Genomic DNA, 57,671 nt, shown 5'->3' on the forward strand with positions numbered 1-57,671 from the left:
ACATTCAGACAAATGTCCGCTTGTGTACCTCGGTACTTGTTGTTTCGCAGGTGCGGCCAATGACTGTTTGCGGCCCTCAGTCTCCGACCAAGACGCCATACTTTTCGGCGGCTTCACTTAAGCGAGTGCCTAAGTCCCGTCTATGTTGCTCCAGAAAGAACTCAACGCGGCCTGGCATGTTCTCTAGGAACTCCGGCACATCGGCTTCTGTGACGCCTTCTAAGTAAGCCAGCGTCACGCTGTGTGCGGCGACCAAATTGAGGAACTCGAGCTGCTTTTGTTTGAGATCCGCGTCGTGAACGAACTCCGGCGCCACTCTCACCTCATGGGCGAACAGACCCTGCTTGGTTGCGCCCGCCACCGTTGTCCAAAGCGGATGCCAGGGCCAGCGGGCGCGGTTTGTGTCGGCGGTTGGGACGTGTAGCGACACATCTTCCGCCAGTTTGATCATCTCTGCTTCTAGCTCTTCATAGAAGGATACCCAGCCTCGTATGGAGGTCCTGTTGCGTAGGGCGGTCTTTCCCAGGCGCAGTTCTACCCGCCAGACCTGGCTGTTTTCGCGTTGTGTCGTGTCGAGTGGGGCAAGGCCGAGGCGCTTTGCGGCCTCATTCCAGATCAGTGGCCATTCGTGTTTGTGCTTCTGCAAAACCTCTTCGCGCTTGTCGTAGACGATCACCTGGCGACCGGGCATCTTACCAAGGGTCACAGAGGTCACGCGCCCAGAGTGGGAATGGATGCTGACTTCTGCCAAATCCGCGTGGGTTTTCAGCTTCATCCGAGAGTGGACGACGAAGGAATTGGGGTCGAGCGTAAAGTCTGGGTCGAGAATGTCGATGGCATAGTCAACCCGGCTAACGCTGATGCCATCGGGTGTAATGCGGAAGCCTAGCTTGTCGCATGTGGCCTCAAGATCCTGACGCACTTTTTCGAGGCCGTGCAACGCAAGGGCGCGAGATCTGATGGACACATGAATGCCCCAAGGGTCGGAGGCTTTAGGTTTCTTCACCGCCCAGATCGCGCCTTCCGGGCCAGTGTGGAACGTGTAGGCATAGCCGCCCCTGCGCCCCGATCCGCCAATGTAGAGTTTGACGCCGTTGAATACGGTACGGGCGTCACATTGGTACTCAGACGCGAAGGCTTTTCCCGCTTCCAATTCTTCAACCAGCCTGGGCGGGGCGTGTGTCTTGATGGCGAGGTCGAGCCCGTCAAAGCCGGAGTAGAGAACGTGCATCTTTTTTGCTCCATGTATTTCTAGAGGGGGGTGCTACAAAGACCCCCTTTTCAAACCGTCCGACCAAGGCCGTAGCGCACACCCGCACCTGCCGCCTGACGGCGGCTGTGCACGGATGCGCGCGACGGCTTGGGCGAGGCATTAGTTAACGAGAGGTGCGGGAGACCCTTTGCCGTGCCACCCAAACGTTCACATCGTCGAGGCTGTAGCGCACTGACTGGCCGAATTTGTGAAAGCACGGCCCACAGCCCGTGAGCCGCCATTTCTGAATTGTGCGGGGCGATTGGCAGATCATGTCCGCCACTTGCAGTTCAGTCAGGAAAACTGAGTTTGAACGGGCACTGCTATGGTCTGCCATATCGTCCTCTTGGTTGCGTCCAGTGAGGATTGCGTACGACAGCTTATTGATAACGACCTAGCGAGAACGCTCGGAATAATGCCTGATGAAATCTGGTAATTCTTCCAAGCTGCTGACTTTATATGATTTTCTTCGCGTTTCGGCAGAGCTGGAGACTATCCTGCTTGGGACCGTGCCCGTGTCGAACACCTCAACGACATCTACGCAAAAGCGCGCGGCCTCTGAGAGGGGTTCGTTCTTTTCGGTCCAAAGCAGTGAGCAGCGTTTCCCAGTGAAGTTCTCGTAGACCTGGAGGGCAATGGTCAGCAGGGGATCGAGGGTTGCGTTCTCGCGCCTGCCTTTCTTGCCTTTTCCTGCAACCCGCAGTGATACCTCCATCGCTTGGTCTAAGGCGTCGAGCGATGCCAACACATCGTCGAGGTCCAAAGGATCTGTATTTGGGCGCTCAAGAACTGCTTTCTGCCCGTTCCACGCAATCGTCGACGAAGGTTCCAGAGCCGTTTCGCCAATCATCTCCAGAAGCGAGGCGTTCGTCGCATGAGTCATTGCGATTGAAGCTTGGTTTGCGGCGTAGAGGTCTTCCTCGTCGAGGTCTCGCAGTGCTTTTTGTAGAGCGCGACCGTGTTTTTGAACGGTGGAGAGTTTCTGCCTCACCTTTGGAAGATCGGTGGCGGCCCATTTTGCTTCGGACTTTGATAAATGTGCCGCGACGTTAAGGAGCAATCGCGCCATGGCAAATGACTCTGGAATGAAGCCGTAGGTTTCTGCGATGGGCGCGAACACCTCGTCGGAGAATGGCTTGTGGTGGTCGAGACCGTTGGTGATCAATTGGCGTAGATCAATCCCGCTAGCCGCTAGGGCCTGCGTGGCATCAGCCAAGAACTGCTCTTCATCCATATGCTCGATCTCACTTAATCACGCGCAAGTGGCCTTGGCGCTCTTGTTTGGCGGTCTCAAGGCTATCAAATATTGCGGCGCTATTTTGCTCCGCAGCTGCCCGAATGGGATCATCTGCAAGATGGGCGTAGCGTAGGGTCGTTTGCAACTGAGTATGGCCCAACAATTGCCCGACCATCTGGATTGGCATGCCGCCCGAGACGGCGACCGAGGCATATGTGTGGCGCAAGTCGTGGATGCGAACATCGTGAAGGCCCGCCAGATTGCGAATGCGCCGCCAGGGGTGCTGCAAGTCGGTAATGTGCGCGTTGGCGAACTTGCCTTCAATGATGAACGGATGGCCACTGGTGCGGGGCAAGGAGGCCAAAACCTCGCGGGCCGCATGGGGGAGGGGGACACAACGCTTGCCCACCTTGCTATCGGGCAACTCTAGGCCCCGGTCGGTGACATGCTCCCAACGCGCAGTCTGTATCTCGGACAGGCGGCATCCCGTCAGGAGGAGGAGGCGGAAGGCGGCCACGACATGGGGCGTCTCAATCCGCTCTTCTTCGCATGTGGTCAGCACATCCCCGAGGGTTCTAAGCTCTTGCTGTGTCAGGAACCTCTCGCGGCGGTTCTCTTTGTACTTCGGCACATGTCGGCAAGGGTTCGTGCCGTCCGGGCGCAAGCCCCACATCTCGGCCATGTTGAACATCTTGGAAAGGACCGAGAGCATCCGGTTCGCCTGGATCGGTGTGGCCCGGTGGCGGTAATGCAGGTCGGCAATGTCTTTGCGCATGACCTCTGACACTTTGAACGTGCCAATCGCGGGGCGGATCATTCGCCGAATGGTGGAACGGTAATCGCGCGCGGTGGACGACTTCACATGGACTGCGACGTGCACCTGCAAGAACCGGTCGCAGAGGTCTGCGACAGTGGGGGCAATGCGGGCCAGGGCGATCTCTTCGACGGGATCATAGCCGCCCGCGACTTGACCCAGCATTTCACGGGCATGGTCTCGAGCCTGGTCCAAAGCTACGACACCCACCCGTCCCAATGACGACCGCCGGGTGCGCCGTCCCTTTCTGTATTGCACCTGAAACGTCTTGGTTCCGGACGGCATGACGCGAACACCAAATCCGACGACAACCGAGTCCCAGACGAAGTAGGACGACGCATCGGGTTTGAGAGCATCAATGGTGCGTTTCGTCAGTTTTGGCATGCTCCAGACCTCGCCGAGTGCGCTTGTGTGTGGAAGCATAGTGGTCACAAGCGGTAGGAAATCGTGGAGTAAGGGGTAGGACTGTGGCGTTGCGCGCGTCAATATTAACGCAGCAAATACAGTAATTTAGCGTAGAGTAGGGTAGGGTGGCGTAACGGGTTGGGGTCGGTTTGTAATCAGTAGGTCCGCGGTTCGAGTCCGTGTGGGGGCACCATTTCTTCCCAAAATATCAGGTATGTGCCGCACGAAATCCTTCGGACAGGTTTCTTTGCGTGATGACGACTCCAAAGCAGCCGCGTCGGGGGGGGCGCTTCGTGACTTGTCTGCAGGCGAGTCTAAACGCGAGGACTTTGCCGCAACCGGTGATTTGGGTATTGCTCCTTCGATCCAACCGCCGCTGAGCAAACTGCACGCACCCGCCACCCAAGCCAAACTCCCCGCCCACGAGATAATCTGAGATGAGCAAGAATACACTTCTCGACACCCTATTGAACACTCAGCCCGACGCGGACGTGTTCCTTGTAACGCCGGAGGGAGAGACACTCACTTACGGCGTTCTGCGATCCCGGGTGGCCCAAACAGCAGGTCATCTGATCGCCGCCGGTGTCACACCGGGCGATCGTGTCTTGTGCCAGATTGAGAAGTCGCCGCAGGGCCTTATCCTTTATCTGGCAACGGTAGCTGCGGGCGGCGTGTTCGTGCCATTAAACACCGGCTATATCGGGGCGGAGATTGATTACTTCCTCGAAGATGCGGAACCGGCTTTGCTGATCCTAGATGCTTCGACAGAGGGTGCGCGCGATGTGGCCAAAGCCCGTGGTGTGCGTGTCGCCACGCCAAAAGACCTGACAGCAGATGGACCGGAGGCCGCACCTGTACCGCGCGGACCGGATGATCTTGCCGGAATCCTTTACACGTCTGGCACCACCGGGCGGTCCAAAGGCGCGATGCTGACCCATGACAACCTGATCTCCAACGCAAAGGTCCTGACCGATCTTTGGCGCTTTACGCGGGACGATACACTCCTCCACGCGCTGCCGATCTTTCATACGCATGGGCTGTTTGTGGCCACCAACGTCATCTTATGCGCCGGTGCGCGCATGGTGTTTCTGCCGGCTTTCAATGTTGATGCCTTGGCCCACCAACTTCCCCGCTGCACGGCGATAATGGGCGTGCCAACCTTCTATACCCGTATGTTGGACGATCCCCGTTTCACACGCGACACGCTGGCCCATATGCGCCTGATCATTTCAGGTTCTGCCCCACTTCTGGCCGAAAGCCATAAAGCGTTTGAGGAGCAGACTGGCCACGCCATCCTTGAACGCTACGGCATGACCGAGACCAATATGATCACCTCCAACCCCTACGACGGCGCGCGGCGTGCGGGCACCGTTGGTATGCCCTCGCCGGGCGTGTCCTTGCGGATTGCGCAGCCCGACGAAAAGGGCATCGGCGGGATCGAAGTGCGCGGACCCAACGTGACAAAGGGCTATTGGCGCAACCCGGAAAAGACGGATGAAAGCTTCACCAAAGACGGCTGGTTCATCACCGGGGATCTCGGCCAGATGGACGAAGACGGCTATCTGTCCATCGTCGGCCGGCAAAAGGATCTGGTGATTTCAGGCGGATTCAACGTCTACCCTAAAGAGGTCGAGGTTCAGATCGACGACCTGCCGGGCGTTCTTGAAAGCGCTGTGTATGGTGTCCCGCACCCTGATCTGGGCGAGGCCGTGGCCGCTGCGGTCGTGCTGAACGATGCCGCTGAGACCGACGCCGATACCATCATTGCCGCGCTCGCGGACCGGCTTGCGCGTTACAAGATCCCGCGCACTGTCCGCATCCTGCCCGAGTTGCCACGCAACACGATGGGTAAGGTGCAAAAGAACATTCTGCGCGACGAGGCGGCGCACAACGCCTGAACCGAAAACACTGTCGTGAACCATTTCCGCGCTGTCTTTAGGCAAAGGCGGCCAATGGCGCTGTAATGACCAAGGCCGCGCCCACCCATGAGGTCCGAAAAATCGCTTGTGGCAAATCCATCGGGCTGAAACGGTGATGGCCAGTGCCACGTTACAAAGAGACGCTCCTATGACTGATCGCCCCAATGTTCTGTGGATCATGGCAGATCAGTTGCGGTTCGACTATCTCAGTTGCTACGGCCATCCGCATCTGCACACGCCCCACATTGATGCGCTGGCGGCGCGGGGCGTGCGGTTCTCAAACGCCTATGTGCAGTCGCCCGTCTGTGGGCCATCGCGGATGTCAGCCTATACCGGGCGCTACATGCGCAGCCATGGCTCTACCTGGAACGGCATGCCCCTGCGCGTGGGGGAGCCAACGCTGGGCGATCATTTGCGTGAAGCCGGGGCCCGCGCGGTTCTGGTCGGCAAAACCCATATGCGGGCGGATCTAGAAGGCATGGCCTGGCTTGGGATCGACCCCGATAGCGAGATCGGCGTGCGACGTGCGGAATGCGGATTTGAACCGTTTGAGCGGGATGACGGCCTGCACCCCGACAGCGCGCGGCAGGGCTGGTCCGCCTATGACGATTACCTCGTCTCTCATGGGTTTGAGAGTGACAATCCGTGGGAGGATTTCGCCAATTCCGGTCTCGACGCCGACGGGGAATTGATGTCGGCCTGGCTACTCAAGAACTCCCGCCTTGCCGCAAATGTGCCCGAAGAGCATTCTGAGACGGCCTACATGACCAACCGTGCCATGGATTTCATGGAAAGCGCGGCGGAGGACGGGCGGCCCTGGCTGTGCCATCTAAGCTATATCAAGCCCCACTGGCCCTACATCGTGCCCGCGCCCTACCATGACATGTATGATGAACGGCACATCGTCGATCCGGTCCGTTCAGTCGCTGAGCGGGGAGATGAACATCCCCTCTTGGGCGCCTACCGCAATGGCCGTGTGTGCCAGACCTTCGCCCGCGATGAGGTGCGCAAACATGTGATCCCGGCCTATATGGGCCTGATCAAACAGCTTGATGACAATCTCGGGCGGTTGTTCGCTTGGATGGACGAGAAGGGGCTCAGCGAGAACACGATCATCGCCTTCGCGTCTGACCATGGCGATTACATGGGCGATCACTGGATGGGTGAGAAGGACTTTTACCATGAAATGGCGGTGAAAGTGCCCATGATCCTTGCCGATCCGCGGCCAGAGGCTGATCCATCCCGCGGCAGTACCTGCGATGCTTTGGTCGAGATGATAGACCTTGCCCCGACCTTCATGACTGCGCTGGGGGCGGAGGCGAAGCCGCACGTGATCGAGGGCAGGGATCTGACGCCGATCTTGCACGGGGCAGGCAACATCAACCGACGCTACGCGATCAGCGAATATGATTACCACTGGTCCGAGATGGCCGAAGCTCTTGGCGTTGCGCAGGAAGACGCGCGCACGACCATGATCTTCGATGGCCGGTGGAAATACGTGCGCTGTGAAGGGTTCGATCCCATCCTGTTCGATCTGGAAAGTGATCCGCAGGAATTGGTTGATCTGGGCCGATCAGACGCGCGCGATCATGTTGCCGTGCGCGCCCGCATGGACGCCGCCTTGCTCAAATGGGCGACACAGCACCACACGCGGATCACGGCCACGCCGGACGTCCTGGCAGGCCAGAAGCTTGCGGCAGAGGAGGGGATTTTGATCGGGTTCTGGGATGAGGCGGAGTTTGAGGCGCATACGGGCTTCGCGTTCTCGGACCTGACACCGAAAGGGCGGCCATAGGGGCGTCAGCCCTTCAGTCGCGCGCGTACAGGTCTTCGTAGCGCACGATGTCATCTTCGCCCAGATAGCCGCCGGTCTGCACCTCAACCAACCGCATGGGCAGTTTGCCGGGATTTTCCAGACGGTGTGCAGCACCCAGCGGCACGTAGACGGATTGGTTCTCCGACACCAAATGCACCTCATCATTTATGGTGACCTTCGCGGTCCCCTCAACGACGATCCAGTGTTCCGCCCTATGATGGTGGCTTTGCAGCGACAGCGCGGCCCCCGGCTTCACCACGATCTGTTTGACCTGAAAGCGCTGGCCCATTGTCAGGCTTTCGAACCAGCCCCACGGGCGATAATCGACAGGCAGTTGCGTGGCCTGATCCGCACCTTTCGCCGCCAATCGCGCCACGGCCTCTTTCGCCTCCTGCGCGCGGTCACGATGCGCCACCAGCACCGCATCCTTCATTGCCACGACGACAAGGTCCTCCAACCCGATGCCGACAACCTCCTGCCGGTCGGAGGCACCAAACAGAAGCGTGTCTTTGCAATCGACAGCAGTGACATGCCCGCTCTCGGACAGGCCGCTGGCATCTTTGTCCGCCTCGCGCCAGACGGCGTGCCAATCGCCCATATCGCTCCACGCGCCCTCGAACGGAACGACGACCAAGCCCTCGGCCTTTTGCATCACCGCATGATCGATGGAGATATCGGGCAGGTTTTCCCACGGGGCGGGCGCAAGGCGGCGAAAGGCCAGATCGAGCTCTGAGGCGTCCATCGCCGCGCGGGTATGTTCCAACGTGTCCGGGGCGTGGCGGGCCAGTTCCGCAAGGATCGTTTGGGTGGAGAAGAAGAAGATCCCCGCATTCCAAAGGTGTTTGCCACTGGCGAGCATCGTGGCGGCGGTCTGGGCATCGGGCTTTTCGACGAAGGAAAGAAGCGGCTGTGCTACGGGGCCTAGGCCGTCCGCGTCGGCCTCAGACAATTCCAGCCAGCCATACCCTGTCTCCGCACGGTCAGGCCGAATGCCGAACGTCACGATATGACCCGCCTCCGCCGAAGGGCGCGCCGCTTCGATGGCCGCGTGGAAAAGATCGACGTCGGGGATCAGATGATCACTCGGCGCGACCAGCATCAGCGACGGGCCATGCCGCGCCTCAATCGACAAGGCGGCGGCGCAGATCGCAGCGGCGGTGTTTTTGGCTGACGGCTCCAGCAGGATGTCGGATGGCGCAATCTCGATCGCAGCAAGCTGTTCCAGTGCTATGAACCGAAAGTCCGAGGCTGTGACAATGACTGGCGCGGCAAAGCCCGGCCGGTTCAGGCGCGCCGCTGATGTCTGGAACAAGGATTGCTCACCCGTCAGCTTGGTAAACTGCTTTGGAAAAGACTGCCGTGACACCGGCCAAAGCCGCGTGCCTGAACCGCCGCACAGGATGACCGGATGCACGTCCTTCGCCATATTGCGCCTTCCGCCTTTGCCCTGAGATCGGACGTCACGTCCCCCGGAGGAGGGATGCAATCAGCTTATCTGCCATAACCCGCTTTGTCGTCACGGATTTTTCCAAACACGAACAACGTGGCATGGCCCGTCGCACGCTTGTGGAAAACCGTCCACAGGGTCAAGAAATGCATACCTATGCAAAAATGCTTTGAGGAACGCGAAACTCCGCTTAAGGTTGTGACTATCGGACTGAGAATCGCCAATCTGGGAGGTATAGCGATGCAAAGACGGACATTCCTTACAACGGTATCGGCCATGGCAATGGCTGCGGGGCTTCCAAGGCTCGCCCATGCGCAAGACCTGCCATATGGCCTGCTTCCGGATCGCCCGTACGAAGGCACGACCATCAACGTGCTTTCCGTTGTGACGCCGCAATTCGACGGCCTGCGCCTGCGCGACAGCGAATTTACTGAGCTGACCGGCATCAACGTGGAATGGACGTTCATCCCGTTCGGCTCCCTGCAGGAGCGTGTGAACGCCGAAGGCATCGCCGCCAACGGCGCCTTCGACGTGGTCAACTACCTCGACAGCTGGGGCCCGCCCAACGCGCATTGGCTGACGCGGATCGACGAATTGATGGCCCGTGATGGCATCTCGATGGATCGCTATCCGCCCGCCTTCGCCCGCTCCGCCCAGTTCGAGGGCGAGACGCTCGGCTTCCCGCTCCGCGCCCATGCGCAGCTGATGTTCTACCGCAAGGACCTGATCGAAACGCCGCCCGCCACGTGGGATGACGTGATCCGCATCGGACAGGAACTGGGGGAGAGCAACCCCGACATCGCGCCGCTCGCGCTCTACTACAACAACGACGGCAACCGTCAGAACCTGTTCATCTGGATCAACTTCCTCTGGGCCGCTGGCGGACAGATCTTCAACGACGACTTCACCGCAGGCTGGACCACGGAAGAAGCGCTGGCCGCGACCGAGGCTTATATCGCGCTGCACACCGAGCATGGCGTGACGAACCCGAACAGCCTCGCCTTTGTCGAACAGGATGCCCGGCAATCGTTCATGCAGGGCAATTCGGCCATGATCCCTGTCTGGTGGTGGGCCTATTCCGGCTTCATCAACCCCGACAGCTCCACGCTCAACGCCGATCAGGTGGGCTTCGTTGGCATGCCGTCCTACCAGGGCACCACGGCGACCTACGCAATCTCCATGCCGTTCTCGATCTCCAGCTATTCGCAGAACCAGGAAGCGGCATGGGAATTCCTCAAGTGGCTGTCGAACCCCGATATGGATCGCGCGAATGCAATCGAGCGGGAAGTGGGTGGCGAGACGATCATCAACAACGTGGTGACCCATGTGACCTCGCTGACCGACCCGGATGTGAACGCGGCCAACGCCGACATTCAATCCGCGGCATACGACAGCCTGCAGAACTCCGACATCATGCCGCAAATCCCGGAATGGCCGGAAGTGGGCGACATCCTTTCGGCCGCCATTGCCGAAGCGGCGGCAGGCGGGAACGTGCGCGAGCTGATGCTGGCGGCCGCCGAACAATCGGACCGTGTGCTGCGGCGCGCGGGACGCATCCAGTAACCTCCCTGGAGGGGTGGGGGCGTTCGCGTCCCCGCCCGCTTTTCGATGCGTGATCAAACCCTGAAATACCTGCTGGTCGTGCCAGCGGTGCTGGTGGTCTTTGCCACCGCCGTCTGGCCCCTGATCGAGTCCCTGCGGTTTTCCTTCTATCAAGGCCGCACCGACCGGGGCGATTTCCCCCAGAATTGGCTGGGGTTTGAGAACTATACCTGGGCTTTCCTCTATGAGCCCGCTTTCTGGAATTCCGTCTGGGTCACGGGCCTTTACACAGTGATCACCGTAGCGCTCACGACGCTGTTTGCGCTCGGCCTCGCTATGCTGCTGGCCCCCGGCGGCAAGCTGCGCTCCGGCGTGCAGACCCTCCTGATCCTGCCGTTCGCCATGAGCCCCGCGCTCATCGGCGTCTCCTTTCGCTTTATGTTCAACCCGGAATTCGGCCTCTTCGATGCGTTCTTCGGCGTGGTCTTCCCGCCCTTGGCCGATGTCAGCTGGCTCGCCGACCCGGACCTCGCCTTTGCCGTGATCGTCATGGCCGATGTCTGGGGTTGGATCCCGTTTCTGACGCTGGTTTTGATCGGCGGGCTGGCCTCCGTGCCGCAAGATACGATTGAGGCAGCACAGGTCGATGGCGCCTCGGGCTGGCGAGTTTTCAAGGATGTGACCCTGCCGCAGCTGATGCCGGTTCTGGCCGTGGTGATCATTCTCAAGGCAATTTTCAGCCTCAAGACCTTCGATCAGGTCTTCATGCTCACCAATGGCGGGCCGGGCACTGCGACCCAGACGCTTAGCCATTACATCTACATCACCTCCACCCGCTACGGGCAGGTCGGCTACGCCGCCTCGGTCGCCTGGCTGATGGTGATCCCGATGATGGTGCTGACGTATTTCTACGCCAAATTCGTGTTCAAGAAGGATTGAGGGCGATGAGTGAGCAATCCGTAGTCCCGACGACCGGCGCCAATTCCGAATTCTGGACCGGCAAGCGCAAGCAACGCCTCTGGCGTGGCGTGCAGACCATCCTGATCTTGATCGCGGCCTTCATCATGCTGATCCCGATCATCTGGATCTTCCTCGCGGCGTTCAAAAGCCACGTCGAAGTCTACCAGCTGCGCCTGTTCTTCACGCCGACGCTGGAGAATTTCGGCACGGTCTTTGAGGAGCCCTACGACCTCGGCGCGAAGCTCTTCAATTCCACCATCGTGGCCTTCGTGACCGTGATCTTCGCGATCCCCATTGCCACCATGGCCGCTTACAGCTTCAGCCGCTTCCGCCTGAAGTTTGAGACCACGATCCTCGTCGTCATCCTCGCCACGCAATTCGTGCCGGCGGTGGTCATCATCCTGCCGTTCTTCATCATGTTCCGCGATCTGGGGCTTTTGGATACACGCATTGGCCTGATCCTCGTGAACCTCGCCATCGTCATGCCGTTTGCGATCTGGATGATCAAAGGCTTCATCGACGGCATCCCGATGGACACCGAAGAGGCCGCGATGGTCGACGGCTCCTCGCGTATTCAGGTGATTAAGAACATCGTGCTGCCGATGGCCGCACCGGGTTTGGTCACCGCTTCGATCTTCTGCTTCATCCTCGCCTGGAACGAGTTTCTCTTCGCACTGTTCCTCACGAACCGCGAGGCCACGACGCTGCCCATCGGCCTGGCGCTCTTCCGGGGGGAAGAGGGCGATCTGTGGAATCTGCTCTCTGCGGCCGGGATCATCATCATGCTGCCGATGTTCGTCCTCGCCCTCGCGATCCGGAAGTATTTCGTTCAGGGCATGACGATGGGGGCGGTGAGATGAGTGTAGTTACAGAAAAACTACCGAAACACTACAGCTTCACTACAGCACAAAAGGGCCTGATCCATGGCTGAAATCCGGCTCAACAACCTCACCAAACGCTGGGGCGATTTCGTGGGTGTCGACGACCAGTCGTTGCACATCCATGACGAGGAATTCCTTGTCCTGCTCGGCCCCTCAGGCTGCGGGAAAACCACGACGATGCGCATGATTGCGGGGCTGGAGGATCCAACAGCCGGAGAGATCTGGATTGGCGACCGCATGGTCAACGATGACCTGCCCAAAGACCGCGACGTGGCCATGGTCTTCCAGAACTACGGCCTTTATCCGCACATGACGATCTTCGACAATATCGCCTACCCGTTGAAGGTGCGTGGCACGCCCAAAGCCGATATCGAGCCGCGCGTGAAGAAAGCCGCAGAACAGGTTGAACTGACTGAGTTTTTGCACCGTAAGCCCAAAGCGCTTTCGGGCGGCCAGCGGCAGCGTGTGGCACTCGCCCGCGCCATTGTCCGCACGCCCAAAGTATTTCTGATGGACGAGCCTTTGTCCAACCTCGACGCCAAGCTGCGTGTCACCATGCGGGCTGAACTCAAGCACCTTTCCCGCGAATTGCAGATCACCACCGTCTACGTCACCCACGACCAGATCGAAGCCATGACGCTCGCAGACCGCGTGGCCGTCATGCGCCACGGCATCATCCAGCAGCTCGGAACGCCTGATGACATCTACAACGACCCCGCCAACATGTTCGTTGCAGGCTTCATCGGCTCGCCTGCCATGAACCTCATCAACGGATCGGTCCAATCCGGTATGTTCGTCACCACCGGCGGCACCAAGCTCGTCGGCATCGGCGGCCCCGACCGCGCGAGTGCTATTCTGGGCGTGCGCGCGGACGATATGAGCGTGCACGACGCGGGGCAGGGTGACATTGATGTCAGCATCTATGCCTTTGAGAGTACTGGTGAAAGCACGCTTCTGACTGTGCAATGGGGCAAGCAGCGCGTGATCGCGCGCGGCGACCGCCACCTGCGCAAGGAACAGGGGGAAACGGTGGGCATCAAGCTCGATCCCGACCACCTTTACCTCTTCGATCCCGAAAGCGGCGACCGTATCCGGCTTGGGGGCAACTGATGGCCAAGGTCCCGGCAGTGGCAAAAGCGACGAACAGTCTTTTGGCTGTTCCGGCTGAGCTTATGCCGACGGACTTGAGCGTCTCGCTCCAGGATTACACGCGCGGCGGGACGGACCGGTTTCTTGCCGAAGGGCAGGGCGTCCAACAGGACATGACGGGGTTCGAGGACCAATACGTCAACATCATCGACTACATCGTCCGCATCACGCACCGCATCTGGGAAGAGAAGGACATCGGCTACATTTACGACACCTATGCCCACAATTGCCGGGTGTGGGATGACGTGGGCCTGCAATACGGGCGCGACAAGATCGTGGCCGACACGACCCACACGATCAACGCCTTCCCGGATGTGAAGCTTTACGCGGATGAGATCATCTGGGCCGGCGATGCAGAACACGGCTTCCACACCTCGCACCGCACCGTCATCAAGGGCACGAACACCGGTTTCAGCCGCTGGGGGCCGCCAACGATGCGGCCCGTGAATGTCTGGTGCATCGCCAATTGCGTGGCCCGCGAGAACGAGATTTTCGAGGAGCATGTCCAGTATAATCTGGGCGCGACCCTGCAACAGCTCGGCTACGACCTGAAGGCGCTGGCCGCCGCCGCGCGGGCGGCAGGCGTGGAGACCGACCCACTTTTCGCCGCCTCCGGCCGCACCTGCGTCCCGGGCCAAGGCAAGCCGCCCCATGGCGCGCCGCGCGGGGATGGGCCGTTCGATGTGGCCGATTTCCTGTGTTCCATGACGCAGGATGTCTGGAACCGCCGGATGCTGTCGCGCCTGACCCGCGCCTATGCGCCCGCACTCAACTACCAAGGCCCCACCAACCGCAGCTACCGCAGCCTCGCGCAATATCAATCCGCGCTCCTGTCGCTGCTCGCCACGTTCCCCGACCTCAGCTTCGAGCCTGAGGCGCTTTACTACATGCAGGACGGGCAGGGCACGACATGGTCGTCGCTGCGCTGGTCTGCCACTGGCACCCATGGCGGCTTTGGGCCATACGGCACCCCGACCGGACGCGAAGTGCGTCTGTGGGGCATTACCCAACACAAGATCGAAGGTGAAACGATCACCGAAGAATGGATGCAGTTCAACGAATTCGACCTGCTCCGCCAGCTGGCACCGGACCCTGTGGTCTAGGCACCCATCAGACCGACCGAGAGGACGACATGAAAGACATGGATATGACCGATATGGCGCGCAACATCGTCCGCTATGGCGAGCTCAAGCCCTGCAAGACCGCCTTCATCGACGCCCATACCCCGGGCAGCGACCAGAAGGAAAACTTCACGATCATCGGCGGCGGCGTCTCAGAGTCCGCCGATCAGCACGTCCACATCACCGACAAGATCGGCTTCAACATCGGCGCGGCAGGGCAGCCGCCCAAGTGCCGAAACTCGCTGCACTCGCACCGCACGGCAGAGGTGTTCTTCGTGCTGAAAGGCCGCTGGCGGTTTTTCTGGGGGCGCTGGGGCGATGCCGGAGAGGTAACGCTGGAGGAAGGCGATATCTTCAACATTCCCACGGGAATCTTCCGTGGCTTCGAGAACATCGGCGACGATTACGGGATGATCATGGCGATCCTGGGCGGGGATGATGCGGGCGGTGGCGTGATCTGGGCGCCGCAGGTGATCGAAGATGCCGCTGATCACGGTCTGGTCCTGTCCGAGCAGGGCAAGCTTTACGACAGCAAGAAGGGGGAGGCGCTGCCAGATGGTGTTAGGCCGATGCCCTTGCTCACGGAAGACGAACTCAAGGCCTTCCCGGAACCGACGACGTCCGATGTCGTGCCGAATTACGTGGCGCGCTACTGGGATATGGTGGCCCTGTCCGACCGCGCACCGGCCAAGGTGATTGGCGAAAACGGCATGTTGCGGGACAAGCCGGGGTTTGAGGTGGATTTCATCACGCGCGGATCGGCGTCCGAGGCGATGCACAGCCACGACCATGCCTCGGTGCTGATGCCCGTCAAAGGCCATTGGCGCGTGACCTGGGAGGGCGGGGAGACGACGCTTGCCCCAGGCGACACGATGAAAGTGCCAGCAAACCTGCCCCATGCCGCCGTGCCTTCCATGACGGGGGAGGCGGGGATGTATCATGTCGTTGCCACCGACGATCCGGCAGGGGCGACTTGGAATGGCTGATATCCCCGTAGATTTGCTGGCCCTTCTGCGCCAGGTCGACACGCCCACCGTCTGCAACGCCATCGAAGTCGCGCAAGGCGGGCGCGGCTTCAACCGCTTCACACGCGGCACGATGCAGCATTCCAAACCCGGTGATCCACCCATCGTGGGCCGGGCCCGGACCGCCAAGATCGCGGGCCTTGCCCCGCCGCAAGAAGCGCCGGACGTCATCAAGGCGCGGCGGATGGAGTATTTCCGCTCGATGGCCGACGGCGATGGCCCGACCTGCGCGGTTGTCGAAGATCTCGACTACCCGAATTGCATCGCCGGTTGGTGGGGCGAGGTGCATGTCGCCGTCCATAAGGGTCTGGGATTGGCTGGGGCCGTGACCAATGGCGTGATGCGGGATCTCGACGTGATTGATGATGGGTTCCCAGTGCTGGCAGGCTCTGTCGGGGTGAGCCACGGTTTTGTCCATGTGCGAGAGATCGGCACGCCCGTCTCGATCATGGGCTTACAAGTCGCGCAGGGCGAATTGGTCCATGCTGACCGCCATGGCGCATTGGTCGTGCCGGAGGATGTGATCCCCAAACTGAAGGCCGCGATTGAAACAGTCGTCGCCTCTGAGGCCATCGTGCTTGGACCAGCCCGTGAGGACGGCTTCGATATCGAAAAATTGGCCGAAGCTTGGGCCAAGTTCGAGGCTGCGCGCACATAGCTAATCCAACCCCGTGGGGAACCCGCCTGGCTTTCGCATGGCCTGCGTGAGCGGCAGGTCGCGGTCGCTTTGACGCGGCGCTATGCGTTGCCAACTTGCCGTTGCGTTAACTGAACACCTGTACACAGCTTCGGTAGATTGACGCTCTGGTGCAGCTAGCTTGCGCCTTTCCGCGAAGCGCGGTCTGAAATTTACTCACGGAAAAATAGGTAAATTACTGCAAAACATAGATAAAAACCGTATCTGAAAAGAAATTTGCAACTCACCTCCTGGTTGCATGGAAAGATTTACCAAATAAAAACTATTTGATCTGCCACAACATGCTGGCTGCTGAACCTTGTGTAGCTTCTGTCGCAAGGGACGCTTTGGGGAAAAGTGTCCACCGGTCCGAATGCGCAGGAGGAAGCATCATGAAGGACGCCGTCCAGAAAGGCTCGACCAAACCGACACCGCATGTGGATGCAGCAGGCTATGCCAGCATGTACGCAGAGTCGGTTGAAAACCCGGATGCGTTCTGGGAAGAGCAGGGCAAGCGGATCGACTGGATCAAGCCTTACACGAAGGTCAAGAACACCAGCTTCGCGCCCGGCAATATCGACATCCGTTGGTATGAGGATGGCACGCTGAACGTCAGTGCCAATTGCATCGACCGCCACCTCGAGGCGCGCGGTGATCAGACCGCCATCATCTGGGAGCCTGACAGCCCCGAGGATGAGGCGCTGCATATCACCTACCGTCAGTTGCATGCCGAAGTAAGCAAGATGGCGAATGTTCTGAAAGAACTCGGCGTGACGAAGGGCGACCGTGTCGTCCTCTACCTGCCGATGATCCCGGAAGCCGCCTATGCGATGCTGGCCTGCGCACGGATCGGGGCCATTCATTCCATCGTTTTCGCGGGCTTCTCCGCCGATGCGCTTGGTGCACGGATCAACGCCTGTGACGCAAAGGTGGTCATCACCGCCGATGGCGCACCGCGTGGTGGACGGGTCACGAAGCTGAAGGACAACGTTAATCAGGCACTGCTGCACGATATGGACGCTGTGAAGTGTCTTGTTGTGAAGCGGACCGGCGAACAGGTCGCGTGGCGCGATGGTCTCGATTTCTGGCTGCACGAGATGGCGGAAAAGGTCAGCGCCGATTGCACGCCGGAGGAGATGGCCGCGGAAGACCCGCTGTTCATTCTCTATACCTCCGGTTCGACCGGCCAGCCCAAGGGCGTGGTGCACACGACCGGCGGCTACATCGTCTACGCCGCGATGACCCACGAATATACGTTTGACTACCATGACGGCGACATCTTCTGGTGTACCGCTGACGTCGGCTGGGTCACAGGACACAGCTATATCGTCTACGGCCCGCTGGCCAACGGTGGCACAACGATCATGTTCGAAGGCGTGCCGACTTACCCCGATGCCGGCCGGTTCTGGGCCGTTTGCGAGAAGCACAAGGTCAACCAATTCTACACGGCCCCCACCGCGATCCGTGCCCTGATGGGCAAGGGGAATGAGTGGGTCGAGAAGTATGACCTGAGCGATCTGCGGGTTCTGGGATCGGTGGGTGAGCCGATCAACCCGGAGGCGTGGAACTGGTACAATGACGTTGTGGGTAAGGGGAATTGCCCCATCGTCGACACCTTCTGGCAGACCGAAACCGGCGGTCACATGATGACACCGCTGCCTTTTGCCACCAAGCTCAAGCCCGGCGCGGCGCAGCAGCCGTTCTTCGGCGTGCAGCCCGTGGTGCTGGAGCCGACCTCCGGCGAAGTGGTTGAAGGCAATGGCGTCGAAGGCGTGCTTTGCATGGCCGATAGCTGGCCGGGTCAGATGCGGACCGTATGGGGCGACCATGAACGGTTCGAGAAGACCTATTTCAGCGACTACAAAGGCTACTATTTCTCAGGCGATGGCTGCCGCCGCGATGAGGATGGAGACTACTGGATCACGGGTCGTGTGGACGATGTGATCAACGTCTCCGGCCACCGGATGGGCACCGCGGAAGTCGAAAGCGCGCTGGTGGCCCATGCCAAGGTCGCCGAGTCCGCCGTGGTCGGCTACCCCCATGACGTCAAAGGGCAGGGCATCTACGCCTATGTCACGCTCATGCAGGGCGAAGAGCCCTCCGATGAGCTGCGCAAGGAGCTTGAGACTTGGGTCCGCTCCGAGATTGGCCCGATTGCCAAGCCCGACCTGATCCAATGGGCGCCGGGCCTGCCCAAGACCCGTTCCGGCAAGATCATGCGCCGCATCCTGCGCAAGATTGCCGAGGATGATTTCGGCGCGCTTGGCGACACGTCCACGCTGGCCGAACCGGAAGTGGTTGACGATCTGATCGCCAACCGCATGAACCGGAGGGATTGAGCGATGGATGGAGCAACAACAGCCGCCACCACGCCGATCCTGATCCTGCTGGGGCCACCGGGCGCGGGCAAGGGCACGCAAGCGCGCAAGCTGGAGGAAGGCTTCGGCCTGATCCAGCTGTCCACCGGTGATCTTCTGCGCGCCGCCGTGGCGGCCGGGACCGAAGCCGGGAAATCCGCCGAAGCTGTGATGAAGGCCGGTGGTCTTGTGAGCGACGAGATCGTGCTTGCCATTCTCACCGACCGTCTGGCGCAGGACGATTGCGCCAAGGGCGTGGTGCTCGACGGCTTCCCCCGCACCACTGCTCAGGCTGAGGCGCTGGACGCCATGCTGGCCGAGCGGGGGCAGGGCATCAGTGCCGTCATCTCGCTGGAGGTGGATGATGAGGCGATGGTGCGCCGCGTCGCAGGCCGCTTCACCTGCGGCAATTGCGGCGAGGGGTTCCATGAGGATTTCAAGCCCACGGCCATCGACGGCGTCTGCGATGCCTGCGGGTCGCGCAACATGACCCGCCGGGCGGACGACAACGCGGACACCGCGCGGTCTCGCCTGCAGGCATACCACGAACAGACTGCCCCGCTCGTCGCTTACTACGACGCGCGCGGCACGCTCGCCCGGGTCGATGCGATGGGCGACATCGAAGACATCAGCACACAGATCAGCCGGATCGTCGCATCCGCCTGACCGCTTTGCGGCGCCCGGTTGGGCGGCACCAAGACCCATTCAGAAACGACCTCAGACACACAAAGAGGAGGACAGTCATGGTCGACAATCCAAACGAGGCTCCAGCCGCGACCGGGGAGGACACGGTCTACTGGAAAACCAACATCCGCATCATCATGGCCTGCCTTGCCATCTGGGCGCTCGTATCCTTCGGCTTCGGCATCGTGCTGCGCCCCATGCTCTCGGGCATCGGCGTCGGCGGCACCGATCTGGGCTTCTGGTTCGCGCAGCAAGGCTCGATCCTGTGCTTCCTGGCACTGATCTTCTTCTACGCCTGGCGGATGAACAAACTCGACAAGCAATACGGCGTGGATGAGGAGTAATCAGCCATGGACCAGTTTACCCTTAACTTGCTGTTTGTAGGCGCATCTTTCGCGCTCTACATCGGCATTGCTGTGTGGGCCCGTGCGGGTTCGACCAGCGAATTTTACGCCGCCGGTCGCGGCGTTCACCCGGTCACCAACGGTATGGCCACCGCGGCAGACTGGATGTCTGCGGCCTCGTTCATCTCGATGGCGGGCCTCATTGCCTTCACCGGCTACGACAACTCGTCCTTCCTGATGGGTTGGACGGGCGGCTACGTGCTTCTGGCCCTGCTTCTGGCGCCTTACCTGCGCAAGTTCGGCAAGTTCACCGTGTCCGAGTTCATCGGTGATCGCTTCTACTCCAAGACCGCGCGCCTTGTGGCCGTGATCTGCCTGTTGGTGGCCTCCATCACTTACGTGATCGGCCAGATGCAGGGCGTCGGCATTGCCTTCGGACGCTTCCTTGAAATCGACGCCTTCTGGGGCCTGCTCATCGGCGCCTGTGTGGTCTTCGCCTATGCCGTGTTCGGCGGCATGAAGGGTGTGACCTACACTCAAGTCGCGCAGTACTGCGTTCTGATCACCGCCTACACGATCCCGGCTGTGTTCATCTCGCTGCAATTGACGGGCAATCCGATCCCGGCTTTGGGCCTCTTTGGCTCGACCGAGAGTGGTGAGCCGCTTCTGGCGACGCTGAACCAGATCGTCACCGATCTTGGCTTCAACGAATACACCGCCGCCCATGGCTCGACCATCAACATGGTGCTCTTCACCTTGTCGCTGATGATCGGTACCGCGGGTCTGCCCCACGTCATCATGCGCTTCTTCACGGTGCCCAAGGTGTCTGACGCCCGCTGGTCGGCCGGTTGGACGCTGGTGTTCATTGCGCTGCTGTACCTGACGGCTCCGGCTGTGGGGGCCATGGCACGCCTGAACATCTCCGAGATGATGTGGCCCAACGGCACGGGCGGCGATGCTGTCAGTGTTGAGACCATCGAAAACGATCCCGACTATGCCTGGATGGGTACCTGGGCGGCCACTGGCCTTCTGGGTTGGGAGGATCGCAACGGCGACGGCATGATCCAGTACTACAACGACGCGAACCCTGATCTTCAGGAACGCGCCGCAGCGGCTGGCTGGGAAGGCAATGAGCTGACCAACTTCAACCGCGACATCCTGGTGCTGGCCAACCCCGAGATTGCCAACCTTCCGGGCTGGGTGATCGGCCTTGTGGCAGCAGGCGGCCTTGCGGCGGCTCTGTCCACGGCAGCGGGTCTTCTGCTGGCGATCTCTTCGGCGGTCTCGCATGACCTACTGAAAGGTCAGCTGACGCCGAACATGTCTGAGAAGTCCGAGCTCTTGGCAGCGCGGATCTCGATGGCAGCGGCAATTGTGGTGGCGGTTCTTCTGGGCCTCAACCCACCAGGATTTGCGGCGCAAACCGTGGCCTTGGCCTTCGGCTTGGCGGCAGCCTCGATCTTCCCCGCACTGATGATGGGCATCTTCTCTAAGCGCATCAACAACACCGGGGCCGTGGCAGGTATGCTGGCCGGTCTGGTCGTCACTTTGGTCTACATCTTCCTGCACAAGGGCTGGCTGTTCATCCCGGACACCAACTCCTTCACGGATGCAGACCCGCTGCTTGGGCCGATCAAGTCGACCTCGTTCGGCGCCATCGGTGCAGCGATCAACTTCGCGGTGGCGTATATCGTCTCCGGTATGACGAAGGAGACGCCGCAGCACATCAAGGACCTGGTGGAAAGCGTCCGCATCCCGCGTGGTGCCGGTGCGGCAAGCGACCACTAAGGCCCCTTGGCATCGCCGCGACCTCTCCCATGCGGCGATGCCCCATTAACGACCCGAGCCTGTCCGCCTTTCACGGCGAGCAGGAACGCCATTTCCAGGAAAAGCGACATGTCCCTTTCGGTTGAACTGATCCGCTTTCTTGCGTCCGTCCATCCCTACGACACGCTGACTGAAGCCGAATTGGGCGCTCTGGCCGAGCATTGCAGCCTGGCTGAAATGTCCGCAGGCCAGCAGGTTTTCGGCGTGGGGGATGTAGTCGAATACCTCTATCTGCTCGTCGCCGGTGAGGTTGAGGTGTTTGATGAGGTCGGCGCCCCGTTATCCTTCCTTGGACCGCGAAACTCGTTCGGTGAACGCGCAATTCTGCGGGGAACGCACGCCAGCCGTACGGCGATTGTCTTCGCCGATGCCGCGATGATCCGCATTCCCGCCGCGACGCTGAACGCTTTGATCGCGCAACATCCCGCGGTCGCACGGTTCTTTGACCGAACGGGACGCGCACAACCCGCCAAGCGCGACCTCGCCACCATGGCGGTTGAGGGGTTGATGACCCGCGATCCGGTCGTTTGCCCGCCCGATTCCACGATCCGAGAGGCCGCGTCGAAGATGTATGCGCAGCGCATTTCCTCCATCTGCATTGCCCAAGACGGTGCATTTCAAGGCATCGTCACCCTGCGCGACATGAACGGGAAGGTCGTTGTCGAAGGCGCGGACCCGACGGCTGATGTGGCCACGATCATGACCCGCGCGCCCCTGACCCTTGGCCCAAAGGCCCTTGTGACTGATGTGCTGCATCTGATGGTCGAACGCGGCATTGGGCACGTTCCCATTGCCGAAGGTGAGACCCTTGTCGGCATCGTTACGCAAACTGACCTGACCCGCGCGCAGGCCATGACCTCCGCCGATCTGGTGGGCCGTGTTTCCAAGGCGCAGGACGCGGCACAGATGGCGCGTGCGACAGCCGAAATCCCGCAGCTTCTGGTCCAACTTATCTCCAGCGGCTCACGGCATGAGGTCGTCACGCGCCTGATCACCGACATCGCCGATACCGCAACGCGCCGCCTTCTGGCGCTGGCTGAAGCAGAACTTGGCGCGCCACCGGTGCCCTACCTTTGGCTCGCCTGCGGCAGCCAGGGACGGCAGGAACAAACCGGCGTCTCCGACCAAGACAATTGCCTGATCCTGTCAGACGATGTGACCGAGGCCGACATGCCCTATTTCGAAGCGCTCGCGCGTTTCGTCTGCGACGGCCTCAACACCATCGGCTATGTCTATTGCCCGGGCGACATGATGGCCACCAATCCACGGTGGCGGCAGCCGCTGTCTGTCTGGCGCAGCTATTTCGACGGCTGGATCGCCAAGCCCAACCCCGAGGCGCAGATGCTCGCCTCCGTCATGTTTGACCTGCGCCCCATCGGCGGCGATACCAGCCTGTTTGACGGGCTCCAGGCCGAAACACTCAGGAAAGCCTCCGCCAATTCCATCTTCGTGGCCCACATGGTGGCAAATTCGCTCAAGCATTACCCACCGCTCGGGCTGCTGCGCGGGCTGGCGACGATCCGCGCGGGCGAACATCGCAACCAGCTCGACATGAAACACAACGGGGTGGTGCCTATTACCGATCTGGGCCGCATCTACGCGCTGCAAGGACAATTGGCCCCGGTGAACACCCGCGCCCGGCTGGAAGCGGCGATGGAGGCAGGCGTTTTGTCCGTGACGGGAGGGGCCGACCTTTTGGATGCCTATGATCTGATCGCCACCATGCGACTGGAGGATCAAGTGAGCCAGATCAAAGCGGGCGATGCACCTGACAATTACCTTGATCCCGCGACGCTGTCGGATTTCGAACGCAGCCATCTGCGCGACGCGTTTGTTGTGGTAAAAACCATGCAATCGGCCGCCGGGTCAGGGAAGGGAGCTTTGTCCTGATGTTCATCGAATTGATTGCCACAGCCTTTGCGGGCATCGCCTGCGCCGGGATCGCCATGCTGCTCAACCGCATTACAGGGCGTCGCCTGCCGCGTTGGTTGACGCCGGTTGCGGCGGGTTTGGGGATGTTGGCGATGACAATCTCCAACGAATACACATGGTTCGACCGCACGGCCGAGGAGCTGCCGGAAGGCATCGAGATCGCCATGACGGTTGAAAACCAAAGCTGGTTCCGCCCGTGGACCCGCGCCTATCCTTACGTCGAACGCTTCGTGGCCGTCGATACCGGCACCGCGCGCACGAATGAGGCTTTGCCAGATCAGCGCTTGGCCGACCTCTATTTCTTTGGCCGCTGGTCGCCCGTGAACCAAGCGCCGATGCTGTTTGATTGCGCCGAGGCGCGCTCAGCCCTGCTGATCGATGGCGCGGACTTCGCGGCAGACGGCACCGTGACCGACGCTGCGTGGGAGCAGATGCCCGAAGACGATCCGATCCTCACCCTCGTGTGCGAGACCTGACATGCTGACGCTTCTGTCCCTGCGGCTGCGCATCTTCCTGTTCTTTTGCCTGCTGGCATTGGGCGGGGCGGCGGTGGCGGTAGGGGCAATCTGGTTTGGTGTGTCGCGGGGCGATCCGTTCCTGACCAGCATTCTGATATTCATCTTCCTTAACACCGGCCTGATCCTTGGCATCTGGCTTCTGTTCGATGAAAACGTCGCCAAGCCAATCCTGAACATGTCCGCGCAACTGCGCCTCCACGCCCATGCGCTGGCAGGTGCGGGTGTTGATATGGAAGAGGGACGATACCTCGGCGATCTGGCCCCCGCCGCCGACGCGCTTTCGGCCCGCGCCCTTGAAGCACAGCATGAGGCCGATGAACGGGTTGCGGCGGAAACCGAACGACTAGCCGCCGAGCGCGCACGCCTGACGGCGATCCTCAGCGACATTCCAATGGCGGTGATCCTGCTAAATGACGCGGAAGAAATCGTCCTTTACGACAGCCAGGCGGCGCAGGCCCTGTCCCGTATCGCACCGCCGCGCTTAAAGGCACGCCTCACGGATTATTTCGACCCTGCGCCCATCGCCGCGGCGATGCAGGCGTTGCAGGGCGAGGCCTATGATGTCGCCTTGCGCCTGTCGGATGCGGCGCAGACCCATGTCTTCCACGCGCGTCTGAAGGCGCAGACAGATGGCGGGTATATGGTTGTGATGGATTTGCCCGAAGACGGGGAAAACGCAATCTCCGCCCGCCCGCTGGTCTACGATTTCGATCTGCTGATCGCGGAGACATCAAATGAGCTGGCCGATACCCCGCTAGACGCGCTGTGTTATGTGGCGTTCGACACCGAAACGACCGGCCTCTCGGTTGAAGCAGATGACATCATCCAAATCGGCGCGGTTCGCGTTTTACGGGGGCGAATGGTGGAGGGCGAAACTGTCGATACCTATGTCGGCCCAGATCGCCCTATCCCGCCTGCCTCCACCAAGATCCACAAGATCACCGACGCGGACGTCACGGGCGCGCCCGACATTGCATCTGCAGGTCGGATGCTGTCCCACTTCGCGCATGACGCTGTGCTCGTCGCCCACAATGCGCCCTTTGACATCGGCCTGTTGCGCAAGAGCGCTACCAAGATGGGCGTCGAATGGACCCATCCCGTTTTGGATACGGTGCTTTTGTCGGCGGTAGTCTTTGGCACCAACGCAGAACACTCCCTTGATGCGCTGTGCGATCGGCTTGGCGTTGAGATTGCCGAAGACCGGCGGCACACCGCGTTGGGTGATGCGGAGGCCACGGCCAAAGCACTCGTCTGTCTTTTGCCGCTTTTGAAAGCACGCGGGGTCGAGACCTTCGGCCAACTGATCGAGCAAACGCGCAAGCATGGGCGGCTCTTGCAGGACCTGAATGGTTAAGAAATTGCGGCGATTGTAATTTATTAACGCGGCTTTGATGGCGCATTGGCGGTCCGATAACGCATCCATGGAATAGTGGACGTGTCGCCGGACCCCTTTTCTTGCCCGGTGTCGACTGCCTTTGAGACCCTCTTGTTCACCCGCTCACCAAACCCTCCGTCAGGGGTGCGGTCGGGTGGGGGACGACAAGTATCTTATTTGAGAACCAAAACCTTTCAGACCGGCGACTCGTCACGAGGTCGCCGGTCTCTTTTTGCGTGTTGGTCTGATGTGGAAGGGGTCGAAATAGCGGGTGCCCCGGTGGGGCGGGAGAGGGGGACAACCGGGGCACCGCGCGCTTGTGTCAGGGCTAGCCCGTCACAAGATCTGAAGCATGGGCGACATGGGTGCGGTTCTGTTCCACGAACCGCAGCATGTGACCCATGGAATAACTGCCATCGGCTTCGGCCCCGAGTTGCGGGCAGGGCACGAAATCAGGTGCGGAACAGGGCAGGCTGTCAGGGCTAAGGTGCAGCAGACGCATCAGCACAGTCGCAACCAACGTGCCGCCCACGGGGCCAAGCTTGCCGCCATGACCATTGCCTTCCTGTAGGCAGTAGAACCAGAGCGGCGTCTTGGTGATCCCGTGATCCTTCAGGGTGTCAGGCGCGGCAAGCTCAGCCACATGCATCCGGCGCGCGATCTGCTGGCCCGAGGCCATTTGCAACGTGAACCGGTCGCGGATCATGTTGCGCAGGGGCAGTTTGCGCGCTTGGGTCGTGTCGACATCAAAGGTGCCGCCCATCTTGTCGATCACAGTGAAGCCGCTGCCAACGAATGGCAGAATATAGATTGCATCGGCCAGGTTCGTACCGACCGGTCGCGCCTTCTGCGCTTGCGCCGATCCCGGAACGTCGAAGAACTGATCGAACTCGATATTGCGATCCGCAGGCCGGTGCGTGAATTCAGCTCGCCCCAGTTGGAACAGGTCGAACAGTGGCCCACCGTCTGCCAGCCGGTACTGGCTTTGCACGGTGGCATGGCCAAAGCGGTATGCCGCGCCCGAGAACTCCATCGGCATGACCGGGCTGTCATCTTTGAACGGGTGCGGAAGCGATCCGTGATCGAACTTGGCCTTCACGCTATTCAGCACGTCCGCATCGACAAAGGCCGGTAGCAACCCGTTCAGGATGATCCATTGGTAGTGCAGGCGGCAGGCGCGACGCGCGGTCTGGAAGGCCACCTGTTCGGCGGACATGGCGGCCAACTCGCTGGCAGGAACATGGGCCAGCATCTTGCCGACAAGCTCCGTATCGCCGTCCAGAACCTTGGTCATGACGATGTTGTGCAGGCAGACGAACGCACCTTGCAGCTGCGAAATCACCTGGTTCTCATCATTGCGCGGATCACCGATCAACGCGGTACCATGCTGATTGCGCGCCAGGTCAAGCGGGTTTGCTGCGTTGCCGAACAGCAGGAAGCCACCATGATCTGGGTGATAAAGGTGCGGCGAGGCTTCCGGCCCCGCGCCATAGACGCAATCAAGATCCAGCGATGGCGTGCGCACATTGCGGATCGAGCCGATGGAAACCAGCCGCCCGATCTCGGACGTGGCATCAAAGGTGACGTCATGGTCCACGAATTGGCCAAAGAACGTCATCCCGGCCTCTGCCGGGCCTTCGGGCTCGGCACCTGAGGTCTGGCGCATCTCGTCGGTCAGCGCGATCAGCGCGCGCGTCACACTCTCGGCGTTGAAGGCATTGCCATCAGGATCATTGCCGCTGACCGGGTTTTCCGGTCCGATCCGCCCGAATGTCGGCGCCAACGGGGGCAAGGGCGCGTCTGCGCAATGTTTGGAGAGGGTTTCAAAACGGCTCATGCCATGGTGTTGGGTGGTCATATGTGCCTCCACATGTGAAAGAAATTGGCAGTGAAAAGGGTCTTGTCTTCCAATGGCTCCAGCCTGCGCCAAGGCCGTCACGGCACCGCAAATCCTGCGCAATCGTTGCGCAAGAAAACGCGGCTAGCGTGAAAACTGTCAGAAATGCGTGAAAATCCGTCTCGCTGCGCGGTGGTTGTTGGACGCAGGCGCGCGCCCTACGCAAAGTAAGGGCGTGGACCGATGGGGGATGTCATGGGCGAAACACGCGGATGGAATGGGTACGGGGACTGGACCCTGGAACTCGCTGGCCTGAACGAAAAGGCGTGCAAGGATCTCAACAGCTATTGGGAGCCGATCTTCCTGCGTGTGCTCACACATAAGGGCGAGCCTGCCTTTCATGAGCAAAGCGATGAGTTCTTCAAGTATGCCGAAGCGATTGGCCGTGAAGGGGGTTTCTGGGTCCCTCCAATGGAGAAGCAGTTCCATGACGCCATCAAATCCCCGCGCGCGACGGTCGAGCTGATCGCCTATCGCCGCCTTGATCTGCGCGAAAAGCTGAACGGCAAGGAAAAGGGCCTCCTCTTCGAAACGCTCGCCGTCGGCACATGCCTGCACGACGATACACTGCCCACCTTGAATCGCGTTGAGCCGCGCGACCCGTTCCTCCCTCCGAAACTCGTCTTCGGTATCATCGACGACGGGATCGGGGTCTTGCACGGACGCAGCCGCCGTTACCCAACTGCCAGCCGGATTGAGAAGGTGCTCTGGCTGTCAGGATCAATGGGCGCTGCGTCCGTGCAAACCATCTCGCAGATTGATGCGGAGCTTTCGCGCCCCATCCAACGCGCGGAACAGGATGCGTATCATGAATATGCGCAAGCCGCCTACGCGCCGCTGACCCGCCATTCCCTTGGCCGCGCACAAACCCATGGCGCGCATATGCTGGACCTCGCCGTGGGCGCCAATGCGGGCGATCCGCTGACCAAGGTGCCGATCCTCGCAGTGCAGGTTGCGCCGGAGAGTTTTGACGACACGTCCGGCACGCGCCTGAACTTCGATATCCTTATCGGGCTACGCTGGTTGATCCTTGAAACGGCGCTTCTTGCCGGGCTTGGCACACCGGTTGATCTGGTCGTGAACATGAGCCTTGGCTATGTCGCGGGCCCCAAGAACGGGCGATCGTTCATCGAACAGGCCATCGCGCGCCTGATGGAGGTGGCCGAGCACGCGCTGCACATGAACGTCCACCTCGTCGTGCCGTTCGGGAATGCCTATTCGGATAACGTTGTGGCACGCAGCAAGATCGAGGCCGGCGGCGCGCAAGACTTCAACCTGCGCGTGCAGCCCGACGACCGCACACCATCCTTCCTTGAAATGCGGCTGACGGATCAAAGCCCTGCACAGGACCCCGGCCAGATCGAAGTGACCGTCACCGCTCCGCGCGGCGGGCTTCAGGCGAACGTGTTTACGCTGAACGCAGGCCAGTTCGCCGATTTGAATGATGATGCCGGACGCTTGGTTGGGCGGCTTTACCATATTCCCGCCCGCTTGCTGTTCGCCGGGCAGGTTGAACCTGCCTATCTTCTGTTCGCCCTCGCGCCCACGGTGCGCTCCCGCTCGGATGCGGAGCTGACATGCCCCAGCGGCCAATGGCGGCTTTCGCTACGCAATCTCGGCAAGCAGGCAATGGATTTGACCGCGCAGGTGCAACGCGACGACGATCCGTCAGATCGCAACACCGGCGCGCGTCAGGCCCGACTTGAAGGCGAGGAAACGCGGACTTGGGACCTTGTGGGACGTGATTTTGAGGGCGTCGATGAAACCGCCGGCCGGGTGACACGCAAAGGCACGAACTCCGCCCTTTCCACAATCCAGCACAGCAGGCGCTTGTCGGTGGGTGGCGCGCTCGTGCGTCGTGATCCGGCGGTTCCGGCCCATCTGCTGGTAGAACCGGCGGAGTATTATGGCGCGGAAGGGGCGGATTGGTCCGGCCTTGCCCCCGACCTCAGCGCAATCAGTGAGGTTGAGCGAAACGCGCCGGGCGTCACAGCGGCCGGATTGACCACCGCCGGAAATGCGCGCTTGTCAGGCAGCAGCACGGCCTGCGCCACGGCCTCGCGCGATCTGGTCAATCAGTTGTTGGGTGTGGCGCATCTGCCGGACGTCCCGCATCCTGTCTCTGATCCCCGACTGGGGCAGCGGACCTTGCTGGATACACCTGCAATTCGGCGGCGCCCCTGAAAAACAGGGACGCCGCAAGCCGTGATTTAGGAAAGTTCCGGCATTTGGCCCATGGCCTTCTGCCAAAGATAGGCGCTGACGTCATCCACCGGCGCAGTCAGCGGAACAGCGTTGGGCGGCGGCGGCGGATTGGGCGCCGCATCCCCCAGCAACAGCCGCACACTGTCTTCGGTCAGATCGTGGACCGGGTTTGCGGGCCCGGGCAGATCGAGCGTGCGAACCGCCGTTTCTCCCGCGCCTGAGAGCCAGTTGACCAAAGCCTCCCCCAGCGTGACGCCAAGGATAAGACCACATAGGCTGTCATGGGGATAATGAACGCCCGCAACAGTGCGGTTGTCCGAAATCCGCATGGCGGTACGCATCAGCATCCGGGCCGAGCCATTCACATCGCGCGTGGCGTCGTTCATGTCGAACCGGCCAGCCCCGCCTGCCTTGCGGTCAACAAGGCCCGCCAAAACCGTCGCTAGCGCAAACGCTTCCGTCGCATGGCCAGAGGGCCAGGCCCCGTGGGTCGGCGTGTCGATCACTGGCATGACCTTCGATGACAGAAGGGACGGGCGTGGCACATCGAAGACGAATTTGAACGGAAACTCGATATAGCCACACAGGCGGACAACCGCCTCGGTCAGCTCAAAGATCCAATCACTGCGCGACCAATCCAGCAGCAGGACAGCGCCAAAAAACGACGTGATGTCCTCGGTCTGCATCAGGATTTCATCAATCCGGTCCGCCCGCAGATCCGCGGCGTCCCGCACCATGGGAAGCTGCGTGTTGGCGAAATACGCATTGTCCGGGCGGTTGAGCGTAACCAGCGGGTTGGCCGGGTCAATCAGGGTGCTGTGAAGCTCGCTTCCCGAAACCGCAAAGCGCGCGAACAGCTGATCGTCGATGACCACCTCGCGGGGAATGTCCGAAAGGGCCTCCAGCTTTTCCCCGGCAGTGCGGTTGTCGAGGACGTTGTCTGGCACGGTCCCGGGGTCAATATCGCCGGTCCAATAGGGGGCGACGCCTTCGCGGTGGCTCATCAAGGCCGAGGACAGCAGGCCATCGACATCCCCCGAATCCTCACGCCCCGCCCGTCCTGCGCGACCAGCCCGCCCTGCGCGGCCAGCCCGTCCTGCGCGCCCGGCACGTCCCGCCCGTCCGGCGCGACCCGCGCGCCCTGCATAGGTAGCCATCTTATCCCCCAATTCTGTTTCGTTGAAACGTGTTAACCTTCGGCAGGGAAGATGCTTGCCGTTGCGTCAAGGCGTCAACGCTGGCAGAAAGGTGCAGGCTTTTTTCACGAAAAATTTGCGATTTTTTCTGGTTTCGTGCTCCATAGGCGCGAGTAAAGGGGCTACTCCGGGAAAGCTGTTGAAAAACCGTGTGAAAATTCGGTTCTTTGGGACGTTTGCTGTCATCGACAGCAGCGGCAATGACGTCACGCCCAAAGGCAAGAAAGCGCGCGGCATCGTGGCTTTGCTGGCAGAGACCGCAACCATGCGCCGCGGACGGCGCTGGTTGGAGGCCATGCTGTGGAGCGACCGCGCCCCAAGTCAGGCCAGCGGCTCGCTCCGCCAAAGCCTCAGCGAATTGCGATCTGCGTTTGGCGATAACGTCGATATCCTCAGCTCTGATCGCGGCGATGTCTGGCTGGATGTCGATGCGGTGGATACGGACATCGATCCGGGCAGTCCGTTGCGCGAACCGGGGCGGTCCTTCCTTGAAGGGTTCGACATTCGCGATGAGGCGTTCGAGCAGTGGCTGGCCGAAGCGCGCAGTCGCTACGATGGGGCCGCGCCCGTGGCCGCCGCGCCTACCGCCGCCAAACCCCTCCAGAACGTCGTCACCATCCGCTCTGCCGTGTCAGAGATCGGATCGGTCGCCGAGAATGTCGTCGGTCGCGTTCTGGCCGATACCGTGGCGCGCGGGATCGAGCAAAACTTCAGCGCAGCGCGCTATGTCAGCGCGTCCCGCAACGACCCTGACTTAAGGCCAGACCTCGAAATTCGCTGTGATACGGCCAATGACGGTGGGCGCGCTGTGGCCTTCATCCGGGTGGAGGAAGGGGCCAGTGGCCGCGTCCTATTCTCCGAACATCTCACTGTTCCCGGCTCTTCCGCCGATCTGCTGCAATCCGATGCCATCCATGGCATCGTGAACGCTGCCTCCGCCCAGGTCCCTGCGCGGCTCGCCAGCCATATCGATCTGCACCGCCCCGAAGCGGCGGCCATGGGCTTTTCCAGCCTCGCGCGCCGTCAACTCAAGCGGCTGGACGGTGAAGGGCTGGCCGAGGCGAATGAGAATTTCCAGCGCGCCTACGAAGTCGACAGCAACGGGGTCTTCCTCGCATGGCGGGCTTTCGTGCGCATGGCACAGCTCGTCGAAGCCGTGGATGGCGATGCCCAGGGTTGGCGGGACGAGGTGGATCAACTGGCCTCAGACGCCCTGAACCAGTCCGGCGGCAATAGCCTCGCTGTCGCCCTTGTGGCGCTCACACGTTTCATGCTGGAGGATGATCTGCGCCCGGCAGCGGAATTGGCCAAGACCGCTTTGTCGCAGAACACCAACAGCCTGTTTGCCCGGCAGACCCTTGCGTTGGCGCATTCTGCAGTGGGGGATGCGGAAAAGGCTTACGCCATGTCGTCTAGTTGCCGCACGGCAGCGGCCAATGACGAACTCAGCCATCTTTGGGATCTGTACCATTCGCTGGTTTGCATCGGGGCAGGGCGGTTGGATGAGGCGCGGGCAACGTCCGACAGCTCGGCCGCCAAATCGCCCACCTTCATCGCACCCCGCCGTCAGTTGGTTGCCCTTTGCGCCCATTCCGGTGACTTCGATGATGCAAAGGCGCATCTGACGGCTTTGGAGAAACTGGAAGGCGGGTTTACCATCGACCGCTACCTGAATGATCCGGATTACCCCAACCTGACCTTGCGCAATGCCGGGCTTCTTGATCCTGTCCGAAAGATCAAGGACTAGGCATTGCAGGGTTCCGCACCGTGACCTTCGAACAAATCCGCACCTTTCTATGGGTCGCGCGGTTGGGCGGCTTTCGCAAAGCGTCCGAGCGTCTGCACCTGTCGCAACCCGCCGTGTCCACCCGCATCGCGAACCTCGAAGATGAGTTGCAGGTCGCCTTGTTCGAACGCGGCGCGGGCAAGTTGATCCTGACCAAACAGGGCCAACAGCTTCTGGCCTACGCCGAGCAGATGCTGTTTGTTGAGGAAGAGATCAAACACCGCGTCGGCTCTGCCGCGCAGGTCGAGGGGCTTTTCCGTGTCGGCGCATCCGAGACCATTGCCCAAGCCTGGCTGCCTGAGTTTCTGCAAGCCTTTTCAAATAGCTACCCAAGCGTGAATGTCGATCTGACGGTCGACATCTCCGGCGCTCTGCGCGATGGCTTGGTGGAACGACGCCTCGACCTCGCTTTCCTTATGGGGCCGATCTCGGAATTCTCAGTCAAGAACGTGACCCTCCCGCGCTTCGATTTGCATTGGTATTGCGCCACCCATCTGGCCAAGCCTGATCTCGCAACAACACCAGTCATCTCCTATTCCAGCCGCACGCGCCCCCATCGGGAGCTGACAAGCGCCTTGGCCCAACGGGTCGGTCCCAAAATGCGTGTCTTCACCTCGGCCTCGCTGTCGGCCAGCCTGCGTATGATCGCGGCCGGAATCGCGGTGGGGCCATACCCCAAGGTTCTTGCGGGACCGTTCATGGAGGCCGGTGAGATCGTGGAGTTTGACCCCGATCTGCCCCTGTCGCCGCTGGAATTCACGGCGTCCTACCTAGCTGAGCCGCGGTCTGTCTTGGTCGAAGCCTCCGCCGAAATCGCGGCAGAGGTAGCCGCGAAATGGCATCACCAGCACCCAGATTGACTTCCAAAAAATCTATCAGACTTAATCAAGAATGATAATTTGAACGGATGAAGCCTCCTGTGCAACCCTTGCGGTGATTGAACAGGGGGATGCGATGGCCATGCCATCCGAGATGATGCAAGACAGCGCGCGCAACATTCGCCAACGTATTCGGGCTGGGGAACATACCGGTCACACGGCTGGCCTCGCCCCCGGCAAACTGCAATGCAACCTTGCTATTTTGCCGGAACGCTACGCGCTCGATTTCCTGCGGTTCTGCCAGCGCAACCCAAAGCCATGCCCGGTCGTGGCCGTGTCGGAAACTGGCGATCCGATGCTGCCGACCTTGGGCGAAGACATCGACATTCGCACCGACGTGCCGAAGTACCGCGTGTTTCGGGAAGGGGTGCTGACCGGGGAGGTCACGAACATCGCGGATCTCTGGGCCGATGATCTGGTCACGGTCGCGCTGGGGTGCTCATTTACCTTCGAGAACGCGCTGATGCGTGCGGGCATTCCTGTGCGTCATATCGAGCAAGGGCGAAATGTGCCCATGTTCCGCTCTAACATCCCGCTACAACCGGCCGGGCCATTTGGGGGCAAGATGGTCATCACCATGCGTCCAATCCCCGCCGACCGTGTTCAGGACGCACATACAATCAGCGCCCGCTATCCACAGGCCCATGGCGCACCGATCGCAACCGGTGATCCGGCAGCGCTTGGCATCGCCTCACTCGATGCGCCCGACTATGGTGATCCCGTTGATGTTCGCCCAGGTGAAGTGCCGGTTTACTGGGCTTGCGGGGTCACGCCGCAAAACGTGCTTTTGCAAGCAAAACTGCCGCTCTGCATCACCCATTCGCCCGGTCACATGCTGATCTCGGACGTCGCGGAAGACGCCGAAACACCAATCTATTCGAATCCATAAACGACCCAACAGGAGGATATCCCATGAAAAAGACATTAGGCATTCTGGCCGCCACCACAGCCCTTGCCGGTGCTGCGCAGGCCGAAGATTTCAACGTTGTCGGAAGCTGGTCATCGCTGCCGCTCCACAACCAGTATGAGGCACCGTTCTGGACCGAGGTTCTGCCCGGCGCGGGTGACTTCAACGTCGAATTGACCACCCACAACCAGATGGGCCTTGGCCTGTCGGAGATTTATCCGCTGCTGGGGCAGGGCGTTTATGACGTCGCCATGACCGTGGCTGACTATGCTGTGGGCGATGCACCCGAGTTGGAAGGCCTCGATGTGCCGCTTGTGGCGCTGACGGCTGATGAGGCGCGCGCGATGGTCGACGCGGCCCGACCAATGGTCGAGGAAATCTTCCGCGACCGCTTCAACGCCGAAGTCCTCGCCATCGCGCCTTATCCGCCGCAGGTCGTGTTCTGCAACGCCGAGATCAACAGCCTCGCCGACCTCGAAGGCCTGCAAGTCCGCGCCTCGGGCCGGATGACCGCCATCTTCCTGGAAGCACTGGGCGCGGAAGGCGTGAACGTCTCCTTCTCCGAAGTGCCGGGTGCGCTTCAAAACGGCGTCGTGGATTGTGCGGTGACCGGTGCAGGCTCGGGCTACTCTGCCGGTTGGTGGGAAGTCTCCACACACCTTCTGCCAATCCCGCTGGGGGGCTGGGACAGCGTTGTAACCGCCATGAATGCGGATCGCTGGGACGGGCTTTCGGCTGACGTGCAGGCCACCATCGAAGCTGAGATCGCATCCGGCTTTGAGGACCCGGCCTGGGCCTCAGCTCAGGACGCTCTGGTCAACGACATTGCCTGCCTGACGGGCAATGGTGAGTGCCCCGCGGGCGAGGCGCGGGACATGACGTTGGTCGAGGTCTCGGACGCCGATTTCGAGCGTGCGCGCGAAGTTCTGGTGGGGCAGGTCCTGCCGGATTGGGCGGAACGCGCGGGCGGAGATTGGGCTGAGCGCTGGAATGCCTCGGTCGGTGCCGTCGTCGGCGTGACCATCGAGTGATCGTGCGAACAGGGTATCTGCTCACGCGTGAGCAGATACCTTATCCATCTGATAAGAAAGTATAATCATGGAATTGGTTTTGATCGACCGCCTGCGCCGGATCAACCGCGCCGTGGCTTTGCTGGTGGGCCTTGGCCTGCTGGGGATGGCCGGGTTCGTCGTGCTCGACATCATCCTGCGCCAATTCCATGCCTCTTTCGGCGGGTCGGAGGAACTGGCGGGTTACGCCATGGCGCTCGCGACAAGCTGGGGCATGGCCTATGCGCTGCTGGAGCTCGGCCATATCCGCATCGACCTGCTGCGGTCGCGCACCGGGCCGCAGATCAAAGCGTTGTTTGATGTGCTGGCGCTGATCGCCATGTCGGGCGTGGTTGTGACCGTCGCCATCAAATGCTGGCCCGTGGTCGAGCGCGCCATCACCAACGGCAGCCGCGCCAACACGCCGCTGGCCACGCCGCTGGCATGGGTTCAGGTGCCGTGGTTCGCGGGCTGGGTCTGGTTCGCCCTCATGTCCTGCCTCGTGACGCTCTGCGCGATCCTTCTGACCGTCAAAGGACGCGGGCCTGAGACCGAGCCCTTCGCGGGCGCCTTCGCAGAACAGGACAGCCTGCAATGATCACTTACGTTTCAGCTGGCCTGCTCGCCCTTCTGGCCCTGTCGATCCCCGTGGGTATCGTCCTGTTCCTTCTGGGCTTTGGCGTGGATCAGTTTTTCTCAAGCTTTCCGCTGACGCGCGGGCTTGGGAACATGGTTTGGTCGTCGTCCAATTCCGCGACGCTGATAGCCATTCCCTTCTTTGTGCTGCTTGGCGAGGTGCTTGTCCGTTCCGGCGTGGCGACGCGCACCTATGCAGCGCTCGACCGCTGGGTCAGCTGGCTGCCCGGTGGCCTTGTCCATGCCAATGTGGCCACGGCCACGATGTTCTCCGCCACTTCCGGCTCTTCTGTGGCGACCGCCGCCACCGTGGCCACCGTCGCCATGCCGCAGGCCGAAAAACTGGGCTATGACCCAAAGCTCTTCTCCGGCGCGATTGCCGCGGGCGGCACGCTTGGCATCATGATCCCGCCGTCGATCAACCTGATCGTCTATGGCTTCCTGACGCAATCGAGCATCCCGCAACTGTTCCTCGCGGGCCTGATCCCGGGCCTTGCCCTGGCGCTCGCTTTCCTGATCGTGACTGCGATCATCTGCCTGATCCGCCCCGACCTAGGCGGCCAGCGCCGCCTGTTCCCGTTCCCGCAAATGCTGCGCGCGTTGCTGGACTTGATCCCGATCATCATCCTGTTCGGCCTGATCGTCGGCTCTATCTACCGCGGGTGGGCCACACCGACTGAGGCCGCCGCCGTGGGCGTTGCCGGAGCTCTTCTCATTGCCGCCGCGTTCGGAGGTATATCAATGACCATGATGCGCGATGCCCTTCTGGGTACCGTCAAGATTACCTCAATGATCATGCTGATCATCATCGGTGCGTCTTTCCTGAACTTCACCCTCTCTTCCGCCGGTCTGGGCCGCGAATTGACCGCCTTTATGGAAGGCCTCGGCCTCGGCCCATTGGGCTTCATCATGGTCGTCGTTGTCCTTTACATCGTGCTTGGCTTTTTCATTGAAACCCTGTCGCTGATGGTCGTCACAATCCCGATCATCGTGCCGATGGTGCTGGCGCAGGGCTATGACGTCATCTGGTTCGGCATCCTGATGATCGTGTTGATCGAGATGGCGCTGATCACCCCGCCGGTGGGCTTGAACCTCTACGTGGTGCAAGGCGCGCGGAAATCAGGAAGCTTGAACGAAGTGATGCTTGGCGCGCTGCCTTACTGCCTTGTGATGTTGGCGATGGCCTTTGCCCTGATCTGGTTGCCCGACATCGCGCTTTGGCTGCCAAACGCGCTCGAATAGCGCTCAGACCCCTTGTGAATGTTGAATCAATGCGGTCCAAACGGCCCGCAAACGAAGAGGAACCCTCCGATGAGCTGGCAATTCTGGGTCGACCGTGGCGGCACCTTCACCGATATCGTGGCCAAGGATCCGCACGGCGCGCTGCACACGCATAAATTGCTGTCCGAGAACCCCGAGGCCTACCGCGATGCTGCCGTGCACGGCGTGCGAACGTTGCTTGGGTTGGGGGCGGAGGATGCGATCCCCGAGGGCGCCGTTGATGCGGTGAAGATGGGGACGACGGTTGCGACAAATGCTCTGCTGGAACGGAAGGGGGAACGGACACTTCTGCTGATCACGCAAGGCTTGGGCGATCTGCTGCGGATCGGGTATCAGAACCGGCCGCGCCTGTTTGACCTGAACATTGAGTTGCCAGAATTGCTCTACGACGATGTCGTGGAGGTCCGCGAACGCCTTGACGCGGAGGGGCAGGTTGAAGTGCCGCTGGACGTGGAGGCGGCGCGGGCGGCATTGCAGAAAGCCTTTGATGAGGGCTACCGGTCTGTGGCGATTGCGTTGATGCATTCGTACCGGTTCCCGGGCCATGAGATCACTTTGGGCGCGCTCGCGGCGGAGGTCGGATTTACCCAGATCTCGCTCAGCCATGAGGCCTCGCCTTTGATCAAGCTCGTCGGGCGGGGCGATACGGCAGTGGTGGATGCGTATCTCTCGCCGATCCTGCGGCGCTACGTGGATCAGGTGGCAGCTGCTTTGGGTGCGGACACGCGGCTGATGTTCATGCAGTCCAATGGCGGTCTGACCGATGCGAGCCTGTTTCAGGGGCGGGATGCGATCCTGTCTGGTCCGGCTGGCGGCGTGGTCGGAATGGTGCGCACGGCGGAGGCGCTGGGGCATCACAAGCTGATCGGCTTCGACATGGGCGGCACGTCCACGGACGTGTGCCACTATGCGGGTGAGTACGAGCGGTCTTTCGAGACCGAGGTGGCCGGCGTGCGGATGCGCGCGCCAATGATGTCGATCCATACGGTTGCGGCGGGCGGTGGCTCGATCCTGTCGTACCGCGACGGTCGGATGCAGGTGGGCCCGGAAAGCGCGGGCGCCAACCCCGGACCGGCAGCCTATCGGCGCGGCGGGCCTTTGACAGTGACCGATTGCAACGTGCTTCTGGGCAAGTTGCAGCCCGCCCATTTCCCGGCGGTCTTTGGGCCGAATGGCGATGAGTTGCTGGACGCCGACGTGGTGCGCGAGAAGTTCGAGGCGCTGAGGGCCGAGATCGGGACGGAGAAATCGGTGGAGGAATTGGCCGAGGGCTTCCTGCGCATTGCCGTTGAAAACATGGCCAATGCGATCAAGAAAATCTCCGTCCAACGCGGCTATGACGTGACGCAATATACGATGAACTGCTTTGGCGGCGCGGGGGGGCAGCATGCCTGTCTGGTGGCCGATGCGCTGGGGATTGAGAGCATCTTTATCCATCCGTTTGCGGGGGTTTTGTCGGCCTTTGGGATGGGGTTGGCGGATATCCGCGCGATGAAGGAACGGCAGATCGGGGCGTCCATCACCGAGGATGCGACCGCCGAAATGGCGGCTTTGTCCGACCTCGCCCGCGTCGAAGTGGCGGGGCAGGGGATGGCCGACGATCAGATTCAGGTGATTGCCACCGCCCATATCCGCCCCCGTGGCGCGCAGCAGACGCAGGAAGTGCCCTTCGGCGATGCGGCGCAAATGACGGCGGATTTCGTTGAGGCCCACAAGCAACGCTTTGGGTTTGCGCCGGATACCTCTGACCTGCTGCTTGATGTGCTGGTGGCCGAGGCGGTGGGGCAGACGGGCGAGGGGGTTTCCATGCCTGACCCGGACGGCGCAGGGGCGGCTGCCGTGGATGCGCGTCTCTATACGGGCGGCGATTGGTGCGACGTGCCGCTTGTGGACCGCGCGACGCTGAAGATCGGCGCCCATGTCGACGGGCCCGCCATCCTAACGGAACCCACCGGTACCAATATGATAGAAGAAGGCTGGCGCGCGACCTGTGTGGCGGGCGGCAACCTTCTGCTCGAACGGGTCGTGCCGTTGCAGCGGGCCGAGGCCATCGGCACCGCCGTCGATCCGGTGATGCTGGAGGTTTTCAACAACCTCTTCATGTCCATTGCCGAGCAGATGGGTGCAACTCTACGGAACACCGCTTACTCGGTTAACATTAAGGAACGGCTCGACTTTTCCTGCGCCATCTTCGATCAGTTCGGTGATCTTGTGGCCAACGCGCCGCATGTGCCTGTGCACCTCGGCTCGATGTCGGAATCCGTACGCACGATCCTGCGCCTGAACGAAGGCAAGATCCGGCCCGGCGATGTGTTCATGATGAACAATCCGTTCAATGGCGGCACGCATTTGCCCGACGTAACGGTTATCACCCCTGTCTTCGACGCGAACGGGAAGGACATCATCTACACCGTCGCTTCCCGTGGGCACCACGCCGATATCGGCGGCAAAACCCCCGGCTCGGCCCCGCCGGACAGCCGCGTCATCACCGAGGAAGGCGTCGTGATCGACAACTTCCTGCTGGTTGAGCAAGGCACGCTGCGGGATGCGGAGACGCGCAAGCTTCTGGCTTCGGGCGAATGCCCTTGCCGCAATATCGAAGAGAATATGGCCGACCTTGCAGCGCAGATCGCAGCCAACGCGACGGGCGTGGCGGAGCTGACGAAGATCACCGACCAATTCGGGCTTGAGACGATCCACGCCTATATGGGCCACGTGCAGGACAATGCCGAGGAAAGCGTCCGCCGAGTCCTCGACGTGCTGAAAGACAGTGCCTTCACCTACCCGATGGATGACGGCGCGCAGATCAAGGTCGCCATCACCGTCGACAAGGCGGCGCGTGAGGCGACGCTGGATTTCACCGGCACCTCCCCACAGTCGGAGTTCAACTACAACGCCCCGCTCGCCATTTGCCGCGCGGTCGTTCTCTATGTCTTCCGCACCTTGGTCGGCAGCGACATCCCGATGAACGAGGGCTGCCTGAAGCCGATCAACCTGATCGTGCCCGAAGGCTCCATGATCAACCCGGCCTATCCGGCTGCGGTGATCTCGGGCAATACCGAGGTCAGCCAATCCATCGCCGACACGCTTTACGGCGCGCTTGGGGTGATCGCGGGCAGCCAGGGGACGATGAACAATTTCGTCTACGGCAATGCGGCCTACCAGAATTACGATACGATCTGCGGCGGCACGGGCGCGGGGGAAGGTTTCCACGGCACCTCTGCCGTTCATTCCCACATGACCAACACGCGCATGACCGACCCGGAAGTGCTGGAAACCCGGTTCCCCGTCACAGTCGAAGAATTCTCGATCCGCAAAGGCTCCGGCGGGCAGGGGCGCTGGCAAGGCGGCGAAGGGATCACGCGACGCTTGCGGTTCAATGAAGCAATGACCGTGACAACGCTTACGTCACACCGGTCCGTCCCGCCCCATGGCGCGGCTGGCGGTGGACAAGGCGGTGTTGGGATCAACGCTGTTGAGCGGTCGGACGGTCGCACAGAGCCGTTGCAAGGAAACGATCAGGTGGAGCTTGAACCGGGTGACGCGTTCATCATGCAAACGCCCGGCGGCGGCGGCTTTGGCGCGGCCTAGTCATCCATCCGGCGAAGCGCCTTCATCGTGCGAAATTCCTCCGGCGCGGGCTCTGCTGCGCGCAGGGGGCGGTTTTCGAGTTGCTTGGAATAGGCGCGGCTTTCCAAACGGGTCAATTCACGTTTGACCAGTTCGACCTGAAACAGAAGCCGATCTTTTGAGACACGCAGTTGATCCATTGCGGCTTCCAACTGCGTCTCCTGATCTTCGGTCAGGATCGAAATGTCATCGATGGCAACCGCATTGATGGCCGGCAAAAGCACCCAATCCAGCGCGTCACGGTAGACTTGGCTGGTCAAAGCCTCCAACGGGTAGCTGAACCCATCTTCGCTTTTGAGCGCACGGTGCGGGTTGCCCGCGATGGCGGCAAACCGCACCAAGGCGCGGTTGGGTTGATCGTCAAAATGCGAATACAGGACCCGCAATTGCCGCAGCGACAGGCCGGGCAACTGGATCTCTTCATCGGGATTGCTGAAAACACCATCAGATCCGGTGCGCGAAAACTCGTCCAGCACGGCCATGATGCGATCGCTGATCTCAGGGCAGAAAACCTCGTCCAGCGGGCGTTCTGTGGTGAAGGTGATCCGGTGTCGATGCTCAGGTTTGGAAATGACCAAAGCGACAGGAACCCATGGCGCATCAGGTGATGCGTGGGAAAGTGTGATCGACAGCCCGTCTGAATGCTGTACGTCGGACAAGCCAAGCTCCTCCGTCATGGTCGCTGAACCCGATAATTATAACGATCTCCTTAAGAAACCGTTAATACTCGGAAAAAGGGCCCACGGGAACCTCTCAGCGCAACGGATTTCACGCAAGGTAAACGCGTGCTGTCACTCGCGCTGGCCATCCTCCACAAGCGTCGCGACAACCCCCAGCACCTCCTCGGCCTGGTTCAGGAAGGGGGTCACCGACAATCGCATATCCACGCCGTCGATCTGGAAATAATGCGTCTGCTCTTCGCGAAGCCGGAAGACTTCGTTGCAAATGCTGGTCAGCTGGGCGGTATCATCGGGCAAATAGCATTGCGACAGATGTATGCCGGTCTTGGGAAGGTCGTTGATCTTGAACCGATCAATGGCCGCTTGCGAGGCGCGGCGCACGATAAGCGCCTGATCAATAACGAGAACCGGGAATGGTACCACATCCAACGTCGCCCCCAATTCCGTCGAAACACGCTGCAATTCGGCGGAGTTGACCTGCAATTCCTCGTTAACAGTGATCAGTTCTTCGTTGGTTGACTGCAGCTCTTCGTTTGAGGTTTCCAATTCCTCATTCGTGGCCTGAAGCTCCTCATTGGTGGATTGCATCTCTTCATTGATGCTTTGCAGTTCCTCGTTCGAGGTTTGCAGTTCTTCAACGGTCTGCTGCAGCGCCTCCCGGGTCTGGCTGATCTCCTGCTCCATCTGGCGGATATAATTGCGCTGCTCGTCCTCACTGAGGCTTTCGAGAACATCAATCTGGCTCGCCTTGGTGCGCGTCTCTATTCCGACAAGGATGTGGTCTTCGCCGTGATCCACACTGGGCAGCGGATAACAAACGGCGCGCACTTCGTTGAAACCTTCCCCCTCCAGGGTATGCCAGCGCCCCGACCGCCGTTGCTTGTTCTTCAAGGCCGTGGCGCACAATCCGGTAATTTCGTCTCGCAGGGGTTTGCGCAGGTTGCGCACACCGATCCACAGCGGTGCGTTTTCCGTCATCTGGGTGAAAGGGGAGATATCGCCGAACACGCGCACCATCTCTCCGCTGCGGGTGACGATAAAGCCGTTCTTTGCGACCACGCGGGCAAGAGCGTCGAATGTGCCGTGGGGGGATATCTGAGGGTCGGCCACCGTTTCCACGCGCGGCAAGTTTGGGGTCGGTGTCCAGCGTCCCATTGTGTTTCCGACATTGGAAAACCGGGGCGAGGTGGGTTGCCCCATGCGGCGCTTGGAAAAGATCTTCTCGCCGCCGCGCCGCGTCTCAAACAGGGTGTCCATGGACCCCACAGTCTCGGACGTTCCAAGAAACAGCAGGCCCGTTGATTTCAGGGCATAGTGGATGCGGTGCAGAACCCGGTTCTGAAGCGAGGTGTTGAAGTAGATCAACACATTGCGAAGGCTGACGAAGTCCACGTTCAGGAACGGCGGATCGTGGAAGATATTGTGCATCGAAAACAGCGTGATGGCGCGCAGTTCCGGCACCACTTCGATCCGTCCTTCATGGACCTTGAAGTAGGTCTCAAGGATATGCTCGGGGATGTCAGAGGCCGCCGTGATCGGATAGCTGCCGCGGCGCGCCATCTCCAACGCTCTGTCGTCGATATCGGTGGCAAATATCTGCACCCGCGCTTTGCGGAGCTTTTCCAATCCGCCCATCGCCTCAGAGAGCATGATGGCGATCGAATAAGCCTCTTCACCGGTCGCGCACCCGGCGACCCACAGCCGCAGCTGACCCACCTCCTTACCGCCAACAAGTCGCTCGAACTCGCCGTGCAATTGCTCGAACTGGGTCTGGTCGCGGAAAAACCGCGTCACCGAGATCAAAAGATCTCTGAACAACGCGTCGACTTCTTCGGCGGAGGTGCGGCAGAAGTCGACGTAATCGTCATAGTCATTGATATCGAGCGCGGCCATGCGCCGGTTGATGCGACGCGTGACCGTGGTTTCCTTATAGTCTCGGAAGTCGACATTGGTGCGGGCCAGAAGGATCTGAAAGATATCCGACAGCTTGCTGGGACGCTCATTGAGGCGGCGCAGTTGTGAGAAATCCCGCGTCTGGGTCAGGATTTTTGTCAGATGCTGCCCGATCTGCTCCGGTGACAGGGTCAGGTCGATGCAGCCGGTTTCAGCGGCCGAGGCGGGCATACCATCGTATTTTGCGGTCGCCACGTCTTGCGCGATTGTGATGCCACCGGCCTCGCGGATGGCCTGCACGCCGTAGCTGCCGTCGCTGCCCGTGCCCGAAAGCACGACCCCCACGGTCCGCTCCCCCACCTCTTCTGCAATGGATTTGAAAAGCCGGTCCGCCGAAGGCTTGGGGGAGGCAGGGTGCCCGCTTGGCTCGACGAGTTTCAACACCCCATCCTTCAGGACCACATCGGAATTCGGCGGCGTGATGAAGATGGTATTGGCGATCGGTTCGGTTGTTCCGTCCAGCTCCACCACTGGCAAGGGCGTCTCACGTGAAATCAGCGAGGTCAGTAGGCTTTTGTGTGTCGGCGACATGTGTTGCGCCAGAACGTAGACCGCATTCGCATCCGGGGGCAGGTTCTGCACCAGCGACGAGGCCGCCTCTAGCCCCCCGGCCGAGGCTGCAATGCCCACGAAGTAGAGTGTCTCATCCAGAGACTTTGTTTCTGTTTCAGACATCCAATTGCTCCGAAAGGCGCGCAACTTCAGGCACGGGTCTTACAGAGAATGCTAGAGGGTCCGGGCCACTGGAACAACAGCGTCAAACGGTGCAAAGGGCCGATAAATAAGGCAAAACCTCACATGGTATAGGGCATTTTCGCCACACTCAGCGGGGTTCGAACGTCAGCGTCCCTGTCAGGCGCTGGGGGCCCAATGCCTGCATCTCGACAACCAGCGCCCCGCCGCTGCCCGGCCCAAAGGCGACGCCCTGCCCGTCGGGCGAGGCCAGATCCACGCGCGTGTCCGATGCGCCGCCGGAAACCGCCAATGTCGCATTTTCCGTGCCGGAAAACACAACCTGACCCGATGCCGTGCTGCCGGGTATGGCGATTTGCCATTGGCCCTGAAAACGCCCTTGAACCGTGGCACATCCTAGGGTGCCGACCCAATTCGTGGCCCCCTCTGCTGCTGCGTCCAGTGTGCACCTGATGCGCAACTGCGCACCATCGGGCGCGGTCAGGCGCGCATTGGTGCGCCATTCCCCGGAAAGCCATGCGGGCACTTCTGCCATGGCAGCGACCGGCAGGGCGGACATAATGACGGCAAGAGCAAGCTTTTTCATCTTTTCACCATTCGGATCAGGGACGGCAGAAATCCTAGGTCAACGATCAACGCCATCCAGAGCGAGAAGATCACAAACGCGCCAAATACCGGTAAACTTGCCGTGGCACTGAAGACCGTTGCGATGAACCCCAGCGACATGATGAGCGTGGAGGCGACCATGGGCGGCCCGGCATGGGTCAGCGCATCAGCCAGCCTTGCGTCTCGGTCGCCCTTCGATAACCGCCAGCGGTTCAGGAAGTGAATGGTGTCATCCACCGCGATCCCGAAGGCCACGGTCAGCGCAAATGCGACGGTCATGGTCATGCCCTGGCCCGTCACAACCAGCGCGGCTTCAATCGCCATCATCGGCAAGGCGCTTACGCCGGTTGCCAGCACCGCCAGCACGATGGACCGCTGCGAGACCGCCACAACCAGCAGGATCGCACCCAAGGCGATGTAAAAGCTCATCCGCATGCTGGCGACGGTTTCCGGCACCACCTCATGCGACAGAAGCGATTGTCCCGCCAGCGTGGTCACGTCAGCCAGGCCAGCCTCGTCCAGCGCGGCCGATAGCGCATCCAGTTCCGCTCCAAACCGGTCGGGTGCCGTGCCAAGGGGCAGCAGAACAGGCAGGGCGACGGAAAGATCATCCCCCGCCCGGAACCGTTCCGGCACTTGCGGCGCACCGTCTGTGGAAGTGGCATTGCCGCTCAACGCGATCTCCGCCACGCGCGACAGACGGTCTGCATCAGCCTCGGACAGGCCGGGGGTGCCATCCGTATCTGCGACTTCAACAAACAGCGAGGCGGACCCAAGGCTCTCCGCCTCCATAAACGCCAGATCCGCGCCTAAGGGGCTCGTGTCGCGCACATGCTCCGATAGAGAGAAAGACGGCTCCGACCGGTTCAGCGTCGGCAACAGGGCCAGCACCACAACGCCGCCGATGATGACCGCGCGCATCGGATGGCGCAGGCCCGCTCGTGCTGGCACGAGAAAGCTGGAAAAGCCCCGCAGATCCGGCAAGGCATCATTTGCCAGCAGGCGGGCGAGCACCGGGAAGATCAGGCAGACGGAGGCAAAGCCACAGCCCACCGCCACTGGCCCCCAGATGGCGAGGCCCAGAAGCGCGTCTGTGCCGACAAACGCGAAACTACCAAGGGCGAGGGCCGATGTCAGCGACGTCATGAAGGCGGCTGGCAGAACCTCACGTATCGCCCGCTCCAGCCCCATGCCGCGTTCCCGGCTGGCGTAGAACAGGTGCAACGTGTCTGCGAAGGCCAGAACCATCACCAGTGTCGGCAAAGTCGCCAGCCAAGGGTCCAGAGACCGTCCGAACCATCCCAACAGGCCCGTGAACCAAAGCACGCCACAGATCGACGGGACCGCGCAGATCAGGATTGCGCGGAATGAGCGGACGATAAGCCAGCCGACGAGAATGCAGATCAGAACCGCCAAGGGCGTTACGACCGCCTGGTCGCGGATCAGGCTGGTAGAAATCTGTCGCTCCACGGCTTGTTGGCCCACCGCGCGCACGTCGAGCGGTTGGGATGCGTCGATCAGCGGGGGAAGCATCTCGGCCAAAGTGCCCGGCTCAACGCCGCTCGCAGCGATAACATGGAGGAGGGCGGCAGACCTGTCAGAAGCCACAAGCGCCCCCGCCGCATCGCCTGCCGCAAAGTAGCTGGCGAACCGATCCTCCAGCGCGGCGTCTGGATCGGCAAGGATCAGCGGGGTTGTTACCCCTTCCGCCAGGATGGAAAAGAGGCTGACAACCTCGGCCACACCATCGGTGAATTGCAGATCGAGGATCAGGTTTTCCAACGCCTCAAACGCCTCTGGGTCGGCCAGGTCATCGGCTCGCACCAAGAGCGCTTCATCAGCCACGCCCAGACCGAACCGGTCCTGAAAGCGTTCGTAAGCAAGATAGCCCGCGCTGTCGCCTTCCAGCGCGCTGATCACGTCCGCCTCGACCTGCAGATCGCGCGCGCCGATGACCGCAAGGACGGTCAGAACCAGCGCCAGACAAGCGGCCAGATAGGTTTGCGGCGTGCGTGTCGGGGCCGCTGTCGTGTCGCTCATGCCTCTAGCCTGTTGTTTCTTCGCTGCATCACGCGCCGCACCTGTTGGTGCAAGTGGGGGCATTCTCCGTTGACGGCAGATAGGGCGCAATGCCCAATTGGCGAGTTACCAGACCATCGGATTGAAATGACAGATTTGACAAACCGCCTTGCCACTTTGCGTGTGGGTCGTGGGTTGGGCTTGCTTCAGCAGGTCGCGGAAGATGAGGCGTTGACGGGCCGCGAGATTACGTTGGCCGGTCGACAGATGATGTCTTTCGCCTCCTGCTCATACCTCGGGCTTGAGATGGAGCCTGCGCTCAAGGCCGGTGCCATCGCGGCGACGGAAGCCTATGGCACGCAATTCTCCGCCTCACGCGCCTTCCTGTCGGCCCCGCCTTACGCGGAGGCTGAGGCGCTGTTGGCAGAGATCACCGGGCGGCCATCGCTGTTGGTGCCGTCCACCTCCCTCGGGCATCAGGCGGCTTTGCCGTTGCTGGTGGGGGAGGATGATCTGGTGCTGATCGACGTGCAGGCCCATGCCAGCCTGCATGTGGCCGCGAACCTGCTGAAAGCGCAGGGCGTTTGCGTACAAACCGTCGGCCATAGCGCGCCCGACCATGTCGCGCGAAAGCTGCGATCCAGCGATGCGCCGCGTGTATGGCTTTTGGTGGATGGCATCTATTCCATGATCGGCGATGTTGCCCTGTTCGCGGCGTATGACAGGCTGCTGGCCGAAGATGCGCGGCTGCGCCTCTATGTCGATGATGCCCATGCAACGGGATGGTGCGGGGATCGGGGGCAGGGATTAGCCCTGCAACACTGGCCGGATCATGCGCGTGTTGTGGTTGCTTTGTCGTTGAACAAGAGCTTCGCCTGCGCGGGTGGATGTCTTGCCCTCGCCGATGAAGAACAAGCCGAGGCGGTGCGTGCCTTCGGCCCGGCGATGACCTTTTCCGGCCCCGTTCAGCCGCCGATGCTTGGGGCCATTCTGGCCTCCGCTCGCTTGCATCTTGGGGCGGGCCTCGCCGCGCGTCAGGACAAGCTGCGAGGATTGATTGCGCATTTTAATGCCGGTGCCGTGGCGCGGGGCCTGCCCTTGGCCTGCGCGCACGAAACACCCATGCGATACATGCGGATCGGCGATATTGGTCGCACGGCCACGATCGCCACCGCGCTGCAAGATGCAGGGTATTTCATGGCCACCGTCGCTCCGCCAGCGGTTGCCGCCCGCGATGTTGGCTTGCGCATGACGCTGACCACGCATCACAAAATGGCGGACATAGACGGCCTGCTCAATGCGTTGTCCGATGCGCTGGACGGGTCGATCCCGGCCGCGGCGGAGTGAGCCTGCTTCTGACACCGGCGGAGGCTGCGCTCTACCGGACCGGTCCCAACAATATCTCCATCCTGTTTGAGGCGAAGGGCGGCTTTGACCCCGCGCGCGCCCTGTTTGGCCTGCATCAGATGGTCGAAGGGACGGAACGATTTCATCGGATCCCGAAAGGCCGGCTAAGCCCCTGTTTTGGCGCGCGCTTGCCGCTGCATTGGCCCGATCACGTTGCCATTCTCGATGCGACCGATGTGACAGCTGCGCAGATGATGGCCCTGACCCGGCGGCTTGCGCTGCCAAGTGACCGCCCCCTGTGGCGGGCGGTTCTGGTGAACCCGGATGGGGCGGGGTGGAGGGGGCTTGCCCTGCATTTCGACCACGCCATCGCAGACGGCACCCGGATTTCGCGCCACATCGTGAAGGAAGCGCGCCCGGGCGCCGAGCAAAAGGCGCCGATCGTGGATTTGCCACGCATTAAGCTGGCTCAATTGGAAACCGACACAGACCCGCGCCTGACCCCGGCCGATCCGGCTCTTCTGCGCCTGAGCTTTGCAGACCTCTCGCGCGCAATGCCGGACGCCGCCAGCCATTCCGATGCCCTTCTGCGTCTCGCGCACCGCATTCTGTCGGAAGAGCCGGCCTTTGCGGGCCTGCCCACCACCCGCCGCGATCATGCGCAGGTCGCGCGCATCGAGGCGCTGCGCACGGCGGGCGGCGTCCTCGGCAACCGCGCCCACATGGTAACTGTGGACCTTTCGGTTTCGGCTACAGCAAGCAGCGCCCTGTTCGAGCGGTCGCGCGCCTCCTGGGTCGAGGCCGCGCGTATGAACCTCGCGCGCTTCGTGCCCGCAGCCCTTCTGCGGCCCATCGTTCAAAAGGAATTTTCGCAACCCGGCATCGTGCTGACCGTCGTGCCGGTGGGCCGCACCCTTCCGCCCCTGTTCGGGTTGGATTTGCAGGCCATTCACCCCGCCGCGCCCGTTCTTGGGCGTCCACCTTTGGCGATCACGGCGGTCCGGACGGGGCAGGGGTTTGACATCTGCATAACGGCCCATGGCCCCGATGGGCGGGCAATCCCTGATCTCTCTCAACGTGTAGCGTCGCAAATGACGGAAATAGTTCAATAGAAAAATTCGATTGAAAGGCGTGCGCTTGATTGGCAAAAGCGCGTCATGATCAACAAACTCGAAATGTTCATCGCCGTCGCGCGGGAGGGTCACTTTGGCCGCGCCGCCGAAAGCCTCGGCCTGACCCAGCCCACGCTGTCCACCGGGATCAAACAGCTTGAGGAAAGCCTCGGTGTGCAACTGATCTTTCGCGGTTCCCGCTTTGGGGGGCTGACACCCGAAGGCCAGCGCGCGCTTGTCTGGGCGCGGCAGCTGGTCAGCGATGCCCGCACCTTCCGGCAAGAAATGCGCACCGCCCGCCATGGGCTCAGCGGCATCGTCCGACTGGCCGTGATCCCGACCGCGTTGACCTGGGCCGCGCACTTGTCGGCCCAATTTGCCGAAGCCCACCCCAATGTGCGTTTCACGATCCTTAGCCGCACCTCGGCTGAGATCCTCAAGATGCTGGAAAACCTCGAAATTGATGCGGGCCTGTCCTACCTTGATAACGAACCGCTCGGGCGCGTCACGACGGAGCCGCTGTACCGGGAAAGCTATACGCTCGTGACCCACCGCGAAAGCGATCTGGCCTTGCAGGACAAGGTCGAATGGGCCGATCTGGCCGGAGAACGGATCTGCCTGCTGACGCCAGATATGCAGAACCGCCGCATCATCAACGAAGCCTTCATGGAGGCCGGGATCACGCCCGAGGCGCAGGTCGAAAGCAACTCCACCGTCGTGCTAGCCGCCCATGTGGAGGCCGGTGGCTGGATCACGGTTCTGCCCCATGACATGGCGCAATTCCTGTGTGCCGGGAAACCTGATCTGGTCATCCGTCCCATTGATGGCGGCGGAATGGACCACGCCGTAGGCCTCGTTGCACCCTATCGGGAGCCGCACACACCGGTCATCGACGCCCTGATCAAAGCCACGCGCGCATTGGGTCGAAACCAATCCTGAAGATGTCGGATTTAGAGTAACCGGTGTCGCATTGTATACATTGGTATTTTCAATCGACTGACGGTTTAGCGATATTGAATTCCGAATGATGGTCTTGCATCTTTAAGGGGAACGTTCCGGAGCAAGCCATGTCGACCACAGCCGCCCCGCATGAAAGCGCCGATATCAGCGCGATCATCCAGAAAAACATCGGCCTTGAAGGGCCTTTGCTGCCGATCCTGCATGATGTGCAGGCGGCGTTCGGCCATGTGCCGGATACGGCCCGCGCGCCCATCGCGGATGCGCTGAACATCACCGAGGCTGAACTGCATGGCGTGATCTCTTTCTACCACGACTTCCGCCGTCAACCGGCGGGCAAGACAGTGCTCAAGATCTGCCGGGCCGAAGCCTGCCAGGCGGTTGGGGCCAATGATCTGTCTGACAAGGTGTTGAAGCTTCTGGGTCTGGATTGGCACGGCACCTCTGCCGATGGGCGTATCACGGTGGAGCCGGTCTATTGCCTTGGCCTTTGCGCTTGCGGCCCGGCGGCGATGATCGACAACAAAGTGATTGGCCGCGTAACGGCTGAGGCGCTGGTGGCGGAGGTCTCTCAATGAAGGTCTGGGTTCCCCGCGACGCCGCCGCAAAGGCGCTCGGCGCAGATGCCGTGGCCACCGCGTTCGAGGCCGCTGGTGCCGAGGTTGTCCGCAACGGCTCTCGCGGCATGATCTGGCTGGAGCCGCTGGTTGAGGTGGAGCGCGACGGCGTGCGTGTGGGCTATGGCGCCGCGACACCCGCGGATGTGCCCGCCATCCTCGATGGCTCTGCCGATAGCCTTGGCCCGGTCGAGGAGATCCCGTTCTACGCTAAGCAAAACCGCCTGACATTCCAACGCTGCGGCGTGATCGACCCGCTTTCGCTGGCGGAATACGAAGCCCATGGCGGCCTTGCGGGTCTGCGCCGCGCGATTGAGAAGTCGGATGCCGATATCGTGGCCGAAGTCACCGAGAGCGGTCTGCGGGGCCGGGGTGGCGCGGGCTTCCCCACCGGCATCAAGTGGGAGACGGTCCGCAAAGCCGATGGCCCACAGAAATACATCGTCTGCAACGCCGACGAAGGCGACAGCGGCACCTTCGCCGACCGTATGATCATGGAAGGCGACCCGTTCTGCCTGATCGAAGGCATGACGATTGCAGGCCTCGGCGTGGGGGCCACGAAGGGCTACATCTACCTCCGCTCGGAATATCCCGACGCGATTGAGGTGATGAATACGGCCATTGAAATTGCGCGAGAAAACAACATTCTGGGTCGCGTTCTTAATTCATCACATGAATTCGATATCGAGGTCCGCGTTGGCGCAGGCGCCTATGTCTGCGGCGAAGAAACCAGCCTGCTGAACTCGCTCGAAGGCAAACGCGGCGTCGTGCGCGCCAAGCCACCGCTCCCTGCGCTCGAAGGCTTCCTGGGTCGTCCCACCGTGGTCAACAACGTGATCTCTCTGGCAACCGTCCCGGTGATTTTTGAGAAGGGCGCGGCCCACTACGCCAGCTTCGGCCTCGGCCGTTCCAAGGGCACGATGCCGATCCAGATCGCGGGCAACGTCAAGCAAGGCGGCCTGTTTGAAACCGCCTTCGGCATGCCACTGGGCGAGTTGGTCAACGACATCGCCGGCGGCACGGCGTCCGGCACACCTGTCAAGGCGGTGCAGGTCGGCGGCCCACTCGGCGCCTATTTCGCGCCTGAGAAATTCGACACGCCCTTCGCCTATGAGCCCTTTGACGGCGCTGGTGGCCTGATCGGCCACGCGGGCGTTGTGATCTTCGACGAAACCGCAGACATGCTCGGCATGGCCCGCTTCGCCATGGAATTCTGCGCCGTGGAAAGCTGTGGCAAATGCACGCCCTGCCGCATCGGCGCCGTGCGCGGGGTCGAGACCATCGACCGGATCGGGCAGGGCGATGCCTCTGCCATCCCGTTGCTGGTGGATCTCTGCGAGACGATGAAAGACGGCTCGCTCTGCGCATTGGGCGGCTTCACGCCGTACCCCGTCATGTCCGCCCTTGAACAATTCCCCGAAGAATTCGCCGTCGCTCAGGAGGCCGCAGAATGAAAGATTTTATCATCCCCTGGGACGATCGCGATATGGGCACACCCGCCGTTGAGGGCGCGCCCGTCACGCTGACGGTTGACGGGTTTGAGGTGACTGTGCCGGAAGGCACCTCCGTTATGCGCGCGGCGGCTGAGATCGGCATGTCGATCCCCAAGCTCTGCGCGTCGGACAACCTCGAAGCGTTCGGTTCTTGCCGGTTGTGCGTGGTCGAGATCGAGGGCCGTCGCGGCACGCCTGCCTCCTGCACCACACCTGTGGCTGAGGGCATGGTGGTGCGCACACAATCCAGCAAGGTGAAGAAGATCCGCAAGGGCGTGATGGAGCTTTATATCTCCGACCACCCGCTGGATTGCCTGACCTGTGCGGCGAATGGCGATTGCGAATTGCAGGACATGGCAGGCGCCGTCGGCCTGCGCGATGTGCGCTATGAGGCGCCTGAAAACGCCCCTCTCGCCAACCATTTCGAAGCGCGTCAAGGCGTTCAGGACAACCCCGAATGGATGCCGAAGGACGACAGCAACCCCTATTTCACCTACGACCCGTCCAAATGCATCGTCTGCAACCGCTGCGTCCGCGCCTGCGAGGAAGTGCAGGGAACCTTCGCGCTGACCATCGAAGGCCGTGGCTTCGACAGCCGCGTCTCCGCCGGTGGCCCGGACAATGATTTCCTGACCTCCGATTGCGTCTCCTGCGGGGCCTGCGTGCAGGCCTGCCCAACCGCGACGCTCGAGGAAAAATCGGTCATCGAGCTTGGCACGCCCGAACGCTCCGTCGTCACCACCTGCGCCTATTGCGGCGTCGGCTGCTCATTCAAGGCCGAACTGAACGGCGACGAACTCGTCCGCATGACGCCTTACAAACATGGCGAGGCCAACCGGGGCCATTCCTGCGTCAAAGGCCGTTTCGCCTGGGGCTACGCCAACCACCAGGATCGTATTCTCAGCCCGATGATCCGCGACAGCATCGACCAGCCATGGAAGGAAGTCAGCTGGGAAGAGGCCATGGACTTCACCGCCAAGCGCCTGAAATCGCTTCAGGAAAAGCATGGCCGCAAATCCATCGGCGTGATCACGTCCTCGCGCTGCACGAATGAGGAAACCTACCTCGTCCAGAAGCTCGCCCGCGGCGTCTTCATGAACAACAACACCGACACCTGCGCCCGCGTCTGCCATTCGCCCACCGGCTACGGCCTGGGCCAGACCTTCGGCACCTCCGCCGGGACGCAGAACTTCGACAGCGTGCAGCACACGGACGTCGCCGTCATCATCGGGGCGAACCCGACGGACGGCCACCCGGTCTTTGCCTCACGTCTGAAAAAGCGCCTGCGCCAAGGCGCGAAGCTCATCGTGATCGACCCGCGCCGCACCGATATCGTGCGCTCGGCCCATATCGAGGCGTCGCACCACCTGCCGCTTCGCCCGGGCACCAACGTGGCCGTCGTCACGGCGCTGGCCCATGTCATCGTCACCGAGAAGATCTATGACGAGGCCTTCATCCGCGAGCGCTGCGATTGGGATGAATTCCAGGATTACGCGGCCTTCGTCTCCGACCCGCGCCACAGCCCCGAGATGACCGAAGTGCTGACCGGCGTGCCCGCCAAAGAGCTGCGCGAGGCCGCCCGCCTTTACGCCACCGGCGGCAACGGCGCGATCTACTACGGCCTCGGCGTCACCGAGCATTCCCAAGGCTCAACAACTGTCATGGGCATCGCGAACCTTGCCATGATGACCGGCAATATCGGGCGCGAAGGCGTTGGCGTGAACCCGCTGCGCGGCCAGAACAACGTGCAGGGCTCCTGCGACATGGGATCATTCCCGCACGAACTGCCCGGCTACCGCCATGTGAAGGGCGACGAAGTCCGCGCGATCTTCGAGAGCAAGTGGAACGTCAAGATCGACCCCGAACCGGGTCTGCGCATCCCCAACATGCTGGATGCCGCCGTCGCGGGGGACTTCAAGGGCCTCTACTGCCAGGGCGAAGACATCCTGCAATCGGACCCTGACACGCACCACGTCCAGGCGGGCCTTGCCGCGATGGAATGCGTGATCGTCCATGACCTGTTCCTGAACGAGACGGCGAATTACGCCCATGTCTTCCTGCCGGGCTCCACCTTCCTCGAAAAGGACGGGACCTTCACCAATGCCGAACGCCGCATCAACCGCGTGCGCGAGGTGATGAAGCCGAAACAGGGCTACGCCGATTGGGAAGTCACCCAGCTTCTGGCGCAGGCCATGGGCGCGGATTGGAACTATAACCATCCGTCTGAAATCATGGACGAAATCGCCGAAACCACGCCCGGCTTCGCCAACGTCAACTACGACATGCTGGAAGAGCGTGGCAGCGTCCAATGGCCCTGCAACGACAATGCGCCCGATGGCTCACCCATCATGCATATCGACGGCTTCGTGCGCGGCAAGGGGCGGTTCATCAACACCGAATATGTCGCTACCGATGAACGCACCGGCCCGCGTTTCCCGCTGCTGCTAACCACGGGCCGCATCCTGTCGCAGTACAATGTCGGCGCGCAGACCCGGCGGACGGAAAACTCCGTCTGGCATTCCGAGGATGTGTTGGAAATCCACCCCCACGACGCCGAAGTGCGCGGCGTCAAAGAAGGCGATTGGGTCAAGCTGGCTTCGCGTGCGGGGGAAACGAGCTTACGTGCCACACTCACCGACCGGGTTGTGCCTGGGGTTGTCTACACGACCTTCCACCACCCGGACACGCAGGCCAATGTCATCACCACCGATTACTCCGACTGGGCCACGAACTGCCCGGAATACAAGGTGACGGCGGTGCAAGTCGGCCTGTCGAACGGCCCGACCGAATGGCAGCGCGAGTATAACGCACAGGCCGAGCGCTCGCGCCGCATCCAGACGGCGGCGGAGTAACGTATGCTACGGCTGGTGCAATATGCAGTCACGGCGATGCTTGCCGCGCCCGGTGTTGCATCGGCAGATAGTATAACCTGCCCCGAATTTTGGCAGCCGGTTGTGAACGAATTCGCCGCGCTGCTGGCGACGCCGGATTATGACGGGATCGCTGGCGGTGTTCGGTCGGAACGCGGCGTTCTGGGCGACTGCTTTGACCTTGGGGCCGTGATGCCTATTTACGCAGCCCATCTTGAAGCTGTACCCGAGTTGATGCGCGGTGAACCCGAGCTCTGCGGCACCGTTTCTATGGCAGGGGCGGATGGCTTTCTCATACTTCTGACGTTGCCTGAAGAGGAAGCCAGATTGGCTGGCGAGAGGTGTCAAAGACTTTTGGGGCAGCTGCCACTTGCGATTTCGCTGCACCGCCGGGGTCTTGAGCGAGTAGGATATGAGGGCGGTGAGGGATGACACCCACCCACTCCATATCCGCCGAGGCCCTCGGCTCTTCCGACGCCCGCGACGTCGCGCGCTCGCTGCCCGAGGAAACGCCCGTTGCCGTGACCGTCAACGGCACGACGCAGGCCGTGATGATGTGTTCGCCCGCCGACCTTGAGGATTTCGCCACCGGTTTCGCCTTCACCGAAGGCTTTGCCACGCCCGACCAGATCGAGAGCGTGGAGATCATCGAAAGCGATCAGGGGATTGAGGCACGCCTCTGGGTGCCCGACGCCATCGCCGAGGCGCTCGGCGACCGCCGCCGCGCCATGATGGGCCCGGTCGGCTGCGGCCTCTGCGGCATCGACTCGCTGGAACAAGCATTGCGCGATTTGCCGGTGTTGGGGCAGGGCGGCTCCATCGGTCTGGCCGAGGCCGCAAAAGCGCCCGAGATGTTGCGCGCCCACCAGCCGCTCCACGACCTGACCCATGCCGTCCATGCCTCAGGCTTCCTGACACCCGGCCAAGGCGTGACCCTCGCGCGTGAGGATGTCGGCCGTCACAACGCGCTCGACAAGCTGATCGGCGCGGCCTTGCGCGACGACACCGACCTCAGCCAAGGCGCCATCGTCCTGACCTCCCGCATTTCCGTCGAGATGGTCCAGAAAACCGTCCTCGCCGGATGTCCGATCCTCATCGCCGTTTCCGCCCCAACGGCCCATGCCGTGCGACTGGCCGAGGCCGCGAACCTCACCATCGCCGCCTTCGCTCGCGAAGACCGGCTCGAGACCTTTACCCATTCAAACCGCATCGACTGGAGCCAAACCCATGCCGCATGAAAAACTCACCCGCATGGCCAACCAGATCGCCACCTTCTTCGCGACCCAACCCGGTGCCGATCAGGCCGAGCGTGTCGCTGCCCATCTGAAGGATTTCTGGGGGCCGGAAATGCGCGCCGAATTGAAAGCCCACGCAGCCGAGGATGACAGCGATCTGGCACCGCTTGTCAAAGACGCGATCCCACTGATCTGAGCGCGGCCACCGCGGCACGCATTCCTCTATAAGATCTGTCCAAAACTCTTCCCGAACGGGAGGGGTTTTGCACCCCGGCCCTCCCAAAGTCCTCCCGAACGGGAACATCTCCTCCCGAACGGGAGGGCTTTCGGCGGCTTGAGGCGGCGGCCTCGCGCGGGTAAGGTTTCAATATACGAATTTCGGTCTCACTATACGGAACCAAATCATGTCCGACACCCGCGCCAACCGCCGTTACCGGTCCCAGGAATGGTTTGACAATCCCAACAACCCGGGCATGACCGCGCTTTATCTTGAGCGTTACCAGAACCAGGCATTCACCCAGGGCGAATTGCAGGCCGAAAAGCCGATCATCGGCATCGCGCAGACCGGCTCGGACCTTGTGCCGTGCAATAAAATCCATGTTTTTCTGATGGATAGGATCAAGGCAGGTATCCGAGACGCGGGCGGCATTCCCTTGGAGTTCCCTGTGCATCCGATCCAGGAAACCGGCAAGCGCCCCACCGCGGCCCTCGATCGAAACCTGCAATATCTGTCTTTGGTTGAGGTCCTGCACGGCTACCCAATCGACGGCGTGGTGCTGACAACGGGCTGCGACAAGACCACCCCCGCCATGCTGATGGGCGCGGCCACTGTCGACCTCCCCGCCATCGCTTTGAACGGCGGTCCAATGCTCGACGGCTGGTACAAAGGCAAGCGCGCAGGTTCTGGAACTAGCATCTGGGAAGGCCGCAGACTGCTGGCCAAGGGCGAGATAGATTACAATGAATTCATGGAGTTAGCCTGCGCCAGCTCACCCTCGCTTGGCCATTGCAACACCATGGGCACGGCCTCAACTATGAACGCCTTGGCCGAAGCCTTGGGCATGACGCTGCCGGGCGCAGCGGCCATTCCGGCCCCCTTCCGCGAGCGGATGGAGATGGCCTACCTCACCGGTCGCCGGGCGGTGGAAATGGTCGAGGAAGATCTCAAGCCCTCCGACATTCTCACCCGCCAAGCCTTTGAAAACGCGATCAAAGTCAACACAGCCATTGGCGGCTCCACCAATGCGCCACCGCATTTGCAGGCCTTGGCGCGCCATGCGGGTGTCGAGCTTCACGTCACCGATTGGGAAAAAATCGGCCACGCTTTGCCACTGTTGGTGAAC

At 61.4% G+C, this 57,671-nt stretch carries 44 protein-coding genes (1 of these 44 only partly in view); 34 read left to right on the plus strand and 10 right to left on the minus strand.

Annotation, left to right across the window (positions count from 1 at the left end; all coding sequences use genetic code 11):
• Positions 1–76: 76 nt before the first annotated feature.
• The 3 genes from V8J81_RS05425 to V8J81_RS05435 form a co-directional block, all read right to left on the minus strand.
• Positions 77–1,231: a hypothetical protein gene (locus V8J81_RS05425; RefSeq protein ID WP_368474730.1), complete on the minus strand. Its 1,155-nt coding sequence runs from the start codon at positions 1,229–1,231 to the stop codon at positions 77–79.
• Between the two features lie 415 nt (positions 1,232–1,646).
• Positions 1,647–2,486 carry a hypothetical protein gene (locus V8J81_RS05430; RefSeq protein ID WP_368474731.1) on the minus strand — a complete coding sequence of 280 codons (840 nt, stop codon included), beginning with the start codon at positions 2,484–2,486 and terminating at the stop codon, positions 1,647–1,649.
• 10 nt (positions 2,487–2,496) lie between these two features.
• Positions 2,497–3,687: a site-specific integrase gene (locus V8J81_RS05435; RefSeq protein WP_368474732.1), complete on the minus strand. Its 1,191-nt coding sequence runs from the start codon at positions 3,685–3,687 to the stop codon at positions 2,497–2,499.
• A 458-nt stretch (positions 3,688–4,145) separates the two neighbouring features.
• Here V8J81_RS05435 and V8J81_RS05440 point away from each other — a divergent pair, with 458 nt between their 5' ends.
• A complete protein-coding gene (locus tag V8J81_RS05440; RefSeq protein WP_368474733.1) occupies positions 4,146–5,606 on the plus strand; it encodes an AMP-binding protein in 1,461 nt (486 codons plus the stop codon).
• Between the two features lie 169 nt (positions 5,607–5,775).
• Entirely contained in the window at positions 5,776–7,422 is a 1,647-nt protein-coding gene (locus V8J81_RS05445; RefSeq protein ID WP_368474734.1) for a sulfatase-like hydrolase/transferase, read from the plus strand.
• Between the two features lie 13 nt (positions 7,423–7,435).
• On the opposite strand, the gene V8J81_RS05450 is transcribed toward V8J81_RS05445, so the two are convergent.
• Positions 7,436–8,869 carry a mannose-1-phosphate guanylyltransferase/mannose-6-phosphate isomerase gene (locus tag V8J81_RS05450; RefSeq protein ID WP_368474735.1) on the minus strand — a complete coding sequence of 478 codons (1,434 nt, stop codon included), beginning with the start codon at positions 8,867–8,869 and terminating at the stop codon, positions 7,436–7,438.
• A 261-nt stretch (positions 8,870–9,130) separates the two neighbouring features.
• Here V8J81_RS05450 and V8J81_RS05455 point away from each other — a divergent pair, with 261 nt between their 5' ends.
• The 14 genes from V8J81_RS05455 (at position 9,131) to V8J81_RS05520 (ending at position 25,260) form a co-directional block, all read left to right on the plus strand.
• Positions 9,131–10,453, plus strand: a complete 1,323-nt coding sequence (locus V8J81_RS05455; protein ID WP_368474736.1) for an ABC transporter substrate-binding protein — start codon at positions 9,131–9,133, stop codon at positions 10,451–10,453.
• Between the two features lie 45 nt (positions 10,454–10,498).
• On the plus strand, positions 10,499–11,371 hold the full coding sequence (locus V8J81_RS05460) for a carbohydrate ABC transporter permease (RefSeq protein WP_368474737.1): 873 nt from the start codon (positions 10,499–10,501) through the stop codon (positions 11,369–11,371).
• A 5-nt stretch (positions 11,372–11,376) separates the two neighbouring features.
• On the plus strand, positions 11,377–12,252 hold the full coding sequence (locus V8J81_RS05465) for a carbohydrate ABC transporter permease (protein ID WP_368474738.1): 876 nt from the start codon (positions 11,377–11,379) through the stop codon (positions 12,250–12,252).
• Positions 12,253–12,315: 63 nt separating this feature from the next.
• A complete protein-coding gene (locus V8J81_RS05470; RefSeq protein WP_368474739.1) occupies positions 12,316–13,383 on the plus strand; it encodes an ABC transporter ATP-binding protein in 1,068 nt (355 codons plus the stop codon).
• Positions 13,383–14,525 carry a nuclear transport factor 2 family protein gene (locus tag V8J81_RS05475; protein ID WP_368474740.1) on the plus strand — a complete coding sequence of 381 codons (1,143 nt, stop codon included), beginning with the start codon at positions 13,383–13,385 and terminating at the stop codon, positions 14,523–14,525. The genes V8J81_RS05470 and V8J81_RS05475 overlap by 1 nt, the downstream gene beginning before the upstream one ends.
• Positions 14,526–14,554: 29 nt before the next feature.
• Positions 14,555–15,529, plus strand: coding sequence for a cupin domain-containing protein (locus tag V8J81_RS05480; protein ID WP_439649870.1), 975 nt, complete (start codon positions 14,555–14,557; stop codon positions 15,527–15,529).
• Positions 15,522–16,226, plus strand: coding sequence for an RraA family protein (locus tag V8J81_RS05485; RefSeq protein ID WP_368474741.1), 705 nt, complete (start codon positions 15,522–15,524; stop codon positions 16,224–16,226). Before V8J81_RS05480 ends, V8J81_RS05485 begins: the two co-directional genes overlap by 8 nt.
• 410 nt (positions 16,227–16,636) lie before the next feature.
• Entirely contained in the window at positions 16,637–18,583 is a 1,947-nt protein-coding gene (gene acs / locus V8J81_RS05490) for an acetate--CoA ligase (protein ID WP_368474742.1), read from the plus strand.
• Positions 18,584–18,586: 3 nt separating this feature from the next.
• Positions 18,587–19,267, plus strand: coding sequence for an adenylate kinase (locus V8J81_RS05495; protein WP_368474743.1), 681 nt, complete (start codon positions 18,587–18,589; stop codon positions 19,265–19,267).
• A gap of 77 nt (positions 19,268–19,344) precedes the next feature.
• On the plus strand, positions 19,345–19,629 hold the full coding sequence (locus tag V8J81_RS05500) for a DUF4212 domain-containing protein (protein ID WP_368474744.1): 285 nt from the start codon (positions 19,345–19,347) through the stop codon (positions 19,627–19,629).
• A 6-nt stretch (positions 19,630–19,635) separates the two neighbouring features.
• Positions 19,636–21,417, plus strand: coding sequence for a sodium:solute symporter family protein (locus V8J81_RS05505; RefSeq protein WP_368474745.1), 1,782 nt, complete (start codon positions 19,636–19,638; stop codon positions 21,415–21,417).
• 108 nt (positions 21,418–21,525) lie between these two features.
• Positions 21,526–23,346 carry a DUF294 nucleotidyltransferase-like domain-containing protein gene (locus tag V8J81_RS05510; protein ID WP_368474746.1) on the plus strand — a complete coding sequence of 607 codons (1,821 nt, stop codon included), beginning with the start codon at positions 21,526–21,528 and terminating at the stop codon, positions 23,344–23,346.
• Complete coding sequence (locus V8J81_RS05515) at positions 23,346–23,864, plus strand: hypothetical protein (RefSeq protein WP_368474747.1); 519 nt, start codon at positions 23,346–23,348, stop codon at positions 23,862–23,864. The genes V8J81_RS05510 and V8J81_RS05515 overlap by 1 nt, the downstream gene beginning before the upstream one ends.
• A gap of 1 nt (position 23,865) precedes the next feature.
• On the plus strand, positions 23,866–25,260 hold the full coding sequence (locus V8J81_RS05520) for a 3'-5' exonuclease (protein ID WP_368474748.1): 1,395 nt from the start codon (positions 23,866–23,868) through the stop codon (positions 25,258–25,260).
• Between the two features lie 349 nt (positions 25,261–25,609).
• Here the strand turns inward: V8J81_RS05520 and V8J81_RS05525 are convergent, their stop codons facing one another.
• Positions 25,610–27,139 carry a peroxidase family protein gene (locus V8J81_RS05525; RefSeq protein ID WP_368474749.1) on the minus strand — a complete coding sequence of 510 codons (1,530 nt, stop codon included), beginning with the start codon at positions 27,137–27,139 and terminating at the stop codon, positions 25,610–25,612.
• Positions 27,140–27,373: 234 nt separating this feature from the next.
• On the opposite strand from V8J81_RS05525, the gene V8J81_RS05530 reads away from it, so the two are divergent.
• Positions 27,374–29,362: a S8/S53 family peptidase gene (locus tag V8J81_RS05530; protein ID WP_368474750.1), complete on the plus strand. Its 1,989-nt coding sequence runs from the start codon at positions 27,374–27,376 to the stop codon at positions 29,360–29,362.
• Positions 29,363–29,388: 26 nt separating this feature from the next.
• Here V8J81_RS05530 and V8J81_RS05535 read toward each other — a convergent pair whose 3' ends face one another.
• Positions 29,389–30,540 (minus strand): phosphatase PAP2 family protein, encoded by a 1,152-nt coding sequence (locus V8J81_RS05535; RefSeq protein ID WP_368474751.1) that lies wholly within the window; start codon positions 30,538–30,540, stop codon positions 29,389–29,391.
• A gap of 178 nt (positions 30,541–30,718) precedes the next feature.
• Between V8J81_RS05535 and V8J81_RS05540 the strand changes: the two genes are divergently transcribed.
• The 7 genes from V8J81_RS05540 to V8J81_RS05570 all read left to right on the plus strand — a co-directional run bounded on the left by V8J81_RS05540 (position 30,719) and on the right by V8J81_RS05570 (position 40,707).
• Positions 30,719–32,326 carry an AfsR/SARP family transcriptional regulator gene (locus tag V8J81_RS05540; RefSeq protein WP_368474752.1) on the plus strand — a complete coding sequence of 536 codons (1,608 nt, stop codon included), beginning with the start codon at positions 30,719–30,721 and terminating at the stop codon, positions 32,324–32,326.
• 20 nt (positions 32,327–32,346) lie between these two features.
• A complete protein-coding gene (locus tag V8J81_RS05545) occupies positions 32,347–33,225 on the plus strand; it encodes a LysR family transcriptional regulator (protein WP_368474753.1) in 879 nt (292 codons plus the stop codon).
• Between the two features lie 94 nt (positions 33,226–33,319).
• The gene (locus V8J81_RS05550) at positions 33,320–34,132 is read left to right on the plus strand and encodes a putative hydro-lyase (protein WP_368474754.1); all 813 of its coding nucleotides are present in this window, start codon (positions 33,320–33,322) and stop codon (positions 34,130–34,132) included.
• A gap of 23 nt (positions 34,133–34,155) precedes the next feature.
• Positions 34,156–35,181 (plus strand): TRAP transporter substrate-binding protein, encoded by a 1,026-nt coding sequence (locus V8J81_RS05555; RefSeq protein ID WP_368474755.1) that lies wholly within the window; start codon positions 34,156–34,158, stop codon positions 35,179–35,181.
• Positions 35,182–35,248: 67 nt separating this feature from the next.
• Positions 35,249–35,797 carry a TRAP transporter small permease subunit gene (locus V8J81_RS05560; RefSeq protein WP_368474756.1) on the plus strand — a complete coding sequence of 183 codons (549 nt, stop codon included), beginning with the start codon at positions 35,249–35,251 and terminating at the stop codon, positions 35,795–35,797.
• Positions 35,794–37,077 (plus strand): TRAP transporter large permease, encoded by a 1,284-nt coding sequence (locus V8J81_RS05565; RefSeq protein WP_368474757.1) that lies wholly within the window; start codon positions 35,794–35,796, stop codon positions 37,075–37,077. Before V8J81_RS05560 ends, V8J81_RS05565 begins: the two co-directional genes overlap by 4 nt.
• Before the next feature lie 69 nt (positions 37,078–37,146).
• Positions 37,147–40,707: a hydantoinase B/oxoprolinase family protein gene (locus V8J81_RS05570; RefSeq protein WP_368474758.1), complete on the plus strand. Its 3,561-nt coding sequence runs from the start codon at positions 37,147–37,149 to the stop codon at positions 40,705–40,707.
• Here the strand turns inward: V8J81_RS05570 and V8J81_RS05575 are convergent.
• From V8J81_RS05575 to V8J81_RS05590, 4 genes are all read right to left on the minus strand, one after another.
• Positions 40,704–41,423, minus strand: coding sequence for a hypothetical protein (locus V8J81_RS05575; RefSeq protein ID WP_368474759.1), 720 nt, complete (start codon positions 41,421–41,423; stop codon positions 40,704–40,706). The genes V8J81_RS05570 and V8J81_RS05575 overlap by 4 nt on opposite strands.
• A 114-nt stretch (positions 41,424–41,537) precedes the next feature.
• The gene (locus tag V8J81_RS05580; RefSeq protein WP_368474760.1) at positions 41,538–44,054 is read right to left on the minus strand and encodes a chemotaxis protein CheB; all 2,517 of its coding nucleotides are present in this window, start codon (positions 44,052–44,054) and stop codon (positions 41,538–41,540) included.
• A 148-nt stretch (positions 44,055–44,202) separates the two neighbouring features.
• Entirely contained in the window at positions 44,203–44,658 is a 456-nt protein-coding gene (locus tag V8J81_RS05585) for a hypothetical protein (protein WP_368474761.1), read from the minus strand.
• Positions 44,655–46,718 carry an efflux RND transporter permease subunit gene (locus V8J81_RS05590; protein ID WP_368474762.1) on the minus strand — a complete coding sequence of 688 codons (2,064 nt, stop codon included), beginning with the start codon at positions 46,716–46,718 and terminating at the stop codon, positions 44,655–44,657. Before V8J81_RS05590 ends, V8J81_RS05585 begins: the two co-directional genes overlap by 4 nt.
• Positions 46,719–46,844: 126 nt before the next feature.
• On the opposite strand from V8J81_RS05590, the gene V8J81_RS05595 reads away from it, so the two are divergent.
• The 10 genes from V8J81_RS05595 to V8J81_RS05640 form a co-directional block, all read left to right on the plus strand.
• Positions 46,845–48,044: an aminotransferase class I/II-fold pyridoxal phosphate-dependent enzyme gene (locus tag V8J81_RS05595; RefSeq protein WP_368474763.1), complete on the plus strand. Its 1,200-nt coding sequence runs from the start codon at positions 46,845–46,847 to the stop codon at positions 48,042–48,044.
• Entirely contained in the window at positions 48,041–49,156 is a 1,116-nt protein-coding gene (locus V8J81_RS05600; RefSeq protein ID WP_368474764.1) for a hypothetical protein, read from the plus strand. Before V8J81_RS05595 ends, V8J81_RS05600 begins: the two co-directional genes overlap by 4 nt.
• 45 nt (positions 49,157–49,201) lie before the next feature.
• Entirely contained in the window at positions 49,202–50,095 is an 894-nt protein-coding gene (locus V8J81_RS05605; RefSeq protein WP_368474765.1) for a LysR family transcriptional regulator, read from the plus strand.
• Between the two features lie 128 nt (positions 50,096–50,223).
• Positions 50,224–50,691 carry a formate dehydrogenase subunit gamma gene (locus V8J81_RS05610; RefSeq protein WP_368474766.1) on the plus strand — a complete coding sequence of 156 codons (468 nt, stop codon included), beginning with the start codon at positions 50,224–50,226 and terminating at the stop codon, positions 50,689–50,691.
• Positions 50,688–52,184, plus strand: coding sequence for a formate dehydrogenase beta subunit (locus V8J81_RS05615; RefSeq protein WP_368474767.1), 1,497 nt, complete (start codon positions 50,688–50,690; stop codon positions 52,182–52,184). The genes V8J81_RS05610 and V8J81_RS05615 overlap by 4 nt, the downstream gene beginning before the upstream one ends.
• A complete protein-coding gene (fdhF, locus tag V8J81_RS05620) occupies positions 52,181–55,075 on the plus strand; it encodes a formate dehydrogenase subunit alpha (protein WP_368474768.1) in 2,895 nt (964 codons plus the stop codon). Before V8J81_RS05615 ends, fdhF begins: the two co-directional genes overlap by 4 nt.
• 3 nt (positions 55,076–55,078) lie before the next feature.
• On the plus strand, positions 55,079–55,525 hold the full coding sequence (locus V8J81_RS05625) for a hypothetical protein (RefSeq protein WP_368474769.1): 447 nt from the start codon (positions 55,079–55,081) through the stop codon (positions 55,523–55,525).
• Positions 55,522–56,331, plus strand: coding sequence for a formate dehydrogenase accessory sulfurtransferase FdhD (fdhD, locus tag V8J81_RS05630; protein WP_368474770.1), 810 nt, complete (start codon positions 55,522–55,524; stop codon positions 56,329–56,331). The genes V8J81_RS05625 and fdhD overlap by 4 nt, the downstream gene beginning before the upstream one ends.
• On the plus strand, positions 56,321–56,524 hold the full coding sequence (locus tag V8J81_RS05635) for a formate dehydrogenase subunit delta (RefSeq protein WP_368474771.1): 204 nt from the start codon (positions 56,321–56,323) through the stop codon (positions 56,522–56,524). The genes fdhD and V8J81_RS05635 overlap by 11 nt, the downstream gene beginning before the upstream one ends.
• Positions 56,525–56,732: 208 nt before the next feature.
• On the plus strand, positions 56,733–57,671 hold the 5' portion of the coding sequence (locus V8J81_RS05640) for an IlvD/Edd family dehydratase (RefSeq protein ID WP_368474772.1). Its footprint extends 831 nt past the window's final position; the window shows 939 of its 1,770 coding nt (coding positions 1–939); its start codon is at positions 56,733–56,735; the stop codon falls past the right edge of the window.

Origin of the sequence: Gymnodinialimonas sp. 202GB13-11, from assembly GCF_040932485.1 — a bacterium.
Classification (GTDB): Bacteria; Pseudomonadota; Alphaproteobacteria; order Rhodobacterales; family Rhodobacteraceae; genus Gymnodinialimonas; species Gymnodinialimonas hymeniacidonis.

Excerpts from the sequence above, each read along its gene's own strand:
- V8J81_RS05425 (WP_368474730.1), bottom strand. The coding sequence starts at position 1,231 with ATGCACGTTCTCTACTCCGGCTTTGACGGGCTCGACCTCGCCATCAAG.
- V8J81_RS05430 (WP_368474731.1), bottom strand. The coding sequence starts at position 2,486 with ATGGATGAAGAGCAGTTCTTGGCTGATGCCACGCAGGCCCTAGCGGCT.
- V8J81_RS05435 (WP_368474732.1), bottom strand. The coding sequence starts at position 3,687 with ATGCCAAAACTGACGAAACGCACCATTGATGCTCTCAAACCCGATGCG.
- V8J81_RS05440 (WP_368474733.1), top strand. The coding sequence starts at position 4,146 with ATGAGCAAGAATACACTTCTCGACACCCTATTGAACACTCAGCCCGAC.
- V8J81_RS05445 (WP_368474734.1), top strand. The coding sequence starts at position 5,776 with ATGACTGATCGCCCCAATGTTCTGTGGATCATGGCAGATCAGTTGCGG.
- V8J81_RS05450 (WP_368474735.1), bottom strand. The coding sequence starts at position 8,869 with ATGGCGAAGGACGTGCATCCGGTCATCCTGTGCGGCGGTTCAGGCACG.
- V8J81_RS05455 (WP_368474736.1), top strand. The coding sequence starts at position 9,131 with ATGCAAAGACGGACATTCCTTACAACGGTATCGGCCATGGCAATGGCT.
- V8J81_RS05460 (WP_368474737.1), top strand. The coding sequence starts at position 10,499 with ATGCGTGATCAAACCCTGAAATACCTGCTGGTCGTGCCAGCGGTGCTG.
- V8J81_RS05465 (WP_368474738.1), top strand. The coding sequence starts at position 11,377 with ATGAGTGAGCAATCCGTAGTCCCGACGACCGGCGCCAATTCCGAATTC.
- V8J81_RS05470 (WP_368474739.1), top strand. The coding sequence starts at position 12,316 with ATGGCTGAAATCCGGCTCAACAACCTCACCAAACGCTGGGGCGATTTC.
- V8J81_RS05475 (WP_368474740.1), top strand. The coding sequence starts at position 13,383 with ATGGCCAAGGTCCCGGCAGTGGCAAAAGCGACGAACAGTCTTTTGGCT.
- V8J81_RS05480 (WP_439649870.1), top strand. The coding sequence starts at position 14,555 with ATGAAAGACATGGATATGACCGATATGGCGCGCAACATCGTCCGCTAT.
- V8J81_RS05485 (WP_368474741.1), top strand. The coding sequence starts at position 15,522 with ATGGCTGATATCCCCGTAGATTTGCTGGCCCTTCTGCGCCAGGTCGAC.
- acs (WP_368474742.1), top strand. The coding sequence starts at position 16,637 with ATGAAGGACGCCGTCCAGAAAGGCTCGACCAAACCGACACCGCATGTG.
- V8J81_RS05495 (WP_368474743.1), top strand. The coding sequence starts at position 18,587 with ATGGATGGAGCAACAACAGCCGCCACCACGCCGATCCTGATCCTGCTG.
- V8J81_RS05500 (WP_368474744.1), top strand. The coding sequence starts at position 19,345 with ATGGTCGACAATCCAAACGAGGCTCCAGCCGCGACCGGGGAGGACACG.
- V8J81_RS05505 (WP_368474745.1), top strand. The coding sequence starts at position 19,636 with ATGGACCAGTTTACCCTTAACTTGCTGTTTGTAGGCGCATCTTTCGCG.
- V8J81_RS05510 (WP_368474746.1), top strand. The coding sequence starts at position 21,526 with ATGTCCCTTTCGGTTGAACTGATCCGCTTTCTTGCGTCCGTCCATCCC.
- V8J81_RS05515 (WP_368474747.1), top strand. The coding sequence starts at position 23,346 with ATGTTCATCGAATTGATTGCCACAGCCTTTGCGGGCATCGCCTGCGCC.
- V8J81_RS05520 (WP_368474748.1), top strand. The coding sequence starts at position 23,866 with ATGCTGACGCTTCTGTCCCTGCGGCTGCGCATCTTCCTGTTCTTTTGC.
- V8J81_RS05525 (WP_368474749.1), bottom strand. The coding sequence starts at position 27,139 with ATGACCACCCAACACCATGGCATGAGCCGTTTTGAAACCCTCTCCAAA.
- V8J81_RS05530 (WP_368474750.1), top strand. The coding sequence starts at position 27,374 with ATGGGCGAAACACGCGGATGGAATGGGTACGGGGACTGGACCCTGGAA.
- V8J81_RS05535 (WP_368474751.1), bottom strand. The coding sequence starts at position 30,540 with ATGGCTACCTATGCAGGGCGCGCGGGTCGCGCCGGACGGGCGGGACGT.
- V8J81_RS05550 (WP_368474754.1), top strand. The coding sequence starts at position 33,320 with ATGGCCATGCCATCCGAGATGATGCAAGACAGCGCGCGCAACATTCGC.
- V8J81_RS05555 (WP_368474755.1), top strand. The coding sequence starts at position 34,156 with ATGAAAAAGACATTAGGCATTCTGGCCGCCACCACAGCCCTTGCCGGT.
- V8J81_RS05560 (WP_368474756.1), top strand. The coding sequence starts at position 35,249 with ATGGAATTGGTTTTGATCGACCGCCTGCGCCGGATCAACCGCGCCGTG.
- V8J81_RS05565 (WP_368474757.1), top strand. The coding sequence starts at position 35,794 with ATGATCACTTACGTTTCAGCTGGCCTGCTCGCCCTTCTGGCCCTGTCG.
- V8J81_RS05570 (WP_368474758.1), top strand. The coding sequence starts at position 37,147 with ATGAGCTGGCAATTCTGGGTCGACCGTGGCGGCACCTTCACCGATATC.
- V8J81_RS05575 (WP_368474759.1), bottom strand. The coding sequence starts at position 41,423 with ATGACGGAGGAGCTTGGCTTGTCCGACGTACAGCATTCAGACGGGCTG.
- V8J81_RS05580 (WP_368474760.1), bottom strand. The coding sequence starts at position 44,054 with ATGTCTGAAACAGAAACAAAGTCTCTGGATGAGACACTCTACTTCGTG.
- V8J81_RS05585 (WP_368474761.1), bottom strand. The coding sequence starts at position 44,658 with ATGAAAAAGCTTGCTCTTGCCGTCATTATGTCCGCCCTGCCGGTCGCT.
- V8J81_RS05590 (WP_368474762.1), bottom strand. The coding sequence starts at position 46,718 with ATGAGCGACACGACAGCGGCCCCGACACGCACGCCGCAAACCTATCTG.
- V8J81_RS05595 (WP_368474763.1), top strand. The coding sequence starts at position 46,845 with ATGACAGATTTGACAAACCGCCTTGCCACTTTGCGTGTGGGTCGTGGG.
- V8J81_RS05605 (WP_368474765.1), top strand. The coding sequence starts at position 49,202 with ATGATCAACAAACTCGAAATGTTCATCGCCGTCGCGCGGGAGGGTCAC.
- V8J81_RS05610 (WP_368474766.1), top strand. The coding sequence starts at position 50,224 with ATGTCGACCACAGCCGCCCCGCATGAAAGCGCCGATATCAGCGCGATC.
- V8J81_RS05615 (WP_368474767.1), top strand. The coding sequence starts at position 50,688 with ATGAAGGTCTGGGTTCCCCGCGACGCCGCCGCAAAGGCGCTCGGCGCA.
- fdhF (WP_368474768.1), top strand. The coding sequence starts at position 52,181 with ATGAAAGATTTTATCATCCCCTGGGACGATCGCGATATGGGCACACCC.
- V8J81_RS05625 (WP_368474769.1), top strand. The coding sequence starts at position 55,079 with ATGCTACGGCTGGTGCAATATGCAGTCACGGCGATGCTTGCCGCGCCC.
- fdhD (WP_368474770.1), top strand. The coding sequence starts at position 55,522 with ATGACACCCACCCACTCCATATCCGCCGAGGCCCTCGGCTCTTCCGAC.
- V8J81_RS05635 (WP_368474771.1), top strand. The coding sequence starts at position 56,321 with ATGCCGCATGAAAAACTCACCCGCATGGCCAACCAGATCGCCACCTTC.